74 protein-coding genes, 1 tRNA gene and 1 pseudogene (1 of these 76 running past the window's edge) are annotated in these 51,662 nt (G+C 66.4%); 14 read left to right on the forward strand and 62 right to left on the reverse strand.

Going from position 1 to position 51,662, the window contains the following annotated elements:
• From AD72_RS14710 to ssb, 3 genes and pseudogenes are all read right to left on the reverse strand, one after another.
• Positions 1-880, reverse strand: a pseudogene (locus AD72_RS14710) (hypothetical protein); the annotation flags it as partial.
• A 13-nt stretch (positions 881-893) separates the two neighbouring features.
• Entirely contained in the window at positions 894-2,570 is a 1,677-nt protein-coding gene (ettA, locus tag AD72_RS14715; RefSeq protein WP_031467071.1) for an energy-dependent translational throttle protein EttA, read from the reverse strand.
• A gap of 189 nt (positions 2,571-2,759) precedes the next feature.
• Entirely contained in the window at positions 2,760-3,161 is a 402-nt protein-coding gene (gene ssb, locus AD72_RS14720; RefSeq protein ID WP_051898616.1) for a single-stranded DNA-binding protein, read from the reverse strand.
• Between the two features lie 170 nt (positions 3,162-3,331).
• Between ssb and AD72_RS14725 the strand changes: the two genes are divergently transcribed.
• Together AD72_RS14725 and AD72_RS14730 are read left to right on the forward strand one after the other, a co-directional pair.
• Positions 3,332-4,009: a response regulator transcription factor gene (locus tag AD72_RS14725; RefSeq protein WP_031467073.1), complete on the forward strand. Its 678-nt coding sequence runs from the start codon at positions 3,332-3,334 to the stop codon at positions 4,007-4,009.
• The gene (locus AD72_RS14730; protein WP_037345898.1) at positions 4,006-5,373 is read left to right on the forward strand and encodes a sensor histidine kinase; all 1,368 of its coding nucleotides are present in this window, start codon (positions 4,006-4,008) and stop codon (positions 5,371-5,373) included. Before AD72_RS14725 ends, AD72_RS14730 begins: the two co-directional genes overlap by 4 nt.
• Here AD72_RS14730 and AD72_RS14735 read toward each other — a convergent pair.
• Positions 5,359-6,519, reverse strand: coding sequence for an MFS transporter (locus AD72_RS14735; protein WP_031467075.1), 1,161 nt, complete (start codon positions 6,517-6,519; stop codon positions 5,359-5,361). The genes AD72_RS14730 and AD72_RS14735 overlap by 15 nt on opposite strands.
• Before the next feature lie 172 nt (positions 6,520-6,691).
• On the opposite strand from AD72_RS14735, the gene AD72_RS14740 reads away from it, so the two are divergent.
• Positions 6,692-6,765: transfer RNA gene (locus tag AD72_RS14740), tRNA-Arg, on the forward strand.
• Positions 6,766-6,855: 90 nt separating this feature from the next.
• Here AD72_RS14740 and AD72_RS14745 read toward each other — a convergent pair.
• From AD72_RS14745 to AD72_RS37175, 5 genes are all read right to left on the reverse strand, one after another.
• Positions 6,856-7,989, reverse strand: coding sequence for a tyrosine-type recombinase/integrase (locus AD72_RS14745; protein WP_031467076.1), 1,134 nt, complete (start codon positions 7,987-7,989; stop codon positions 6,856-6,858).
• An 87-nt stretch (positions 7,990-8,076) separates the two neighbouring features.
• Positions 8,077-8,271 (reverse strand): helix-turn-helix transcriptional regulator, encoded by a 195-nt coding sequence (locus tag AD72_RS35610; RefSeq protein WP_082468952.1) that lies wholly within the window; start codon positions 8,269-8,271, stop codon positions 8,077-8,079.
• A gap of 364 nt (positions 8,272-8,635) precedes the next feature.
• Positions 8,636-9,445 (reverse strand): helix-turn-helix domain-containing protein, encoded by an 810-nt coding sequence (locus tag AD72_RS14750; RefSeq protein ID WP_063890751.1) that lies wholly within the window; start codon positions 9,443-9,445, stop codon positions 8,636-8,638.
• Positions 9,442-9,960, reverse strand: coding sequence for a DUF6879 family protein (locus tag AD72_RS14755; RefSeq protein ID WP_031467078.1), 519 nt, complete (start codon positions 9,958-9,960; stop codon positions 9,442-9,444). Before AD72_RS14755 ends, AD72_RS14750 begins: the two co-directional genes overlap by 4 nt.
• On the reverse strand, positions 9,957-10,253 hold the full coding sequence (locus AD72_RS37175) for a hypothetical protein (protein WP_051898617.1): 297 nt from the start codon (positions 10,251-10,253) through the stop codon (positions 9,957-9,959). The genes AD72_RS14755 and AD72_RS37175 overlap by 4 nt, the downstream gene beginning before the upstream one ends.
• A 170-nt stretch (positions 10,254-10,423) precedes the next feature.
• On the opposite strand from AD72_RS37175, the gene AD72_RS14765 reads away from it, so the two are divergent.
• The 5 genes from AD72_RS14765 to AD72_RS36555 all read left to right on the forward strand — a co-directional run bounded on the left by AD72_RS14765 (position 10,424) and on the right by AD72_RS36555 (position 13,422).
• Positions 10,424-10,687: a hypothetical protein gene (locus tag AD72_RS14765; protein WP_156365193.1), complete on the forward strand. Its 264-nt coding sequence runs from the start codon at positions 10,424-10,426 to the stop codon at positions 10,685-10,687.
• A gap of 305 nt (positions 10,688-10,992) precedes the next feature.
• A complete protein-coding gene (locus tag AD72_RS38195; RefSeq protein ID WP_425480770.1) occupies positions 10,993-11,316 on the forward strand; it encodes an SAV_915 family protein in 324 nt (107 codons plus the stop codon).
• The gene (locus AD72_RS36550; protein ID WP_156365194.1) at positions 11,309-11,593 is read left to right on the forward strand and encodes a hypothetical protein; all 285 of its coding nucleotides are present in this window, start codon (positions 11,309-11,311) and stop codon (positions 11,591-11,593) included. Before AD72_RS38195 ends, AD72_RS36550 begins: the two co-directional genes overlap by 8 nt.
• A 12-nt stretch (positions 11,594-11,605) precedes the next feature.
• Complete coding sequence (locus tag AD72_RS14775) at positions 11,606-12,790, forward strand: hypothetical protein (RefSeq protein ID WP_031467082.1); 1,185 nt, start codon at positions 11,606-11,608, stop codon at positions 12,788-12,790.
• Positions 12,791-12,858: 68 nt separating this feature from the next.
• On the forward strand, positions 12,859-13,422 hold the full coding sequence (locus AD72_RS36555) for a hypothetical protein (RefSeq protein WP_156365195.1): 564 nt from the start codon (positions 12,859-12,861) through the stop codon (positions 13,420-13,422).
• Between the two features lie 109 nt (positions 13,423-13,531).
• Here the strand turns inward: AD72_RS36555 and AD72_RS14780 are convergent, their stop codons facing one another.
• Positions 13,532-13,720, reverse strand: a complete 189-nt coding sequence (locus AD72_RS14780) for a hypothetical protein (protein WP_156365196.1) — start codon at positions 13,718-13,720, stop codon at positions 13,532-13,534.
• 382 nt (positions 13,721-14,102) lie between these two features.
• On the opposite strand from AD72_RS14780, the gene AD72_RS14785 reads away from it, so the two are divergent.
• Positions 14,103-14,360: a hypothetical protein gene (locus AD72_RS14785; RefSeq protein WP_156365197.1), complete on the forward strand. Its 258-nt coding sequence runs from the start codon at positions 14,103-14,105 to the stop codon at positions 14,358-14,360.
• On the opposite strand, the gene AD72_RS14790 is transcribed toward AD72_RS14785, so the two are convergent.
• From AD72_RS14790 to AD72_RS14900, 24 genes are all read right to left on the reverse strand, one after another.
• Positions 14,348-14,698, reverse strand: coding sequence for a hypothetical protein (locus AD72_RS14790; RefSeq protein ID WP_031467085.1), 351 nt, complete (start codon positions 14,696-14,698; stop codon positions 14,348-14,350). The two genes, AD72_RS14785 and AD72_RS14790, sit on opposite strands and share 13 nt — an antisense overlap.
• A complete protein-coding gene (locus AD72_RS14795) occupies positions 14,698-15,540 on the reverse strand; it encodes a glycoside hydrolase domain-containing protein (protein WP_031467086.1) in 843 nt (280 codons plus the stop codon). Before AD72_RS14795 ends, AD72_RS14790 begins: the two co-directional genes overlap by 1 nt.
• Positions 15,541-15,555: 15 nt before the next feature.
• Positions 15,556-15,789, reverse strand: a complete 234-nt coding sequence (locus AD72_RS14800) for a hypothetical protein (protein ID WP_031467087.1) — start codon at positions 15,787-15,789, stop codon at positions 15,556-15,558.
• Positions 15,790-15,798: 9 nt separating this feature from the next.
• Entirely contained in the window at positions 15,799-16,461 is a 663-nt protein-coding gene (locus AD72_RS14805) for a hypothetical protein (RefSeq protein WP_031467088.1), read from the reverse strand.
• Positions 16,462-16,469: 8 nt separating this feature from the next.
• The gene (locus AD72_RS14810; protein WP_031467089.1) at positions 16,470-19,241 is read right to left on the reverse strand and encodes a hypothetical protein; all 2,772 of its coding nucleotides are present in this window, start codon (positions 19,239-19,241) and stop codon (positions 16,470-16,472) included.
• A gap of 17 nt (positions 19,242-19,258) precedes the next feature.
• Positions 19,259-20,065: a hypothetical protein gene (locus AD72_RS14815; RefSeq protein ID WP_031467090.1), complete on the reverse strand. Its 807-nt coding sequence runs from the start codon at positions 20,063-20,065 to the stop codon at positions 19,259-19,261.
• A complete protein-coding gene (locus tag AD72_RS14820) occupies positions 20,062-22,974 on the reverse strand; it encodes a phage tail protein (protein ID WP_031467091.1) in 2,913 nt (970 codons plus the stop codon). Before AD72_RS14820 ends, AD72_RS14815 begins: the two co-directional genes overlap by 4 nt.
• Before the next feature lie 36 nt (positions 22,975-23,010).
• On the reverse strand, positions 23,011-23,313 hold the full coding sequence (locus tag AD72_RS14825) for a hypothetical protein (RefSeq protein ID WP_156365198.1): 303 nt from the start codon (positions 23,311-23,313) through the stop codon (positions 23,011-23,013).
• Positions 23,314-23,387: 74 nt separating this feature from the next.
• Positions 23,388-23,912 (reverse strand): hypothetical protein, encoded by a 525-nt coding sequence (locus AD72_RS14830; protein WP_031467093.1) that lies wholly within the window; start codon positions 23,910-23,912, stop codon positions 23,388-23,390.
• A gap of 83 nt (positions 23,913-23,995) precedes the next feature.
• Entirely contained in the window at positions 23,996-24,586 is a 591-nt protein-coding gene (locus AD72_RS14835) for a phage tail tube protein (RefSeq protein ID WP_051898619.1), read from the reverse strand.
• Between the two features lie 53 nt (positions 24,587-24,639).
• Positions 24,640-25,053, reverse strand: a complete 414-nt coding sequence (locus AD72_RS14840) for a hypothetical protein (RefSeq protein ID WP_031467095.1) — start codon at positions 25,051-25,053, stop codon at positions 24,640-24,642.
• On the reverse strand, positions 25,050-25,337 hold the full coding sequence (locus tag AD72_RS14845) for a DUF5403 family protein (protein WP_051898620.1): 288 nt from the start codon (positions 25,335-25,337) through the stop codon (positions 25,050-25,052). The genes AD72_RS14840 and AD72_RS14845 overlap by 4 nt, the downstream gene beginning before the upstream one ends.
• Entirely contained in the window at positions 25,327-25,692 is a 366-nt protein-coding gene (locus AD72_RS14850) for a hypothetical protein (RefSeq protein ID WP_156365199.1), read from the reverse strand. Before AD72_RS14850 ends, AD72_RS14845 begins: the two co-directional genes overlap by 11 nt.
• Complete coding sequence (locus tag AD72_RS14855) at positions 25,689-26,648, reverse strand: glycosyltransferase family 4 protein (RefSeq protein WP_051898621.1); 960 nt, start codon at positions 26,646-26,648, stop codon at positions 25,689-25,691. Before AD72_RS14855 ends, AD72_RS14850 begins: the two co-directional genes overlap by 4 nt.
• A gap of 9 nt (positions 26,649-26,657) precedes the next feature.
• Positions 26,658-27,074 carry a hypothetical protein gene (locus AD72_RS14860; RefSeq protein WP_031467099.1) on the reverse strand — a complete coding sequence of 139 codons (417 nt, stop codon included), beginning with the start codon at positions 27,072-27,074 and terminating at the stop codon, positions 26,658-26,660.
• A gap of 14 nt (positions 27,075-27,088) precedes the next feature.
• Positions 27,089-27,409 carry a hypothetical protein gene (locus AD72_RS14865; protein WP_031467100.1) on the reverse strand — a complete coding sequence of 107 codons (321 nt, stop codon included), beginning with the start codon at positions 27,407-27,409 and terminating at the stop codon, positions 27,089-27,091.
• 19 nt (positions 27,410-27,428) lie between these two features.
• Positions 27,429-28,346 carry a major capsid protein gene (locus AD72_RS14870; RefSeq protein WP_031467101.1) on the reverse strand — a complete coding sequence of 306 codons (918 nt, stop codon included), beginning with the start codon at positions 28,344-28,346 and terminating at the stop codon, positions 27,429-27,431.
• A 39-nt stretch (positions 28,347-28,385) separates the two neighbouring features.
• Positions 28,386-29,027, reverse strand: coding sequence for a hypothetical protein (locus AD72_RS14875; protein WP_031467102.1), 642 nt, complete (start codon positions 29,025-29,027; stop codon positions 28,386-28,388).
• 68 nt (positions 29,028-29,095) lie between these two features.
• Positions 29,096-29,860, reverse strand: a complete 765-nt coding sequence (locus tag AD72_RS14880; RefSeq protein ID WP_197284975.1) for a hypothetical protein — start codon at positions 29,858-29,860, stop codon at positions 29,096-29,098.
• Complete coding sequence (locus AD72_RS14885) at positions 29,781-31,052, reverse strand: phage portal protein (RefSeq protein ID WP_197284976.1); 1,272 nt, start codon at positions 31,050-31,052, stop codon at positions 29,781-29,783. Before AD72_RS14885 ends, AD72_RS14880 begins: the two co-directional genes overlap by 80 nt.
• 228 nt (positions 31,053-31,280) lie before the next feature.
• Positions 31,281-32,927, reverse strand: coding sequence for a hypothetical protein (locus tag AD72_RS14890; RefSeq protein ID WP_051898622.1), 1,647 nt, complete (start codon positions 32,925-32,927; stop codon positions 31,281-31,283).
• Positions 32,924-33,391 carry a phage terminase small subunit gene (locus AD72_RS14895; protein ID WP_031467106.1) on the reverse strand — a complete coding sequence of 156 codons (468 nt, stop codon included), beginning with the start codon at positions 33,389-33,391 and terminating at the stop codon, positions 32,924-32,926. Before AD72_RS14895 ends, AD72_RS14890 begins: the two co-directional genes overlap by 4 nt.
• A gap of 225 nt (positions 33,392-33,616) precedes the next feature.
• Positions 33,617-33,883, reverse strand: a complete 267-nt coding sequence (locus AD72_RS35615; protein WP_197284977.1) for an HNH endonuclease — start codon at positions 33,881-33,883, stop codon at positions 33,617-33,619.
• Positions 33,884-33,999: 116 nt separating this feature from the next.
• Positions 34,000-34,227, reverse strand: coding sequence for a hypothetical protein (locus AD72_RS14900; RefSeq protein ID WP_031467107.1), 228 nt, complete (start codon positions 34,225-34,227; stop codon positions 34,000-34,002).
• A gap of 268 nt (positions 34,228-34,495) precedes the next feature.
• On the opposite strand from AD72_RS14900, the gene AD72_RS14905 reads away from it, so the two are divergent.
• Entirely contained in the window at positions 34,496-34,726 is a 231-nt protein-coding gene (locus AD72_RS14905) for a hypothetical protein (RefSeq protein ID WP_031467108.1), read from the forward strand.
• A gap of 57 nt (positions 34,727-34,783) precedes the next feature.
• Here AD72_RS14905 and AD72_RS14910 read toward each other — a convergent pair whose 3' ends face one another.
• Complete coding sequence (locus AD72_RS14910; protein ID WP_031467109.1) at positions 34,784-34,966, reverse strand: hypothetical protein; 183 nt, start codon at positions 34,964-34,966, stop codon at positions 34,784-34,786.
• Between the two features lie 65 nt (positions 34,967-35,031).
• Positions 35,032-35,637 carry a hypothetical protein gene (locus AD72_RS14915; RefSeq protein WP_051898623.1) on the reverse strand — a complete coding sequence of 202 codons (606 nt, stop codon included), beginning with the start codon at positions 35,635-35,637 and terminating at the stop codon, positions 35,032-35,034.
• A 172-nt stretch (positions 35,638-35,809) separates the two neighbouring features.
• On the opposite strand from AD72_RS14915, the gene AD72_RS14920 reads away from it, so the two are divergent.
• Together AD72_RS14920 and AD72_RS14925 are read left to right on the forward strand one after the other, a co-directional pair.
• Positions 35,810-36,001 (forward strand): hypothetical protein, encoded by a 192-nt coding sequence (locus tag AD72_RS14920; RefSeq protein WP_051898632.1) that lies wholly within the window; start codon positions 35,810-35,812, stop codon positions 35,999-36,001.
• An 85-nt stretch (positions 36,002-36,086) separates the two neighbouring features.
• On the forward strand, positions 36,087-36,536 hold the full coding sequence (locus tag AD72_RS14925; protein ID WP_031467112.1) for a hypothetical protein: 450 nt from the start codon (positions 36,087-36,089) through the stop codon (positions 36,534-36,536).
• 90 nt (positions 36,537-36,626) lie between these two features.
• Here the strand turns inward: AD72_RS14925 and AD72_RS14930 are convergent, their stop codons facing one another.
• The 24 genes from AD72_RS14930 to AD72_RS15040 form a co-directional block, all read right to left on the reverse strand.
• Positions 36,627-37,070, reverse strand: coding sequence for a DUF4145 domain-containing protein (locus AD72_RS14930; protein ID WP_051898624.1), 444 nt, complete (start codon positions 37,068-37,070; stop codon positions 36,627-36,629).
• Positions 37,071-37,353: 283 nt separating this feature from the next.
• Complete coding sequence (locus AD72_RS14935) at positions 37,354-37,983, reverse strand: hypothetical protein (RefSeq protein ID WP_031467114.1); 630 nt, start codon at positions 37,981-37,983, stop codon at positions 37,354-37,356.
• Positions 37,983-38,588, reverse strand: coding sequence for a hypothetical protein (locus tag AD72_RS14940; protein ID WP_031467115.1), 606 nt, complete (start codon positions 38,586-38,588; stop codon positions 37,983-37,985). Before AD72_RS14940 ends, AD72_RS14935 begins: the two co-directional genes overlap by 1 nt.
• The gene (locus AD72_RS14945) at positions 38,585-38,992 is read right to left on the reverse strand and encodes a hypothetical protein (RefSeq protein WP_037345914.1); all 408 of its coding nucleotides are present in this window, start codon (positions 38,990-38,992) and stop codon (positions 38,585-38,587) included. The genes AD72_RS14940 and AD72_RS14945 overlap by 4 nt, the downstream gene beginning before the upstream one ends.
• A 206-nt stretch (positions 38,993-39,198) precedes the next feature.
• Positions 39,199-39,381: a hypothetical protein gene (locus tag AD72_RS14950; protein ID WP_031467116.1), complete on the reverse strand. Its 183-nt coding sequence runs from the start codon at positions 39,379-39,381 to the stop codon at positions 39,199-39,201.
• Between the two features lie 4 nt (positions 39,382-39,385).
• Positions 39,386-39,634 carry a hypothetical protein gene (locus tag AD72_RS36560; protein ID WP_031467117.1) on the reverse strand — a complete coding sequence of 83 codons (249 nt, stop codon included), beginning with the start codon at positions 39,632-39,634 and terminating at the stop codon, positions 39,386-39,388.
• Positions 39,631-40,044 carry a RusA family crossover junction endodeoxyribonuclease gene (locus AD72_RS36565; RefSeq protein ID WP_197284978.1) on the reverse strand — a complete coding sequence of 138 codons (414 nt, stop codon included), beginning with the start codon at positions 40,042-40,044 and terminating at the stop codon, positions 39,631-39,633. The genes AD72_RS36560 and AD72_RS36565 overlap by 4 nt, the downstream gene beginning before the upstream one ends.
• Positions 40,041-40,529, reverse strand: coding sequence for a zinc finger domain-containing protein (locus tag AD72_RS14965; RefSeq protein ID WP_031467119.1), 489 nt, complete (start codon positions 40,527-40,529; stop codon positions 40,041-40,043). The genes AD72_RS36565 and AD72_RS14965 overlap by 4 nt, the downstream gene beginning before the upstream one ends.
• Entirely contained in the window at positions 40,526-41,284 is a 759-nt protein-coding gene (locus tag AD72_RS14970; protein WP_031467120.1) for a hypothetical protein, read from the reverse strand. Before AD72_RS14970 ends, AD72_RS14965 begins: the two co-directional genes overlap by 4 nt.
• 5 nt (positions 41,285-41,289) lie before the next feature.
• A complete protein-coding gene (locus AD72_RS36570; protein WP_156365201.1) occupies positions 41,290-41,559 on the reverse strand; it encodes a hypothetical protein in 270 nt (89 codons plus the stop codon).
• Entirely contained in the window at positions 41,556-41,726 is a 171-nt protein-coding gene (locus tag AD72_RS36575; RefSeq protein WP_156365202.1) for a hypothetical protein, read from the reverse strand. Before AD72_RS36575 ends, AD72_RS36570 begins: the two co-directional genes overlap by 4 nt.
• A complete protein-coding gene (locus AD72_RS14980) occupies positions 41,723-42,586 on the reverse strand; it encodes a DUF2303 family protein (protein ID WP_031467122.1) in 864 nt (287 codons plus the stop codon). Before AD72_RS14980 ends, AD72_RS36575 begins: the two co-directional genes overlap by 4 nt.
• Positions 42,579-42,914 (reverse strand): hypothetical protein, encoded by a 336-nt coding sequence (locus tag AD72_RS14985; RefSeq protein WP_051898625.1) that lies wholly within the window; start codon positions 42,912-42,914, stop codon positions 42,579-42,581. Before AD72_RS14985 ends, AD72_RS14980 begins: the two co-directional genes overlap by 8 nt.
• Before the next feature lie 34 nt (positions 42,915-42,948).
• On the reverse strand, positions 42,949-43,275 hold the full coding sequence (locus tag AD72_RS14990; protein ID WP_051898626.1) for an HNH endonuclease: 327 nt from the start codon (positions 43,273-43,275) through the stop codon (positions 42,949-42,951).
• Positions 43,272-43,826, reverse strand: coding sequence for a DNA N-6-adenine-methyltransferase (locus tag AD72_RS14995; protein WP_051898627.1), 555 nt, complete (start codon positions 43,824-43,826; stop codon positions 43,272-43,274). The genes AD72_RS14990 and AD72_RS14995 overlap by 4 nt, the downstream gene beginning before the upstream one ends.
• Entirely contained in the window at positions 43,823-44,209 is a 387-nt protein-coding gene (locus AD72_RS15000) for a hypothetical protein (RefSeq protein ID WP_031467125.1), read from the reverse strand. Before AD72_RS15000 ends, AD72_RS14995 begins: the two co-directional genes overlap by 4 nt.
• Positions 44,206-44,775 carry a hypothetical protein gene (locus tag AD72_RS15005; protein ID WP_031467126.1) on the reverse strand — a complete coding sequence of 190 codons (570 nt, stop codon included), beginning with the start codon at positions 44,773-44,775 and terminating at the stop codon, positions 44,206-44,208. The genes AD72_RS15000 and AD72_RS15005 overlap by 4 nt, the downstream gene beginning before the upstream one ends.
• A 142-nt stretch (positions 44,776-44,917) precedes the next feature.
• Positions 44,918-45,397, reverse strand: a complete 480-nt coding sequence (locus tag AD72_RS15010) for a hypothetical protein (RefSeq protein ID WP_156365203.1) — start codon at positions 45,395-45,397, stop codon at positions 44,918-44,920.
• Positions 45,398-45,596: 199 nt separating this feature from the next.
• Positions 45,597-46,037: a hypothetical protein gene (locus tag AD72_RS15015; RefSeq protein WP_031467128.1), complete on the reverse strand. Its 441-nt coding sequence runs from the start codon at positions 46,035-46,037 to the stop codon at positions 45,597-45,599.
• Positions 46,038-46,039: 2 nt separating this feature from the next.
• Positions 46,040-46,270 (reverse strand): hypothetical protein, encoded by a 231-nt coding sequence (locus AD72_RS15020; RefSeq protein WP_156365204.1) that lies wholly within the window; start codon positions 46,268-46,270, stop codon positions 46,040-46,042.
• Entirely contained in the window at positions 46,263-46,652 is a 390-nt protein-coding gene (locus AD72_RS15025) for a hypothetical protein (RefSeq protein ID WP_031467130.1), read from the reverse strand. Before AD72_RS15025 ends, AD72_RS15020 begins: the two co-directional genes overlap by 8 nt.
• Complete coding sequence (locus AD72_RS15030) at positions 46,649-46,933, reverse strand: hypothetical protein (protein ID WP_031467131.1); 285 nt, start codon at positions 46,931-46,933, stop codon at positions 46,649-46,651. Before AD72_RS15030 ends, AD72_RS15025 begins: the two co-directional genes overlap by 4 nt.
• Positions 46,933-47,346 carry a hypothetical protein gene (locus AD72_RS15035; RefSeq protein ID WP_156365205.1) on the reverse strand — a complete coding sequence of 138 codons (414 nt, stop codon included), beginning with the start codon at positions 47,344-47,346 and terminating at the stop codon, positions 46,933-46,935. The genes AD72_RS15030 and AD72_RS15035 overlap by 1 nt, the downstream gene beginning before the upstream one ends.
• 179 nt (positions 47,347-47,525) lie before the next feature.
• Positions 47,526-47,711: a helix-turn-helix domain-containing protein gene (locus AD72_RS15040; protein WP_231644840.1), complete on the reverse strand. Its 186-nt coding sequence runs from the start codon at positions 47,709-47,711 to the stop codon at positions 47,526-47,528.
• A gap of 57 nt (positions 47,712-47,768) precedes the next feature.
• On the opposite strand from AD72_RS15040, the gene AD72_RS36580 reads away from it, so the two are divergent.
• Entirely contained in the window at positions 47,769-48,281 is a 513-nt protein-coding gene (locus tag AD72_RS36580; RefSeq protein WP_156365206.1) for a hypothetical protein, read from the forward strand.
• Positions 48,282-48,597: 316 nt separating this feature from the next.
• The gene (locus AD72_RS15050; protein WP_197284979.1) at positions 48,598-49,746 is read left to right on the forward strand and encodes a helix-turn-helix transcriptional regulator; all 1,149 of its coding nucleotides are present in this window, start codon (positions 48,598-48,600) and stop codon (positions 49,744-49,746) included.
• A 334-nt stretch (positions 49,747-50,080) separates the two neighbouring features.
• Here the strand turns inward: AD72_RS15050 and AD72_RS35630 are convergent, their stop codons facing one another.
• Together AD72_RS35630 and AD72_RS15060 are read right to left on the reverse strand one after the other, a co-directional pair.
• Complete coding sequence (locus tag AD72_RS35630; protein WP_082468958.1) at positions 50,081-51,223, reverse strand: site-specific integrase; 1,143 nt, start codon at positions 51,221-51,223, stop codon at positions 50,081-50,083.
• Positions 51,224-51,419: 196 nt separating this feature from the next.
• Positions 51,420-51,662: the 3' end of a hypothetical protein gene (locus AD72_RS15060; RefSeq protein ID WP_156365207.1), read on the reverse strand. The gene runs 375 nt beyond the window's last position; the window shows 243 of its 618 coding nt (coding positions 376-618); the start codon falls outside the window, past its right edge — the gene reads right to left on this strand; it ends in the stop codon at positions 51,420-51,422.

A 51,662-nucleotide genomic window follows, 5' to 3' on the forward strand; every position in this document is an offset into this window, starting at 1 on the left:
GCCGCTGCGCGATGTGCACCGCCTCGGCGAGCAGGGCAGCCGGTTCACGTGCCGGTTCCTCGGGCACCACACCGGTGGCCAGGGCATGCGCGAGCCACGCGAGCGGGGCGGCCGCCCTGGCCCGGACCGGTTCGAAGACACTCGCGGTGCCGATCCGTACCAGCTCGGCGCGTTCGGCAGCGGCCGCCGGTTCGGCGGCGAGGGCGAGCAACAGCTCCAGGCGCAGCAGCGCAGGAAGCCCACTGCCCGCGGCAACCGCGGCCGCGATCCCGTCGAGCAACCGCAACCCGTCCCGCGCGAAACCGGCCGCGGCGACCGGATCCCCACCGACCCGCAGCGAACGTGCCGCCGCCGCGAGCACCTCGGCGCGGACGAGCACCGCGCTGTCGGTGTCCAGCCGATCGTCGAGCACGCACAGCCGTTCGGCGTTCACCAGCACCGTGTACAGCTCATCGCGCCAGCGATACGGGGCGAGGGCGGCGGAGGCGACACCGAGCGCCAGGCCGAGCGTGCCCGGGGACCGTCCCGCAAGCAGCATCGGGCGCAGCACCGCGAGCACGGCCTTCGGGGCGCCGACCGTACGAGCGGCCGCGGCGAGCCGGACCCGCAACAGGGCGCCGAGCTCCGGATCGTCCTCGGCCTCGGCGAGCTCGATCGCGTCGAGCACCGCACGGACCCCGCCGTGATGCGGGCCGTGCGCAGCGGCGCCCATCCCCTCGGCGAGCACGGCGAGCCGCCGGTCATCGGCGTTCGCCGCCGCTCCGCCGGCCAGGGCTCCGGCCAGTTCGGGAGCCCGCCAGAACTGACCGCGCGCGGCGGCGAGCAGCTCGGCGGCAGGCCCGGATGCGAGCCCACCCTGTCCTCTGCGCTGCCCGACCACGACGGCGCTCCGATCAGTTCCTGGTCAGTTTCCGGTGCGTGACCCGATGCGGCCGCGCTGCCTCCGGGCCGAGCCGCTCGATCTTGTTCTCCTCGTAGCCCTCGAAGTTGCCTTCGAACCAGAACCACCGTGCCGGATCCTCATCCGTGCCCTCCCAGGCGAGGATGTGGGTCGCCACCCGGTCGAGGAACCACCGGTCGTGCGAGATGACCACCGCGCAGCCGGGGAACTGTTCGAGCGCGTTCTCCAGCGAACCGAGCGTTTCCACATCCAGGTCGTTGGTCGGCTCGTCCAGCAGGACCAGGTTGCCGCCCTGCTTGAGGGTCATCGCGAGGTTGAGCCGGTTGCGCTCCCCGCCGGAGAGCACGCCTGCCGGCTTCTGCTGGTCGGGGCCCTTGAATCCGAAGGCGGAAACGTAGGCCCTGGACGGCATCTCCACGGCACCGACGTGGATGAAGTCGAGCCCGTCGGAAACGACCTCCCACACGTTCTTGTCCGGGTCGATCCCGGCACGGTTCTGGTCGACGTAGGAGAGCTTGACGGTCTCCCCGATCTTCACCGTGCCCTCGTCCGGGGACTCCAGCCCGACGATCGTCTTGAACAGGGTGGTCTTGCCGACCCCGTTCGGCCCGATCACCCCGACGATGCCGTTGCGCGGCAGGGTGAACGAAAGACCGTCGATCAGCTGGCGGTCGCCGAAGCCCTTGCGCAGCCCGTCGACCTCGACGACCACGTCACCGAGACGGGGACCGGGCGGGATCTGGATCTCCTCGAAGTCGAGCTTGCGGTTGCGCTCGGCCTCGGCGGCCATCTCCTCGTAACGCTGCAACCTGGACCGCGACTTGGTCTGACGCGCCTTGGCGTTGGACCGTACCCACTCGAGCTCGGTCTTGAGCCGCTTGGCCAGCTTGGCGTCCTTCTTGCCCTGCACTTCGAGGCGTTCGCGCTTCTTCTCCAGGTAGGTGGAGTAGTTGCCCTCGTAGCCGTGCAGGTGCCCCCGGTCGATCTCGGCGATCCACTCGGCGACGTGGTCGAGGAAATACCGGTCGTGGGTGACGGCGAGGACGGCGCCCGGGTAGTTCGAGAGGTACTGCTCGAGCCAGAGCACGCTCTCCGCGTCGAGGTGGTTGGTCGGTTCGTCGAGCAGCAGCAGGTCCGGCTTGGACAACAGCAGCTTGCACAGCGCGACACGGCGGCGCTCACCCCCGGAGAGGTTCGCCACCTCGGCGTCCGGCGGCGGGCAGCGCAACGCGTCCATGGCCTGTTCGAGCTGCGCGTCCAGATCCCAGGCGTCGGCGTGGTCGAGCTCCTCCTGGAGCCTGCCCATCTCCTCCATCAGCTCGTCGGTGTAGTCGGTGGCGAGCTGCTCGGCGATCGCGTTGAACCGCTTGAGCTTCACCATGATCTCGCCGACGCCTTCCTCGACGTTGCCGAGAACCGTGGTCTCCTCGTTCAGCGGCGGCTCCTGCTGGAGGATGCCGACGGAGTAGCCGGGGCTGAGGAACGCTTCACCGTTGTTCGGCTGGTCCAGCCCCGCCATGATGCGCAGCACGCTCGACTTCCCCGCGCCGTTCGGCCCCACGACGCCGATCTTCGCGCCGGGGTAGAACGACATGGACACGTCGTCGAGGATCACTTTGTCGCCGTGCGCCTTGCGCACCTTCTTCATCGTGTAGATGAACTCCGCCATGGGCAGATCGTAACCCCTGCCCCATGAGCCGGGACCGATGCGCTCGCCGGTGCGGCCACGACCGGCCACGAACGAAACCGCCCGGCCGAACACGGTTTGTGTCAGCGATCTCGCCCAGTGTTACCCCGCGTGTCGTGCCCTCGGTCGCGGGCAGCACGGAAATCCCCCGACCGTGTCGGATTCAGTTCCTCATGCGGCCACCTCCGGTACCCATTCGACGGGTTCGAGCTCGTGGTTCGCTCGCCGGACCGTGACCGAACACCGCGCGATATTCGGGCCGATCGCATAACCGGTCATCTCCGTGACCGTGCGCATGTTTCCCTCGTGCTCGAAGCTCTTGGTCACGATCTTCCCGGTGACCACGACGGGATCTCCGGTGCGCAAGGTCTCGCCGACCCGTTCGGCGAGTTTTCGCCAGCTGGTCACCGCGATGAACAACGTGTCCCCGTCCACCCATTGCCCGAGTTCCTTGTCGAACCGGCGCTCGGTGGAGGCCAGCCGGAAATTGGCCACCGGGATCTGCTCGGCGGTTTTCCGCAATACCGGATCGGTCGCCACATTGCCGACAACGGTCAGAACGGTCTGATTCATGATTTCCCCTCGGCTCACGCACGAAAAGCGGACAACCCGACGATGCCGCATTTCCCGCGCTGGACAACCGGGCGACCGGAATCTGTGGACAACCGCGAAGCCTGTGTACAACTCCGCAGACGCACAAGGGGCGACGCCCCGGGCACCGGCCGCTGGGAGAGGATGGGCACATGCGCGTGCTTGTGGTTGACGACGAAGCCGCGGTCCGGGAATCGATCGCGCGCGGTCTCCGCTTCGACGGTTACGAGGTCGCCGTGGCGGCCAACGGGCTCGCCGCCCTCGACTCGATGCACGCGAACCGCCCGGACGTCGTCGTGCTCGATGTGATGATGCCGGTGCTCGACGGGCTCGAGACGTGCCGACGGCTGCGCGCGAACGGCAGCAGAACCCCGGTGCTGATGCTCACCGCGAAGCGCGCGGTCAACGACCGGGTCTCCGGACTGGACGCGGGCGCGGACGACTACCTGGTGAAACCGTTCGACTGGGACGAGCTGCTCGCCCGCCTGCGCGCGTTGCTGCGCAGGCGGGACGCGGCGAACCAGCACACGCTGCGCTACGGCGAGCTGGTCATGGATCTGTCCACCGGGATCGTCACGCGGGGACAGCGCACGATCGAGCTGACCAAGACCGAGGCCGGGCTGCTCGCCGCACTGCTTCGCGCGGGCGGCAAGGTGGTCACCCGCTCCGCCCTCTACATCGAGGTGTGGGGCTACGACTTCGGCAACCGCTCGAACAGCCTCGACGTGTACATCGGCTATCTGCGCCGCAAACTCGAAGCCGGCGGTGAGCAGCGGATCGTGGAGACCATCCGAGGGGTCGGATACCTGCTCAAGGGCACGGCGCCATGAGCAGGCCGACGTTACGGCGACGGCTGACCATGCTCACCGCGGGCATGGTGGCCATCGCCGTTGTCGGCCTCTCCCTCGGTGTCTGGCTCCTGCTGCGCATCCAGCTCTACGACGAGGTGGAATCCTCGGTCCGGGAGAAGGTGGCGCGGATGACCCACCGCATGGACCCGATGAAGCTGGCCACCATCCCGGTGTGGATCCGCCCCGATATCGACACTCTCTTCGGCGTGGTCTCCCGGCAGGGGGTCACCCAGCGGCCGGGGTTCCAGCGAGAGCGGCTGCCTGTCGGGCCGGTCGACATCGCGATCGCCAAACGCCAGCAGCGGGATTCGGTCCGCAAGGTCACCGTCGGCGACACGGACTACCTGATGCTCACCGTGCGCGGGGAAACCGGGCAGGCGATCCAGATCGCCCGCGATCTGACCGAGACCGACCAGACGCTGCAGCGGTTCGCCGTCGTGCTCGTCGCCGCCGACGCCGTCGTCGTGGTGCTCACCGTCAGCCTCGGCTACGCGCTCACCCGCCGCGGACTGCGTTCCGTGGAAAGCGTGCGCAGGGCGGCCGAGCACGTCGCGCAGACTCAGGACCTGACCGCCGCGGTACCGGTCGCCCGCCGCGATCCCGCCGAGATGGCCAGTGTGGCCCGCAGCGTCAACGCCATGCTCACCGCGCTCGCCACCTCCCAGGACGCGCAGCGCCAGCTCGTCGACGACGCCGGTCACGAGCTCGCCACCCCGCTGACCAGTCTGCGCACCAATATCGAGCTGTTGCTGCGCGCCGAGAAACACCCCGAACGAGTGCTCGCCGCCGAGGACCGCCGCAAGCTGCTCGAGGACCTGCGCGCCCAGATCGGGGAACTCACCACCCTCACCGAAGAGGTCGTCGAGCTCGCCAGGGACCAGGGCGCCCACGAGGAACACACCGAGCTGGACCTCGCCTCGGTGCTGGACGCGGCCGTCTCCAGGGCCCGCGCCCGCACCCCCGACGTGCCCTTCGAGGTCAGCAGCGAACCGGTGACCGTGCACGGCAAACGCGCGGCACTCGAACGGGCCCTGCTCAACCTGCTGGACAACGCCGCGAAATTCAGCCCGGACGGGGAACGGGTCGAGGTGTGGCTGCGCCCCGGGGAGAACACCGCGGCGATCGGGGTCGCCGACCGTGGCCCCGGAGTCTCCGAAGAAGAGCTGGACCGGGTGTTCGAACGTTTCCACCGCAGCGCCGATGCCAGGGCCCTGCCGGGATCCGGGCTCGGCCTGTCCATCGTCGCCCAGATCGTCGCCGCACACGACGGTTCGACCTGGCTCACCCACCGCGAAGGCGGCGGCACCGTCGCGCACATCGAACTGCCACTAGCCGACCGGTGAGGCCACCTTCGCCCGCGCCCGCAACACCGCAGCCCCCTTCGCGGCCGCCGGGATCACCGCGACGATCAGCGCGACCACCCCGAAACTCACCGAATAGTCGCTCGCACTCGCGATCCCGCCCATCGCCGGAGGACCGGCCATATAGCCGGTGTACGCGATCCCGGAGACGAACCCGATCTCCCGTTCCCCCGAACCACTACCCGAGCTCCCCGCCAGCGACAGCGCGACCGGGAAACAGAACGCCAGCCCGGCACCCGCGAGGCCGAACCCCAGGTAACCGACCCAGGCGAGCGGGACGAGCACCATGACCACCAGTCCGAGCGCCGCGACCGAGGAAGCACCGATGAGCAGCCGGTACGGCCCGAACCGGCGCTCCAGCCGTTCACCGGTCAGCCTGCTCACCGCCATGGCGACCGAGAACACCGCGAAAGCCACCGCGGCCGATGCCGTGCTCACCCCGCGCTCGTGCACCAGGAACATCGCCGACCAGTCGGTGCTCGCCCCCTCCGCGAGACCGGAGCACACCACGACCAGGCCGAGCACCCACAGCACCGGCCGCCGCATCGGGGCGACACCGCCCGCCGCGTGCGCATGCCCGGCAGGACGGTCATCCGGGACCTCCCTGCCGAGCACCCCGAGCAACACCGCACCGATGACCGAGACCAGCAGCAGATGCCAGACCACGGGAAGACCTGCTCCCGAGGCCGCGCCGGCGCCGAGCGAACCCGCGAGCCCGCCGAACGAGAACCACGCGTGGAACACCGGCATCAGCGGCCGGTCCAGCCTGCGCACCACGTGCATCGCCCCGATGTTCATGCCCACATCCAGCGTCGCGATCAGGAAGCCGAACAGCAGCAGGAGCACCGCGAGCACCGCGACCGAAGGGGCCAGGCCCACCATCGGGACCAGCACGAACAACAACACCGCCGAGACAAGTACCGCCGACCGCGCCCCGAAGCGCGCGCACAGCCGCCCCGCCGGGTTCGCCCCGAGCGCCATCCCGGCCGCCGTGCCGAGCAGTGCGAGACCGAGCACTCCCGGACCCGCGCCGACCTGCTCGGAAAGCTCCGGGATACGGGTCGCCCACGAGGCGTAGAACCCTCCATTCAGTGCAAAGGCCACGGTCACGCTCGTTCGTGCCGACACCGAACCTCCTGATTGGTTGAGTAGGCTCACCATCATCATGAACGCACAGAACTGGGCTCCGGCCGCCCCCGCCTCCAGGTTGAGATTCCCCCGTTCGCGGTAGTCGTGAAACGAACGACGGGGCGCGAACGATCAACCCCATGAGACGCGCAGCAAGCCTGAACGTCTCCCGGCCTCCGTAGCTCAGTTGGATAGAGCAAGAGCCTTCTAATCTCTAGGTCGCAGGTTCGATTCCTGCCGGGGGCGCCCACGGGCAGGTCAGAGCCGGTTTTCCGGTGCTCCACTCGGACCGCTTCTGGCCAAGGGGACTTTTTGAGGACTCTTTGGCTCGGGCTGTCATCCGGCTGCGCGGAACATGCCGTCGAGCGCCTTGCTCGTCTTCTCGTTGGCCACTCGCTTCGCTCTGTAGTGACGTTCGACCACCTCGGGGGTGTTGCCGAGCTGATCGGCGATCTCGTTGTTCGAGAAGTCGGCTTCATCCAGAACCGACGCCACCGTCTTGCGGAAGACTTTCGAGGTGACCCATCCGTACCCGGCGGCGGTGAAGGCTTCCTTCATCCTGCGCCGCACGTTGTTGGGGTCGACCCAGCCTCCGTTCCACGCCGGGAACAGGGGGCCGTCCACCGCTGCGGCGGCGAGTCGCTCGAACATCGGCACGGACCACTCCGGGACGCGCAGCACCAGAGCCGGTTCCCCGGCCTTCCTGCCATCGACGCGGACCATGCCACGCCCCTTCACGCGAATGAGGTGGTGATCGATCGTGAGGAGCTTCTTTGCCGAGTTGTAGTCGGTTCCTGCCAGGGCCAGTACCTCGCCGATCCGAGTCGCGGTGGCGAGTAAGGCACGGACCTGCCCCGGTAACAGCATCCAGGCGTATCCGCGGGCGCCTAGTGACCGCCCTCGGCGGTCGGTTTGCTGATCCTCGACGTACCGTTCGACCTTGGTGAGCAGGTCGACCCATTCGCTGGGCTTCAGGCCCCTGATCGCGGCCTTGCGCTGTTTCGTCTCCTTCGAACCCGCCATCCGCGCAATGGACTTGACCGGGTTGGTCTTCATCGCACCGTGGCGCACCGCATATCCGCAGATGCCGCTCATCGCTGTCCGAACGACCTTGGCGTTCGCGAGACTGGTCTTCTCCCGCGCCGCGGAGATCGGCCGCTCCGCGGCCTTCACCGTGAACTCGTGAGCGCGGAGTGCACCGACTCGGGGTTTGATCCAGTTCTCGACCCGGCTGGTGTAGTCCCGCAGCGTATTGTGCGAGATCACCCCGTCCTCTGCGGCGACCTTCTGTTCCTCGAGCCAGAGGTCCGCGAGCTTCCCCATCAGGGTGTTGCCGGACACGATGCCCCCGAGCACCTGTTCAGCCAGTTCGTTGAGCGCTTCCTTCAGCTTGTTCTCCGCTGCCCCCTTACTCGCCCCTCTCCTGCGCACACGCGGGAGGGTGCCATCCTCCCGGCGAAACCGGGCCATGGCGACAAAACCCCGTCTTCGGTCACCGGTAATCGTGATCTTCCCGTACGCACCCACGGGAATCGGGAGCCTTGGCATGGCGGCCTTTCAGGGAAGCTGATCGTCGACCCAGCGCCTGACATCTGCTGGTCGATACCGAAGATAGCGACCAACCTTCAGCGCCGCAGGCCCATAACCAGTGCCCCGCCAGTCGTACAACGTCTTGACTGGTACAGACAGTAACCGAGCGACGTCCTCAACGGTCAGCAGCTTTTCCAGCACAACTTCCCCATCGTGATTCATTTCTTAGCCTTTGCAGCTGTTCTCCCGGCGTGCAATTACGCACGAAAGAAAACAAATGAACTTCTCGTTCAAATGACACACGAGCGCATTAACGGATCCTCTTTATAGGGCATTGAATGTATGCGTTCCCCCGGCCGCGGGGACGTGATGAGATCGGGTTCCCCTGGAATCCCGCTCGTCATGCACGCAGACTATCGCACATGTTCGCGCATATGCAATCATTATCGCCATTTTTCGCACATATTGGCGCGTTTGGCCACGTCGATGCGATCCACGGGCGATATGTTGCGAAGTCCCGAAACTGGCCGCCATCTTGCCATCGCCGCCATACGAAGCGTCCTCGGTGGATGATGACTTGAGCGAGTCAGATGAGGGTGTCGAGAAGCTGGCGTAGTTCGGCGCCGGTGACCGCGGCTGTCCAGAGTTGGTCGAGTGCGTGGTTGTAGAGCTCGAGGTCTTCGGGGTCGTTGCTGGTGATGGTGGTGTGCATGACTTCGAATTCGACGAGGTTGTCGTAGATCCACCAGCCGTGCATGGGCACGATGCCGGGGTCGGTGTCTTGGGGGATGACGCCGATCTTGACCGACCCGGCGACGGCGCGGATGCGGTCGAGTTGGGCGGCGCGGATTTCGGGGGTGCCGATGGGCGCGCGCAGGGCGGCCTCGGTCATGAGGAGGTCGATCTGTTTGGTGGAGTCGTAGAGCACGTGTTGGCGTTGCATGCGGGCGGCGACCGCGGCGTCGGTGTCCGGTGTGGTTCCGTGCAGTTTGGCGTGTTGCTGGAACACCACGCGTGCGTAGTCCGCGGTTTGGAGCAGCCCGGTCACGAGTGTGAGGTCCAGGGCGCGGATCCGGGTGGCTCCGGTTTCGTCGGCTGCGCGGGCTTCTTGGATGGCGCGGTGTCCGGTGCGCAGTTCGTGGGTCCAGCGGGCGGCCTCGGCGCGGATCGCGGTCAGCTCGGCGATGATCTCCTCGGCCGCGTTGGGCAGGGTGGCTGCGCACCAGGCGCGGGCCTCGGCCGTGGTGGGCAGTTGGTGGCCGCGTTGGATCCGGGAGACCTTGGCGGGGTCCCAGTCGAGGCGGGCGGCGAGCTCGTTCGCGCGCAGACCGACCGCCTCCCGCAGATCGCGGAGGCGGTCGGCCATATGCAAGCGGCGTTCGTAGGAAACGGTCACGGACTCCTCTGCACCACGTCGGCATGTGGCAGCGATACTGCGGTCAAGCGGTCACGCCAGAGGATATGACGCGCGAGCTCGGCGGGCTCGTCGGTCACCTCGGCGCCCCGCAGGCGACCGGCTTCGAATTTCATCGTGGCGACCAGGCGCTCGTCGAAGAGGTAGAAGTCCTCGATGGGCGGTTCGAGGCGGCGCACCTGGTCCTGGGTGATCCAGCGAATGTCCTCGCCCGCGGCGATGTTGAGCTCGGTGACGGTGATCATCCACTGCAGGTACTCGGTCAGCGGGTCGGTGAGCATCCGCACTCGCGCGAAGGTCTTCCCCTCGGCGACCCAGGCCCGTACCTGCGCGAGCCAGGGGTCGAGGAACGAGTTGTCCGGGTGCCCGGCCTTCCAGTCATCGAACGGTCCGGACTCGTCGGGTTCGCTGTAGTCACCCTGGCATTCCCAGCGCCAGCACGAGTGTTCCCACCGCTCGAACAGGGCGTCGAACTGCTCGACGGTCAGCCAGCTCAACGCCAGCGCTCCGCGAGCTCGGCACACGCTTGCTCGCCGAGGACGAACTCGGCGCGGCCGGGATCCAGCGGTACTTCCTCGAGCTCGCTCACGTCCACGAACGGGAACAGCTCGGCGGGCACCTCGACGACCGTCTCGTCGGCGTCCAGCCCCTGCCGATGGTTGCGAATCTTGGCCAGGGCGTCCGGATCCGTGACCACGCGGCCCTGCACGATGATCGTCGACCGGTCGGTCTTGAACAGCTTCGGACAGTGGTTGCCGTTGGTCGTGGTCCCACCAAAGTAGAGTTTCATAGATTGCTCCAATTTCAGTATCGGATGCCCTGAGTGTGGCCCGCCCGTGCACTCGGTCAACACCGGCCGATCGGGTGATCTCACTTCTCACTACTCCATACGGCGTGAAATATTGCCGCAATTTCACGAATTGCTTGCACGGTGCGGCGGAGCGGCACGAGCATGCGTTCATGCAGCGCTCCCCGCTTCCGTCCGGCGCCGACGTGACCCCCGAACCGTCGGTGCCGGACGGTGCCATCGTGTGGATCGTCGGCCAGACAAGCACCCTCGAGGCACACCGCGCACGCCGCATCGACGGGTCACGCCGAGTCGAGACCGACTGCGGCCACGCCCTGCACGCCGTCTGCATGTTCACCCGCGAACCCCGCGCCATCCGGCTGTGCTGGTACTGCCGCCACGGCAAGGTGCGCCCCACGAGCGAATGCATCCGTTGACCACGACATCGAACCGCCCCGCACCGATTCACCACTGCCTCACGCAACAGCGGAGCGCCGCGGTGGCGCCAACCGTGTTGTAGGCCGCTTTTCACAACCCGAACGTAGGAGGAAGCCCCCAGGTTCTCGGGCCGTCCGCCCCTCACTAGCGAGCCCGCAACTGAAGATCGAGCAGGCCGATCCGACGACGATCGGCCATTCCTGCTGCGCGCCTTGACGCAATTTGCACGCCCGTTTACCTTTGGTACTCGTGTGCAGATATGTACCGAGAGCACACATAGGGGTGCAGAGGGGGTGCGCGTGCGATGGCGCATGCTGACAGGGGATCGGCTGAGGTGGTGTATGTGGCGTCTCGCCGTCCAACCTCACCCGATGACGAGGTTGTCTTGGAGCTTCGCCGTACTAATCAGGATCAAGTGGCCGTAATGGCCTACTCGTCGCTTGACACGCTTGTGGAATGTTGTGGGGGCCAACAACCGTGGGTTGCGGTCAGACCGGATGAGCTGGCCGACTTCGTTCGCCGCTCCGAGGCAGACGGCTACCTCTGGGACTCCGCGATCCCGGAGGAATACCAACACGGCCCGTTCGGGGATGGTGTGATTAGCAGCAAGGAGGATCCGGATGCCTGACACAGACGCCTCGGCGTCAGCGCTGCAGGGTGTCGCAGGTCGTCTCAGCGGCGCATGCTCGGCGGCGCAAGGACTCTCGACACCACCTCCTGCGCCGAACCTCGGCCCTGTCACCGGTTCGGTCGCCGCGGTGTTGAGTGCATATACCAGCGCGTATGCGGCGGTCGTCGATGGGCTGGAGAACGCGGCGCACAAGGTCCGTACCAGCCACGAGTCCTATATCGTCGTTGAACAGGTGAACTATCACAATCTGGCGAGTCAGGACGGGGACAAGTGATGGGGGTTCGTTGTGCCGCTTGACATTCGCTTCGAGGAAGATATCCAGGGCTTGCGCGACGCTGCCGACTATATTCGGCAGATGTCCAAGTTCACTCACGAAGCCGGAACCGCTGCGATTGCCGCCAACGTGGAGTCCGAAGATGGTTGGGGCGGACAATCGGGGACGGCGTTTCGGGAGTACATGAGCGCCTTCGGCGGCGACACCGACAAAGTCGGTGAAGGGGCTGGCAAACTCGCCCAAGGGTTCGACCAAGCAGCAGACGGCTACAACCACGTCAAGATGCGGTTCGCGCAGGCCCGAGAAGTCGCAGCAGCAGCGGGGTTGCGGACAACGGATACCCAGATCTTCGAACCTGGTCCCGCACCCGCTGCGCCGGGACCACTGCCACAAAACCCAACCCCCGAACAGACGCAGGCCAATCAGCAGGCCACCGAGGCTCAGTCGGCGCACCAAGCTCAGCTAAAAGCGTTCAAGGAAGCGCAACAGACCGTTACCGAGGCAACCAAATCCAAGCAGGAGACGCAGAGCTTTTTACTCGATCTGATCGGCGGCAATCCGATCGATTCGGGGCTCAAGATCATTGGAACATCGGCAAGCTTGGGCGGTTTACCTCTCGCGGCCTCTCAGAAGTATCGGGATGCTGCACTCAAGTTGTGGAAGAATGTCGAAGACTGGAGAGAAATTCTCTCTAACCCACGGGCAACGCCGGAGATGCGTCTCAAGGCAGCTCTGTCCAAGGACAAAGCTTTGACCGAAGCCATGTCTAGCGATGCTAAGGCGGGTGCTACCGCTGCACAGCGCTTCATGAACAGAATGCCTAAATCGGTAAGGGTGGCCCTCAACGGAATTGAAGAACTTGGCGCCGATGTCGGCAAGAACGCGGGCCCGATTCTCAAAGGCGCGATGCCAGTTTTGAAACGTGTCCCGATCGCGGGCACTGCGATTACGGCATTCGGGATCGGAATGGACATCGGTGTCAATGGTGCCGACCCGGCAAAGTCGGTCATCTCCGGCACTGGCGGCCTGATCGCTGGAACTGCTACAGGAGCCGCGATCGGAGGGCCGGTCGGGCTCGTCGTTGGGGCCGTAGCTGGAGCCGGAGTCAGTTACGCCGTCGACCATTATGACGACATCAAGCAGCCGATAACAGACGGATTTTATGATGTCACCCGGGGAATCAACAAAGTCTTCTAACGATGCAACCGACGCTGCCACCGAGACCAGATCCGCGAACCGGACTGCCCCGCCCCCCAGATGCTCCCGTGGAAGGACAGAGCAACAAGGGGGCCGCTCCGGAACGAGGAAAACATAAGGCCAACCATCTGCCCCCACCACCCGGCATGGGGCCAACCCTTGAAGGGTACCGAGTTCCGAAGGGAGAAGCTTTCGGAGCGGCCGGAGTACTCGCAGGCCTCTGTGTGGTGTACGGGTGCGTGCGCGGTTGGATCGAAGACGGCAACCCATTTGTATGGGTGAGCGTCTGGTATTTGTGGCTGATTATCGCGATAGCGTTCGCTTATCCACTGTTGTTCATTCGCGGAAAGACAACGACCTGCGGCTCAGACTGGCTGATGTACAACGGCAAAGTCTGGGTCAACACGTACGAGTTGAACGAGATTAAGGTAACGAAGTACGCGGGCGGTTACCACATAACCTTGAAAGATACGAGCGGGCGCGGAATGATGCTCAATTTGCGCACACTTCAAGAACTGCCATATTTGTGGAATTATGTTTATCTCGGGATAATGCATTCCGTTGTTTATGGCGGAGCAACCGCCAATAACGAGGCAATCAAACGATTACAGCTCCCCGCCCGCATAAGCTAGAGGCGCACTCATCCGCAATCGGCAAGGCGTCGGCACCCGCGCGAACACGTGCATGCCTAAACACGGGCACCAGCCCTGCCGATCGACGGACTCGTCCTTATCGAATTCCCTACCAGCCAGCTCGACCGCTGGCCTCGACCCTCGCGTTGACCTTCTCGACGCACTCGGGGCTGCAGCGCCCGTAGTACTGCGCCAGCTGCTCGATCGGGCGCCAGTCCAGGCAGCCCAGGCACACGCCCTCGGTGATCTGTCCAGGTGAGGTGTAGTTACGCCGCTCCCACGGGACCTCGCTCGCCACCATCGACTCCCTTCGTCCCGCACAGCCTAGGTATGCGCGCTCGGTATTCGCGCAGCACAACCCCACGATGGTGACCGCGCACACCAGTCTTGACAGTCCCGAGCGTCCGGTGTTCTCCTGAAGAGCATTCGAACACCAGTTCGAACAACTCGGGAGGTTGTGGGAGTGGCGGTCAAGCTCGTGCGGGCGGGTTTGCAGGTGAGGTTTCCGACGCGGGAGGCCGCGCGGGCGTACGTGGCGCGGTACGGCGGGCACGGGTGGGAGGTTGTGCCCGCACGTGATGGTCGGCCTCGGATCGTCGGCGTGAAGGGCGGCGGGCATGGATGACGGCGCGATGCGGCCTCCGCGGTATCAGGTGTTGGATGAGCCGCAGAAGGTGTGGGTGACGACGAGGCTTCTGCTTCCCGAGGACAGGTACTGGCGCCGTCCGTATGCCAAGGAATGCCTGCAGGTGGGCAAGCCGATGCCGGGGTTCCTCTACGGGTGGATGCCCACGTCTACGGGCGGCATGGTCGGCCTGGTCAAATACCAGCTCGGTACGGAGGACAAGCAGTGGTGGATCGAGTTCACGCACTTCGTGTCCTCGAAGCATCTCCGGAAGCGCAGCACGAAGCGCGGCGAACGCCGCTACGACGGCTGATCGGGCGCCCTGGTTGATGCGGCGACGGCCTTCGGGACCAGGTTGTTGTACTGGTTGGTCCGGGGGCGGGCTGTGGGTTCGGGTGGTTCGGTTTCGGCGGTGAAGTCGCGGAACTGGTCGTCGGTGATGATGTGTTCGCGTTTGGCCCATCCGGCGAGGAATGCGAGTGCGCCGGTGATGGCGAGCGTGACGACGGCGCGGACGGCGGTTTGCGCGGTGGGGTCGGCGAGGTGGATGGTGTTCGCGATCCACATGGCGGCGGGTCCGGCGAGAGCGGCGGCGATTCCGGCCGCGGTGACTTTGCTGGCGGGTCGTTTCGGGGTGTTCTGGACGGGCATCAGGCACCTGCTTTCTGTGCGGCGAGGGTGACGAGGGCTTGGTCGGCCTGGCGGCGCAGTTGCGAGATGCGGTCGAACTCGCGCCAGTCGACCGGGATGACCCAGTCCAGGTGCACCTTTCCGGCCTGGGCGTCTTCGAGGGCGGCGTCCCTGGCTTGTGGGGTGAGGCCGATGAAGTCGCCGGATTCGAGGCGGTGGGCGATGGAGATGGCGTCGGGGTGTTGTGCGTCGAGTCCCTGGCAGGCGATGTACTGCATGCTGGGTTCCTCCTGTTCGGGTTGGGGTGGGCTTGCGGTGTGGAGTGGTTGGCGTAGTTCGTTGATGTCGCAGACGATTCCGCCGACTCGGCGGGTGGCGTCGTTGCGTTGGTAGAGGTGGGTTCCGGGGCGGATGGCGCGGCGGCTGCCGCATTGCCACAGCCACACGCCGAGGTCGGCGACGGCGTCGATCGCTTCGCCGAATCCGTAGGCGCCGCACCGGCTGCCGAGGATGGAGCGTGCGCCGAGGACGTAGGTGCGGAACTGCTGGCCTTGGCGTGTGGTCAGGTGCCGGTCGGCGCACACGAACAGCGCGGACGATGCCGGGAGTCCGCATCGGTTGGCGTCGGCGAGCAGGGCCTCGCCTGCCGCCACTCCCCCGGCGTAGCCGGTGGCCCAGTCCATCGTGTTGTGCTCGTAGACGCCGTGCACCTCGAGCCCGGCCGCGAGGTGCGAGGCGACCTCGAGGGGTGTGGTGTTCTTGGCGCGCCCTGGCGTGCCGAGATAGCGCACGCTGCCGGTGAATCCGGCGGCCTTGAGCTGTTCCCCGGTGAGGCGTCCGGCCGAGTAGTCGGCGAAGGTCACGGTCAGCCTCCCCGCTCAGGTGAATAGCGGGATCAGCGCGGCCAGGAGTGCACCGATGACACCGATCAGGGCGAGATAGATCTGCCAGCGGCGCCCGGCCGCAGCGGCGATGTCCTTCTCGAGCTCGGCGGTGCGCTGCTCGAGAAGGGCGAGCCGGGTGCTTTGGTCGAGGATGAACGCGGAGAGTTTTTCCCTGATATCACGGACTTCGGCATAGACATCGTTGGTGGTGAACTCGACGTTGGCCATCGGTTCTCCTTAGGAGGCTTGGTTGTTGTCGAAGATTTCGAGGGTGTAGCCGCTGTGGGTCGGGTTGATCGTGTAGCTCGGTGCGGGGTTCTGGGCGAGCGCGCGGGCGGTGAGCTTGACCGTGTGGTTGCCGGTGGCGAGGTTGGACACCACCCAGGTCTGGCCGCTGGTGCCGCGGAAGGGCGCGCCGGGGATGAACAGGATCTGGTCGGGTTGCGCCGCGCCGTCGAGGACGCATTCGACGACAAGCGCTCCGGCCCCGTTCGGGCTGGGAAACGGGGATGCGGTGATCTGGCAGTCGACGTTACCGATGATCACCACCCGGCTTGCTGCCTGGCTGATCGTGAAGTTGCTCGCGGTGCCGGGGATGTCGGCCGCGGCTTGGTTCCCACTCGTGGGTGCGGTGATGTTGAGCGGCGAGGACGCGCGCACCTTCCCCGCCCTGGGGCGAGCGTTCTCCAGCACTGTGGTTCGGTTGGACAGCGCGGTGTCGGCGTTCTGCCGGTTGGTTGTTTCGGTGCTCAGCGCGGTGGTGTTCGCGGCGATCTTGCTGCCGTTGCTGTCGATATCGGCGTCGTGGGTGTTGACGCGGTTGACGATCGGGTTCCAGTCGTCGACGGCGCGGACGAAGTATCCAGGTGAGCGGGTGGGAAGGTCGGGGTGTCGGGTCACGGTTCCTCCTATCCGAGGATCGTGGATTCGTCGAGCCGAGAGTGGTCGGGATCGTCGAGGATCCAGGAACCGCCGCGCGGGCCGAAGGTGCGCATCGTGGCCGTTTCGGTGATGCCGTGCTCGGTGTATTTGCGGTTGATGCCGACGACGGTGGCGTAAATGGGGCCGCCGATTCCGGCGGGGTCGTCGAGGCGGATCACGTCTTGCAGTTGGCGGCGGGGATCGCCGCGGATTTCGGTGGTCTCGAACGCGGGCCGCGGCTGGGCAAGGTCGGTGGCGAGTTTGACCGAAAGGTCGTGCTGGGTGTTGTAGTCCGATGCCCAGTCGGATTGTGGCCGGTGCAGACTCCTGACGCCGAACTTGGCGATCGAGCTGCCGCCGTCGTCGGCGGTGACGGTCTCGGTGCCGCTGTCGAGGTCTTCGAGGGCGTAGCCGCGCACATGTAGAAACGGGGTGTTGTCGTCGACGGCCACGCGCGTGGTGCGGCCGCCCGCGGCGTTGCCGTTCTGCACCTGGATGGTCAACCGCGTGGGGTCGGTGTCCCCGGCTCCCCAGCCGGTGCCGACGACGATGTTGACGCCGACGCCCATTAGTGGAACGGCGAGCCCGCCGCTGCTGCCGGTGGATACGTCGCCGAGGTTGTGCACACAGAACCCGTTGCGCCATGTGTTCGGCGGATAGGCTTTCATCCAGTCCGAGCGCAGATAGCCGCCGGGGTTGTCGGCGCCGCCGCCGACCTCGTTCTGGGGGTAGCCCTGGGCGACGCCGCGCCAGGTGAGCGGGCCGGGCATCACCGAGATGACCTCACCGCTGATCGTGGTCTTGTAGGTGGCAATCGTGTTCGAGGCGGTGGCAAAGTCGTCCACGTTCTCGCTGGCGAACACAGCCTTGTCGGTGAATGCACGGTCTGCGTACGAGTAGCTGACGGTGTTGATCACCGACTCGTACAAGGTGGTCGGATCAAGCTCCTGAACGTCGGCGAGCGACAGCACCGCGGTGGTGCGGCCGGTGTCGCGCGCCCGCACGATCTCTTCCCAGTTCGTGTAGTGCAGGATCCCGTGCTCGTCGGTGTAGATCACGCCGAGGTCCGCCGAGCCGATTTCCTTGAGCAGGTCCCACGCCTGGCGGCCCCGCACGGCCGGTGTCCACATCACGCGGGCCATCGACGGGCCGATATCGGTGGCCGTGGTGAACGGCTGCGAGGCGGCATCGGACCACACGAGGGGTCGACTGGCCGGGCCGGGCGGCTGGTACCAGAGCCCCCAGTGCTGTGCGCCTCCGGTTTGGCGGAACGTGAAGTTGTTCGTCTCGATGTCGACGAAGTTGAGTTGCAGGTATTCCGAGATGTTCCACGAGCTCGGCGCGTCCGTGCTGCTGACCGCAACGTCTTTGTACTCGGGGGGAACGTCTTGATCAGGCAGGCGTGGGAACACGCGATCGTCGACCTTGGCGGTGACGATCGGCTTGGATCCGTTCTTGAATTCGAAGTTGAACGCCAGGTAGTGATTCCCTGCGGGAAGATTTGTCAGCCAGTAGTAATACCGATACCCATTGCCGGTGGGCGGGTAATAGGTGAAGCTGATGTACCCGGTTCCCCGGGCCATCATGTGCATATCCATGCCGCCATAAATTGCTGACGTTGCCCAATTCGCGTTCGATCCGGGTAGCTCGAGGCGGGCATAGATTTCTTCTCGGTCGGGCATGCTGGGGTCGATGAGGTAGTAGCCGCCAAACCCGAGCCGCGCCACTTGGGAGCTGGTGGGGTTGATGCGTATCGCGGTGGACGTGCAATACACGCCGGTCATGCTGTCGGTGATGGTGCCACCGTCATTGGATCCCCAAGGGCCAAGCGGTGTCTTGGCGGGATCGTAAACCGCGCGTTTCATGATCGGGCCGAACGGGCCGCGTTCCCAGGCATAGCGCGGGTATTCGTAGGTGGTGTCGACCTCGGTGCTCGCTGGGGACGAGGTGGATTTCACCGGGTCGGTGTTGTCCGCGTAGCTGGGCTGGTCGTGGATCAGCTGGGTAATTGTCTGGTCGGCCGCGTTGCCCTGGCGACCGTCCCGTGCCATCTGCCAGAACCCGCCGACTTCGGGCAGATTCCCGCCGCACAGCGTCGAGTACCAGATCGCTTCGGCCGGGGCCGGTGGGCCTTGGTAGAGCCCGGCCGCGCGGCAGATGTGGAGCATGTACCAGGACAGCAGCTGTCCGCCGCGGATGCGCATCGCCTCGTTGCGAGTGGCAGTGGGGTTGAGGTTCCAGCGGGCCTTGGCCATGGATCGCCCGGACGGGATGAGGGTGATCGGGTTGGTCAGCTGGCTGGTGATGTCGGCGAGCTCAAGCACGACGGTGCCCTTCGCGCGCGAAGGGGTGGCCTGCAGTAGGTAGCCGGTGAACTGGCGCAGCTCGACCGGGCCTGCGCTGGTCATGATGGTCGCCGAGAACCGGGCGGGTGTGTTGATCGCGCCCACGTCTCCGCCGGGCTGACCGGAGTACGGGGAGAAGAACCGCACCACATGCACAGCCTCGGGCCCGATGTGGCCGTGCACGGTCACCGACAGGCGGTTCTGCGCGTAGCCGTCGTTGACCTCGAGCGCGGCCGGGTACTGGCCGGTAAACTGCTCATCCAGACTCGCCTCGACGAGATTCGCCGAGAAGTCCGCGTGCGGACCGGTGAACGTGCCGTCCCGGTTCCAGTCGAAGACCAGGGTGTAGGCGAGCCGGATCGTCTGCCCGGAGCTCAGCGCCTCGGCGAGCGCGGCGTTATCAGGTTCGAGCATGTCAGCGTTCTTCCATGTCACAGTTCCTCGAGCTCGATCGTGGTGGAGACGCGCGGATAGATCGGGGTGGTGGCGCTGCGCTCGGCGAACCCGACCCGCATCGCCCCGCCACCGGTGGCCCAGTTGCTCGACCCGTCGGGGCGCACCGACCAGGCGGTGGTCGTGATCGTCGCCGCGCTGGCCGTGCCGAGCTGGTAGGTCATGGTCGCCGCGGTCTCGGGCACCAGCCCAGCGCAGGTGATCCGCTGGTATGCGTCGCCCGAGGGAGCCGGGGCGCTGGTGTGCTCGGCGAGCATCGCGCCGGTGGTGTCGAGGATCCGCAGGCGCGCGGTTACCGCCGCGGTGGCGTGCACCCACGCGGCGGCGGTGAGGGTTTCGCCGGGCATCACCGGCAGACCGGCGTGCTCGACGAGGGTGGCGCCGGTGACCTGGACGGCCATCGGTGGCGCCTCGGCGAACCCTGCCGGGTCGGGGATGACGTTCAGCGCGCCGTCGGTGCGCAGCGCCCGCTCGCCGCGCAGCGTCGATCCGGTGTCGGCCACCCCGACCGGGAACCGGTTCGGGATGACCGAGCACAGCAGCCACAACGGGCTGACCGCGCCGGTCCAGCACAACCCGATCCAGCGCAGTTCTTCGGGGTCGCAGTGCGCGACGGTGATCGAGGTGCCGTGTTTCGTGCCGAGCAGCCACTCGGTGCCGGTCCCGTCGAGGCCGCGGGTGATCGTGCCGAATCGCAGGTATTTCGGCGACCAGCCCGGCTCGGGTGGCGGGATCTCCCGCATCCGCCCCGGCGCACCGAGATACAGGGTTGAGGCGGCGATCATCGGGTCGCCATTCGCCGGTTCGTGCGGTTGACCTCGCTGGTGACCCGTCGGCCGTCCATGTACACCTCCGGGCGTGCCATGCTCGTTCCCCGTTCCGCGCCCGCGGCGACCGCCTCGGCGAGCCCTGCGAAGAACCCGTCCGATCCGGTGGTGCGGGCGGTGAGGGTCGCGGTCGCGGACATGTTGGTGTTGCCCACGATCTGGCTCACCCGGTTCATGGCGTCGGAGACTTTCGGCGCGGCCTGGTCGATGCCGTCGGCGATGCCCGCGGGGATCCAGCGCCCGACGTTGTCGCGCATGTACTTCGAGGGCGAGGAGATCCCGAGGAATCGCAGGATCGGGCCGGGCACGAAGGACTTGATGAAGTTCAGAATCTGGTTCCACAGCCAGTTGCCCATGGCCTTGATGCCTTCCCAGAGACCGTTGACGATGTCGCGACCGACGTTGACCAGCCACCGCCCGGCATCCCCGATGGCGCCGAGGATCATGCCGGGCAGGCGCCCGAACCAGCCGACCACCGAGCCGATCGCGTCACCGACCAGGCGGACGATGCCGCCGAAGATCCCCGCGAAGAAGTTCCCGACCGCCTTGAGTCCGCTCCAGACGGTTTGCCCGATGACCGAGAGGGCACCGGTGATGATCGAAGCGATGGTCTTGAGGACGCCGCCGACGATGTTCTTGATCCCGTTCCAGACCTGCGACCAGTTCCCGGACAGCAGCCCGGTGAACACCTGAACCACGCCGGTGATGACCTGCAGCACTGAGCGGATGACCGGAACGATCGCTTGAAACACCGTGGTCACGATCGGCAGTAGTGATTGGATGATCGGGATCAGGATCTGGGCCAGGGTGGCGATCAGCGGTGCGAATGCCGCGGCGAGCTGGCCGATCGCGGGCAGCACGGGCAGCACGGCTTGCAGGATCGATGCGACCGCGGACGCCAGGATCGGAAACAGCGGTGCGAGAGCTTGGATCACCGGAACCAGCGCGGTCGCCAGGGTTGCGGCGAACTGCGCGAACGCGGCGGCGATTTGGGGCATGATCGGGGTGATCGCCTGCAGCACGGCGAGGATCGCCTGGCCGAGGACGCCCGCGATCTGCGCGAGGGCCTGCCCGATGACCGGCAGCACCGGCAGCAGGGCCTGCATGGCGGTGGTGAACACGTTCGCGAAGATCGTGGCCACCAGCTGCAGCACGGGCATGATGGCTTGCAGGACGGGCAGGATGACGCCTTGCCAGTAGGTCGCGAACAGCTGCCCGAACTGCGTGATCAGCGGCACCAGGGCGTTGATGATCGGCGCGAGCCCGGTGGCGAGGGTGGCCACGATCTGCACCAAGGGCGGCCCCATCGTCCCGATGGCCTGACTCAGCACGGGGCCGAGGGTGTCGGCTAGCTGCGCGAGAACCGGGGCGAGCGCCTGCACGATGGGCAGCAGCGCCTGAATCGCGGCGGTGAGGGTGGTCGCGAACAGCACGGCGATATTGCCGATGACCGGCGCGAGCGCGCCGAGCGCCTGCCCGAGCGGGGCGATCGCGGGAACCAGGGCCCGGAACGCGGATCCGATCATCGGGCCCAGCTGCGCGATCGCCGGGGCGATGTTGGTCGCGATCGCCTGGCCCACCGCGGCGAGCACCGGCATGACACCGTCCAGGGCCGCGCGCAGCCCGCCGAAGATCTGGCCGAGCATCCGCGTTCCCTGCGCGGATTTCAGGAACGCGGCGATCTGACCGGTGATGTTCGCGAGCGTGGCGAACAGGCTCGTTCCGGACGCGTTCGCCGCCGAGAACACACTGGCGAGAATCGAGCCGAGGTTGCGCACGATCGCGAACAGCTGCCCGAGCGCGGTGAGCGCACCCTGAATCCACTGCTGCAGCTGCCCGGTCTGGCGGGCGTTGTCGATGAATTCCCGGAACCGTGCCGCGGCGGCCCCGGCCGAGTTGGCGATCTGTGGCAGGAAACCGGACCCCACGGCGGCGATCGAGCGGAACGCGTCACCGAGGTTGATCACCACCGCCGAGAGTCCACCAACCGAGTCGCGGGTGTTGGCGAAGATCGTGGCGGTGTCGCGCAGGGACTGGCTCGAGGTCGCCATCGCGACGAAGTTGCGTGCCAGCCCGTTGAGTTCCCCGGCGACGCCGGTCATCCCGGCACGCAGCACGGGTAGGTACGCGGTCGCGAGCGTGTTGATCTGCGCGCCGAGCCCGGCGAACAGGCGCTGTTGCACGTCGAGCTTGAGACCCCGGAAGGCCGCGGCCTGGCCTTGGATGGCGCGAACGAACGCCTGCGCATTCGGCGCGAGCTTGGCCATCGCTTCGTTGAACTGCTTGACCTTCTTCGGGTCGAACGCGTTCTTGAGCGCGTCCCCGACCCCGGAGACACCGACCTTCAGCGTGGCTGCCGCGGCCCCGGCCGCCGCGATCCCCGCGGGCAGCAGCGCGGCGGCCGGGGCGATTTGCTGCAGCGTCACGAGCAGCTGGCCGGCCGCCGAGACCGCGGCCCCGACACCGGCGGCGAGCCCGCCGAACACCAGCGCTTTCCCGCCGATACCGGCGATCGCGCCACTGATCGTGGTCAAGGAACGGGACAGGGCTTGCAGGTTCTGCCGGTCGACACCGAGCCGGACCGTCACGGCACCGATCGCGGCCATCCGCGCCCGCCACGCGGCGATTTCGCGGGTCGCGGGCTCGGTGTCCGCGGTGACCCGCTTGTTGATCGCCTCGGCCGAAAGCCGGATCGCCGCGGCCTTGACCTCTTCGGACAACCGGGTGGTGTCGGCCGTAACGGGAAGTTCGACCCGGACCCGGTTCTCGATGCGCTTGAGGTACTTCTCCAGGGACGGCAGGAAGTTCTTGGTGTCCGGGAAGACTCGTATCGACACGTTGCCGAGCACGCCACCGCTCGCGGGCATGGCACCCCCTCACGGTGTATGCAGTTGTGCGGGCCGTCAGTCCCCGGCCTGGTGTGCCGCGCGTTTGCTGGCGAGCAGATCCCGCAACAGGTTCGGCTTCTGGCCGGGCTCGGTGTCCTCGCCCGTCGAGGGCATGGGCAGCAGCTCGGGTTGCGGGTCCGGTTTGCTGTTGCCGAGGTTGGCCACATGCCAGAGCTCGAGCCGGGCGAGGTTGGCGTGATAGGTGGCCACGATCCGCTCGTACGTCCAGAAACCCTCGATACGGTGGATCCGTGCGGTGTCGGGCAGATGTTCGATGAGCGCGAGCACGTGCTCGAGGTCGACTCGGCCGCGCCACACGTCGGCCAGGTCGAGGTGGTAGTACTCGGCCAGGTCCGCGCGCAGCTTCGCGCCGTGCGTGTCGACCAGATGTGCTAGCGCAAGCCTTTTCCCGCGGCCATCGCCTGCATCACGTAGCGGAACAGCTCGAGCATGGCGGGAATGTCGTGGTCGAGCACCCACTCATGCAGGGCGTCGCGATCGGCGGCGATGATCGACAGCCCCTGTTCGATATCCGCGGCGAGCCGGAACGCGGACCCGGCCTGCTCGATGGGCACTGTCCCATCGGCCGCGGCCGGTAGGGACTCGGCGCGCTGCCGGATCGGCCCCAGCAGATCGAGCAGATCCGCCCGCTCGGCGTAGGACAGGCGCAGCACATCCCGAAGCAGTTCCGCCCCGGGCGGGGCCTGCACCGGCTCGGGGCTGGTTTCCGCGGTGAGCGCATCGGCATACGACACCTGCGGTTCGGGGGCCGGGCGGGCCTGCATCGCCTCGGGCACCGTGGCGAGCGGGTTCGGCTGCGGCGGGGCGGGTGCGTATGGCGCGACCGGTTCGGGTGCACCGTAGGCGTACTGCGGCTGACCGGTCAGCGGGTTTGCGGTGGCGGGCGTTTCGGACATGATTCCTCACAACACGGGCGGGCGGGAAAGGGCCGGTCGGTCGCGCGCCCGCCGCGAATGCGCGACCGACCGACGAACAGGGGCTACGAGATGACCGCGGACGGGGCCACGCCGAGCAGCTGGAACAGTCCCGGCGCGCCGGGCTGGCTGATCCAGGTAGCCCGAGTGGGCCACTGGGTGTAGTCCTCGGTGGAGAGCTTGAATTCCTTGTCCCGGGTGAACGAGGCTTTCCAGGCGTGCAGGCCGATGCGCACCGGGCCGTCGGCGATCAGCAGCATGAACGCGCGTTCCAGCGGGGTACCGCCGACGGTCTTGACGATGAACCGGCGCTTGTCCGGGTCGTAGTCGCCCATGCCCCAGTACATCGACATGATCGTCTCGTCGAACTGGTAGGGCTGAATGGTCAGCCAGTCGATCGAAACCTCGGTCTGGACCTGGCGGTTGAGCAGGCCATCCCACGAGCCCTTGACCTTGGTGTCGCCACCGTCGTTGCCCGGCTCGGGCAGATCATCGAGGCTCGAGGCACCGATGAACTGCCAGCCGGGGAAGGCTTTGGTGCCCAGGGCGGCGGCCACGAGGTCATGGGTTTCCCAGTCCTCGGGTGCCTCGGTGCCGGGTGCAGCGGTGAACATGAAGCCGTTCTTGGCGATCAGGGACGCCTTTTCCACGAACATGCGCAGATTTCCTTTCCGCGGGGTGTTGGTCTGGCTCGCGGCGGGCGAGAGGACTACCGGTTGGGGCGCAGCACGAATCGGTAGGTGGCGGTGTGGCGGTGAACATCGGGCGGTTGCCCGGCCAGCCGCTGCGCAACCGGATCGGTCACCGGGGTGAAGCTGGAGATCCAGCCCTCGGGGTAGGTCTTGCCCGCCCGCCACGCGGTGAACAGGGCCTCCTGCACCGACCACGCGAGCCGGTCCCCGTCGCGCTGGTCGCCACCGGTGTAGGTCTCGATCTCCGCGGTCGGGCGGGTGTCCATCCCGGACTCCCCCGCCCCGCCCGTGACGGTGATCAGGACGTAGGGGCGTCCGGAGAACGCGGCGCCGGTCCACTGCGTCGCGATCGTGGCATCCGGCAGGGCATCCCGTAGATATTGCTGCAGTAGCCCGGCCGCGTACGGCGGCGGGCCGAGCGGGAGCGTCATTCGCGCAGCCCCGCCGCGCGGGTCAACACGTGCAAGCCCTCGACCTTCGAGCGTTCGCCCTTGTACCCGGCGAAGTGCCCCAGTTCGATCGCCGCGGCGGCCGGGCCGACCAGGGACACGTACGCGTCGACACGGTTCTGGTCGACCTCGATGCGATGCTCACCGGAGCGGTGATGCTCGGCGAGTAGGCGCTCGGCTTTCACGCCGATCTCCAGGGCGACCTCGGCCACCGCGGGGCGCGCGATCTGCGCGACGATCTTGTTCGCGCGTTTGCTACTGATCATCTTCGGCACGGCATACCTCCCGGCACAGAACGGAGACGTGCCGCACCGCGGGGGTGCGGCCGTAGTGAAGGGGCCCGTCGGTGGGCTCCCAGGCGAACCCGCCCCAGTGGATCCGCCCGTACCGCACCGCCTCGGGTTCGACACCGTCGGGCAGGGTTCGGGCGATGATCCGGATCAGCCCGGAACCGCGCTGCGCTTCGGTGGCATCCTCGGTGCGGGCGCGCCACTGCACCGTGACCCCCGACCACACGAGCGGGGTCCGGGTGCGTGTCCACAGTGGATTGCCGTCTGAGTCCGGCCGGTAGACCGCCGGGTAGAGCGTCACCGTGTCGAACCCGGTGTCGAGCAGGCTCACGGCATCCACCGGAGAGCGAGTTTTTCCAGCCAGGCCACGAAATCCGCGCGGGCGTCCAGCGCGGCGAGCTCGGCAGACCGAGCGCGGGCGCGCGCCGATGCCGCCTCCCACACCGCGGCATCGGCGCACAGCCTGCTCACCGCGGCGATCCATCCGTCGATGTCGTCGTGGTTGACGAAGATTCCAGCATCACCGAGGGATTCCCGCAAACCGGGAGTCGGGGTCGCCACCGTCGGGATCCCGGAGGCGGCGGCCTCGACGCCGACCATGCCATAGGACTCGTAGATACTCGGCATCACCAGCACGCGGGTGCGCGTCCACACGGTGCGCATGTCGGTGGTGTTGTCGACGATGCGCAGGTTCGGATACCGGCACATCACCTGCGCCCCGTGCCCGCCGATGACCCCGAGGAACGCGATATCCGGAAGTCGTTCGGCGAGCTGGTAGAAGATCCCGGCGCCCTTGTCGGCGTTGAGGTTCACCAACGTCACGCATTCCCCCGGCGTGCTCCGATGCGCGCCGGGGTCGACCGGCGGGGCGACCACGATCGACGGGATCCCCGGTTCGGCGAGCCTGGCTGCGATCCACTGGGTGTTGAACACCAGACCGGCGTGCGGTTCGGACAGTTGCGCGCGGGTGTGGGGCATGTCGTTGTGGATCAGGAACACCACCGGGACACCGAGCGCCACACCGATACGGGCCGCGGTCGCGGTCTCCTGGTGGTGGGTCAGGATCACGTCAGGATCCAGCTGCGGTATCAGGGTTTCCGGGGTGTGGCTGCGGATCACGCGGAACCCGCGGTGGGTGTACTCGTCGGGGCCGTCCCGGTGCGCGGTGACCACCGCGGTCACGGTGTGCCCGGCCTCGGCGAGCGCGGCCAGCAGGTGCTCGGCCATCTTCTCCGATCCAGCGTTGTGGATCGGGGTCATGAAATGCACCAGCGCCACCACGCGCACGATGTCCTCCTACGGCCAAGTCCGAATCGGCGGGGTGCGGATAGTGAAGATATCCGCGGCCATGCCCGGACATCCGCCCCAGATCCGGCCCATGTCGTCATCACCGAGGGCACCCACCACCGCGGCGACCTTCCCCCGCGCGTAGGAGTAGTCGCCCTCGGTTTCGGAGGTGTAGCGGCCCGGATTGCGCAGCATGTCCGCCACCAGTTCGCCGAGCACGGTGACCCACGTCGGTTTCACCACCGCTTGCTCACACGGTTTGCGCCCCAGCACTTCGAGCCAGAGCAGATCGAGCAGGATCTGCGCCCGCGCCCACTCCTCGTCGGTGAGGGCGCGGCCGAGCAGGGCCGCGATGACCGCCCGATCCACCACCGGGCGCGGGGTCGAGCCCGGCGGGAACACCACCGGAGAATCCGCAGCGGTCATCGCAGCCCCCTCGTTCAGCTGGTCGGCGCGCCGACCGTGGTCTTACCGGTGTCCAGGTCATGGGTGACGGTCACCGGCTTGTTGCGCCCGTCGTAGGCCACATACGTCTCCGTGCGACCCTGGCTCGGCGGGGACGAGGTGTCCGGCACCGGGTCGGTGGGCACCACGGCGTTGACCGTCTGATACCCGGCACTGGCCGCGGCCTTCTTGTCCGCGGTGACCGAGGATGCCCGCTCGTGCCAGTCCTTGGTGTCCGCCGGGGCGTCACCGGGCTTGGTGGGCTGCGGCTTGGTCACATCAGACGACAGGCGGGTGCCGTTGTCCTTACTCACCATCGCTTGTTCTCCGTTTCGCTTAGCTGGTCGGGGTGTTCACCGGGAACCCGGTCAACCGGGCCGCGGCCTGGCCGCCCTGCACCGCGACCCCGCAATAGAACTCGATGCGGGTCCGGTAGGCGGGCTTTTCCTGCAGCTCGCCGAGGTCGTATGCCTGCACCCCGCCATTGGAGATGCCCATGACCCCGACATCGCCGAACCCGGACGCCCACTTCACCGCGTACACCTCGGCGGCGTTGTCGGTGATCGGCAGGATTTCGCGGTTCGACCAGTGCTTGCCGGGGTCCACAAAGGACACCCCGTTCCACTGGACAGTGGTGCGGCCGGTGATCTCCGAGCGAATGTATTCGGCCCCGCCGACCGCGCGGAACGCGGACTTGAGCCGCCCGAGGATCCGCTTGTTCGCGAACACCACATCGGGGCCGCCATCGACCAGGCTGAACAGGGCGTCCAGCTGCTCGATCACGTTCGCGTTCGTGTTCGTCCCGGCGAACTGCGCAACCTGCTTGCCGCGCAGCCGCTTACGCAAGCCGTCGAAGGACTTGGCGTTGACCTCCTCGTCGCCGTTGAACAGCGCGTCGGTGTAGGTCGACTGAGCGGACTTCACCTTCATACGGGTCTGCTGCGTGCGCAGGTCCGCGACCGATCCACTCGACGTGGTTTCCAGGAACCGGTCGACATCGGCGTCGCCACCGAGGATGGTCAACCGCTCGGTGCGCGGGTTGACCACACCCGTGGACTCGATGTACGCCTCGTTCACGGTGCGGAACGCCGTTCCCGGCAGCACCGTCTCTTCCTCATAGGAGTAGGCGTTACCCGCGATCGGTTCGATCGGGATCGACTCGAACACCGCGGATTCCTGCACGAACATCTCGGTCACGCCACGAGACAGCGGATTCGTCTCGGTCAAGGCGACCTGAGCCAGGGTCACAGCCATGGTGACTCCTTCCCAGCCCGGCCACCGCCGGGCCTCTCGTTATCGGTTGGGTTGCGCGTACGCCGCACGCACGCGGTCGGTCCCGAAACCGGGATCCGGTGACACCGGGGGCCTTCCCCCTTGGGCCATGTCCGGCCATCCACCCGAATCGCCGGAACCGTCCTGCTTGCTAGGGGCGAGCTTGTCGATCCACGCCACGATCGCGGCACGGTCGATGTCCTCCCCCTTGGCGAACCGGGACAGGTCCGCCCCCTCGAGCAGCGCATCCACATCGAGCCGGTCAGCGGCCACCGCGCGGACCTCGGCCGCCGCGATCCGAGCCAGCGCCTTGGACATCGCCTCGGCGTAGCCCTCCTTGCGGGCGGCCTTCACCGCCTTTTCCTGGTCGCTGGCGGACGCCTCGAGATGCGCCTCGTACTCCGCGGCCTTCTGCTTCAGCGCCTCGTAGTCGGCGAACTTCCCGCGCTCGCGGGAGATCCGGTCGGCCACGATCCGATCCACATCGGCCTGAGAGAAGGTCTTGCCCGCATCCGAGTCCTTCCCGGACGCGTCCTTGCCCTGCTCGCCATCCGGCGTGGTGTCTTCGGAGCCGCCGAGCACGGGCCAGATCGGGCCGCGCTTGGTGTAGCCGAGGGCACGCAGCCCGGTTCGGGCGTGTGTGGGCAAAGTGTTGTGTCGCATGGTTTCCACCTTCTGGTGTGGTCCGCACTTGGTGCGCGTGCGTGGCGCTCCCCGCATTCGGGGGTGGTCTATTCGCCGCGGTCCTCGGCCGCGGTCTGCCCGGTGAAGTGCTCGCCCTCGGCGCGCAGCACCGGGCCGAGCTCGCCGTGGTGGTGGATCGTGTAGCGCACCCTGGTCAGGTTCTGCCGATCCGTTCCCCCGGCGCGCCGGTACAGATCGCCGATCTCGTCCGCGTTGAGGTTCCGGCCGGGATCGAGGCGCCCGAGGATCGGCAAGGTGCTGCATTCGCACCGGGTGTGCAGCGGCAGCAGCTCGGCGCGCCCGTACACCCGATCGGAGGCAGCGATGCACAGCCCGCACGTCCCGCCCTTCGAGAGCTCGGGGTGCACGATCCGCCGGTAGCCGGACACCTTCGCGGCCACGTAGATCTGCTTGGTGGTCTCGCGTTCGGCCAGGCGCAGATCGTCGGAGATGAGCAGTTTCAACCGCGTCTCGGCCGCGGCGAACGCCTGCTCCTGCCCCTGCCCCACCGAGCGGGCGTACCGGTATTGCTCGGGCACCCGCCGGTACACCTGCTCGGGAGCCACGCCGCGCAGCCGCGCGGGGAGTTTCGTGCCGATCGGCCCGACATCGCGCCCGGTGAGCTCGGAGAGGACGCGGGCCAGCCCGGCATCGGTCAGCGCCGCCGCCTTGGACTGCGCCGCACCGGCCAACCGCGCCCAGCCCTGCACCGCGGCGTCGGGCCGATAGAACTCATCCTCGTCGAGGTTCGCCAGTATCCGCAGCAATGCCGCGGTCGTCGTTTTCAGCAGGTTCCGCCGAGCCGCGGTCATCTGGTCCACCAACCGCACCAGAGCTGGTCGCGCCATTCCCATCTCCGTTCAGTGCAGCGTCGAGCAAATCGGCGGCGGCGTCGGCCTCGTCGCGGGCGATGGCTTGCGGGGACATCTGCAGGATGTCGCGCTTGATGGTGCGCTTCGCGAGGATGCCGACCATCTTCACCGCGGCATCAGAGCGCTCCGAGAGCGTGAACCGCTGCGCCGAGGCGAACATGGCTTCCATGTCGTGCAGATCCGCGCGCCGGTCGTCGCCGATGACGCGGAACGCCAACGCCATCGTGCGCTCGAGCGGGTCCTGGAATGCCCGGATCCGCTGCTCGCATTTCGCCAAGAACGTATCGAGGCTGGCGGTGTAGGCGTCCGCGCCGATGTTCACCAGGTCGCCGCCGAGCATGTGCTGTGCCGGGGTGCGTGAGGTCTTGGCCATCGCCATCACATCGGACTCGTTCGCTTTCAGGATCGGCGTCAGGTCCACCGAGTCGAACTCGCCGAACTCCACCGCCCCGCGCAGCGCCCAGAGCGCATCCGGGCCCGAGCGCAGTACCGCGTTCAGGTCGATCGGCTTGCCGTCGGCGTCGACCTTCGGGATATCGCCTTTCACCCACCGCTGTTTGAACGCCTGCACCGCGGCGATCACCATGCGGTCGAACGTCTCGCGGTCGAGGCGGTCCTGAATGTCGATGGCGTTGCCCTCGAATTCGGCCATCGAGGCACCGAGCAGGTCACGCCGGTTCGCGAACCGGGTAATCAGGACCTCGTCGATCGGGACCCGACCCGAGGGGGATTCGTCGATCTCCCACCCGTTCGGGCTCACCACCCCGAGACCGCGCCAGCGGGTCTTGTTCGTGGCCCGGTAATGCACCACCAGACCGGGAAGCTGCACCACGGCGCGGTCGAGCTCGTCGAGGTCGTCGTGCCAGAGCTTCACACCGGCGATCGGCTTACCCGTGGTGGGGTCTTCCTCGGTGATCACCTGCCGGGGATCCTCCACGGTGATCCGCGGAATCCCGTCCACCGGCGGGCCGACCATCGTGTACCCGTCCCGCATCGTCAGCGCGGCGTCGAACAGCAGCGTCGACCAGTAGTCGAGACTGTTCGCCTGCCAGATACGCCACGCCGCCTCGTCCCCAGTTTCGTCGGAGACCGCGCCGGTGCGGAACCCCAACGGGTGCAGCCGGTCGAGCACGGCCTCGGCGATCAGCGCGAGATAGTTCGTGCGCGCGCGGCGCAGAAACACCTTGTACGCATCCTCGAGCGCGGCCTGGTCGTACTCCGCAGGCAACGGCGGATCCCCGGCCGCCCGGTCCCGCAGTTCCTGAATGACCGGTTGACGCTCGTGCAGCTTGCGCACCAGGCGGGCGAACCACCAGTCCGGGGAACACGGGACGTCCAGCTGTGTCAGCAACGCGGCCCCCTACCTGACTCGGATGATTTCGCCGACCGCGTTGTGTGCCTCGAGCGCGCCCGAGGCGAGCGCGTCACCGCGGGCTTCCCACGCCAGCATCGCCGCGTACGCGAGGTCGATGTGTTCGGGTGAGTCGTCGCGGGTCTTGCGCACGTACCAGAGCGGGTTGCCCTCGTCGTCGCGTAGTTCCATCGGCACCCGGCGGGCGTTCGCCACGTGCGCGGCGAGATCCGGATCCCCGTTGTGCGTGACCGCGCGCAGCTCGATCGCCTGCGCGAAGTTGCGGCACATGTTCCCGACCGCGCGCTTGCGGTTCATCGCCCACGAGACCACCCGGTCCTCCCCGTGTCGTTCGGCCCAGCGGCGTAGGTCGTCCCACCAGTAGGCCGGATCCGCGTACAGCCGCCACACCGTGAACCGGCCGTACGCGTCGTCGAGAACGGCGTCGACCTCATCGGCGGGCACGTACCATTCGTCGTCGCGGTCCAGGTGCGTCGGCCGCGGCCAGTGCCCCAGCTTCACCAGCAGTCCGGAGGCCACGTCGCACGCCATGAGGCCGGTCGAGTCCCGGCTGCGCGCGCCGTCGAACCCGAGCGTGATCAACGCGCCCGGCTCGAGCACCCCGCCCGCGTCACAGCCGCCCTCGGCGACCGGAGCCTTCCACCGTGCGGCGTTGAACGCCTGGCGCGCCGATTGGGTGGTGCGGTTGAGCCACACCCGCTCGAGATAGCCCCGGTCGACACCGGGCTGCTCCCACTGCCGGGCGATCGCCTCGAACTGGCCGGGACCGTATTCGCCTTCCGGGCCGCGTGCCTCGGCGACTGCGGCGATCCGCCCCTCGAGCGTGGACAGGTCGTGCTCGGGTCCGGCCTCGCGGTGGAAAAAGAACAGCTGCGTGTCGCGGGTGCCCTCGCGGGCGATCTTCTTGGCCTCGTCGTGCACGGTCTCGGCGACCGAGCGCATCCCCGGCTCGTAGGCGGTCGTGGTGTACAGCGACCACGGCTGTGCCATCGGCCGCTTCGGGAGGTTGGCTTGCATCGTCGTGTGTGCCGCGCGGTGCCGGTCGGTGTCCATCCGGTGCGGCTCGTCGAACCCCTGAAACGTCGTGCGCGCACCGTCGCGTGCGCTCGGCGCCGCGGCCAGCGACACAGCTCGCCCGTCCCCGCTGGCGCGCATGATCCGGTCGAGCCCGATATCGAACAAGTCCGCGTCCGGGCCCTCGGCGCACATCGTGTACAGCACCGTGTACGCCAGCTCGTCGGACTGCTCCTCGGTGTAGGCCAACAGCGGAATGTACGGATCATTCACCGCCACCCCGACCGGTTGCCCGTTCGCGTCGAACCCGTCGCAGCGCACCGGCGCCTCCGGGTGCAGCTCGGCGTAGCCCACCGCGCCCAGCAGCTCCGTTTTCGCCAGCCCCTTGCACACCGACACGAACACCCGCGAGAACCGCCGGTGCCCCGCCAGTCGGTGCCCCGGCGGGAACACCTCGTACGCCCGGTACAGGATCGCCGCCTTCTCCGGACTCACCCTGTACGGTTCGCCCTTCAAATCGCCGGGCCCGAACACGGCGCGCTCCTCGAGGAACGCCACCAGCTGCGGCCCGAGCGTGGGCCACGGCGTCTCGTCGAGCTCGGGAACGATCAGGCTGCTCACTGCACCGCACGCAGCACATTCCGCGGATCGTTCGCCGGATCCGGTGGCGTCGGCTTCGCCGTCTCGGCCTTGCGCTTGCGGGTCCGCGCCGCGGCGTCCTCGCCCTTCTCGATCTCCCACTGCAACCGGCGCCGGTCGATCGGCGAGAGCCCGAACCGCTGTTCCTGCAGCCGGATCTCGGCGGCGATGAACGCCCGATCCCGCGGCTTACTCGCCGGTGCGGTCCAGTAGTCATCGTGCAGCGCGGCCAGCATCAGCAGCCCGTGCACGTCCGACTCGGTGAACTCCGGCGCCATCGGCGAGGCCCACACATCCACCCACCACGTCAGCGTCAACGCGTGCCACCCCTGCTCGCGCGGCGGCAGCTCCGGGGCGGTCAGGCCGTGATCGGCCGAGAGCTTCGCCGCCGTCGAGGTCTTGTTCCGTCGCTGGCGGGTCGCTGTCGGTTTCGGTGACTGCGGCATCCCGGCCCCCTCGCTACGTTCCGAAATCCGTCGGCCGCCGGTACCGTCCCTGGCAGGGCCGGGCTCAATTCCCCCTCCGAGCTCGGCCACGGGCCGCGTCGCACTCCCCCCGGCGGCGCGGCCCACCCCTATCGTCACGCTCTGAAACCCTGGGATCCGTACGGATCAAATCCTGCAGTACACGGCGGTAACCGGCACCCCCTGAGGGGAGTCACCCCCTGGGGTTCAGTCACGCAACGTGATCCGCAACGGTTTGCCAGCCGCGCGAGCTCGCCGCGCCGCGCTGGTCTTCTCGCGGTGACAATCCTTGTGGATCGGCCTCATGTTGTCCTCGGCGTAGGTGCCACCGTCGGCCACCTCGTGCACGTGATCCACATGAGAGGCACCACCACTACCGCACCAGTAGCACACGCCATGGTAGCGACGCAGCACCCGAGCACGCCGTGCGTTGTGGTCCTTGGGCCGCACCTGGTTGCGCGCGCTGGTGTGCACCCACGGCACCACCGGATGCGCCGGGCAGGGCTGCAGGTTGGGACACCTCACGTTCCGGCACGGCTTCCCTGGGCGTACCACCGTTCAGCACCCACCCGGAATTACATGGAAATGCATCACAGCGGGCGGCCTCCGTTCGGGCGCTGGCTCGGGTAGATCCCGAACACCGCCTTGAAGATGTTGGCCGCCAGCCCGTGCACCATGTGCTCGGGCACCTTCTCCGCACGCAGGGCCCGCACCAACGCCGTGTAGGGATGCGGCGACTTCGCCCACCGCGCCAGCCCCTCACCCTTGGTCCAGTAATGCCACAACTGCGGGCCGAGGATCTGCAATGCGGAGGCCACACGCTCACCTCCCGTGGTGGCGTGATGCTGTTTGCGTGTTAGCAGAACTGTTTACGTGTTAACAGAACCGGTAGCTACTTGCCACGCTTCGTGTTGTGGCTGCCTTTCTTCGGGCCGGGCTTGTTCCCGCGCCCGGACAGGCGCTTGTCCTTCGGGGTGCCGGGGTTCGGTTTGGTGCCAGGCATGGCGACTGCTCCATTCCGGTGATGCGGGTAACGGGTGAGGGCGAGCGGTCGATGTCCAGCACACAGCCACTGGAGGGCCAGCTATGGGCATGATCCGCAAGACGACCTCGATGATCACGTTCGGTGCGGTCGATTTCCGTTCCGACAAGGAGCGCATCGCCCGCAACACCAAGAAGGGCGCGAAGGAACTGCGCAAGCAGAACGACCTCATGATTCAGCAGCAGAAGCTGGCCGCCAAGAACGCGAGACTTGAGCGGAAACTCGAAAACGAAAGCCTCGCCGAGCAGAATCGCCTGCTTGCCGAGGAGGAGTGATCTGGGCATAGCGCCGCCCCTACAAAGCGTGATCTTACCCGTGACCTGCGCGGACGATCAAGCCGCCTCGCGCGCGACACGCCGCCGGTACACCGCAGCGACCTCGGCGGGTTCGTAGCCGCGGCCGGGGCTCAGCAAGCCGAGGTGGCGCCACCGCCGCAGTGTGGCCGCCTGGATCGCCGGGAACCCCAGGTGCTCGAGCGCGGCGATCGTCTCGCTCGCCGACAGGCGCCTACCCATGCCGTCCACGGTAGACGAACCCCGCGAGCTCCCTCGGGCTCGCGGGGTTCGCTGCATCGCCGCGGTCAGTGCCAATGCACGTTGCGCCGGGTGTCGATCCGGGGATCAGTCTCAACGTGGCCGTAGTAGTTGGTGTTGAAGTGGTCCAGCTGCGAATCGGAATCGTCGTAGTTGTAGGCGCGGTGGATGTCCCTGATCGCCTCGAAGAGTGCGCGCATTGCGGGCGTGGCCACCTTGTGCTCCTGGCCGAAGTCGTCCGACTTGATCGTCCATCCCCATTCGGCAGGAATGTTGCGGATGACAATGTCGATCGACCCGCCGCCCGAGAAATGCTCGGTGCGCACGCTGTACTTGATCTCGGTGGGCGCCCCGGCGATCGGCGCGAACAACGCGGGCGTCTTGTCGCTGTCTCCGGTGGCGGCGTTGCCGACCTTGCGCGCGAGCTTGATGTCCTGACGCATGAGCTTCGCGATCTCGGCCAGCGGCAGAGAACGCACCTCCCGATACCGGGCGCCCTCCCAGCGGGGATAGCGCACCCGCCGGGCATCGGCCGGTGCGGCGACGCGCTGCAGGCGCACCAGGGCGCGGCGCGCGGCATCGCGCTCGGCCTCGGAGGTCTTCGGGTGCTCGATCAGCGCGGTCAAGCGGTCGATGGTGCTGGCAGTGGACATGTTCGGCCCCTTCGTTGAAGTGACTGGGTTTCCTTGCTGACACCACAAACTATACACTCAAACTAGCAGTTCTGCTAGTGTCATTGATTCGAAAACTCACCCTCATATCTATTTCTTTCCGCTAGCAGATCTGCTAGTATTTCGTTGTCAGCAAGGAAGGGAGGGGGTGATCATGGACAAGGACGTACGCAAGCTGATTCGTCGGCTTGAAGCGCAGGGGTTCGAGGTGCGGTACTCAGCGAAGGGCTACCCGCTCGTCTACCGAGATGGAGAGTTCGTCACGAAGCTGCCGCAGACCCCGAGCGACTGGCGAGGGTTGAAAAACTCCGTCGCCCACCTCAAGCGTCACGGGTACCGCCCGTGATGGTTGAGTGAAGGGGACCGGCTAGTAATCGGCTAGCCGGTCCCCGCCCACAACCAGGTGTCAGCAAGGAAGGGGCGAACCCAGAATGCCATGGTTCGCGGCGCACATCGAACTCGACGTGCGCCCTACACACGAGACCAACACGGACACGTTCTTCGAACGCCTGCAGCCACACCACGCCTCCACCGGGTTGAGCCCGTATGGCTACCTCGACGCGCAGCTGTCCATCGAGGCGCGCACCCTGCCCGAGGCAAGCACCGCGGCAACCCGCGCGGTCACCGAGGCCGCCCGCGCCGCCGGATACGGCACCCCGCAGATCGTGGCACTCGAGGTGCTGACCGAGGCCGAGCACACCGCCCGGCAGGACAACCCCGTGGTGCCGCCGCTGCTGTCCAAGGCCGAGGCCGCCGCCGAGCTCGGCGTCGTGCACCAGCGGGTACAGCAGCGCGCCGACGAGCTCGGCGGAATCAAGGTCGGCAACGCCTGGGTGTTCCCCGCCGCGCGGATCGCCGCCGACCGCGACCATCACGGATAGTCGCCGACCAAGAACAAAAAGAGTTCGACCCCGAATCCGGGGTCGAACTCAACATGCGGAAGTTATCTCTAAGATTTCAGCCTGCCAATTTCACTTCCCAACCTTCTCCTCCCGCTTCTCTTTCATCTGCTTCAGCGTCTCCCCCGTTATGAAGATATCATCAAGAACACTAGCCATCAGTGTAAGCACCTCCGATGAATCCTCCTTTTCTGGTACGATCTTTAAGTCATGGACCGCATCGTTTCCTGAGTCACGAATCCCGTGTGCAGCATCCTTGACAAATAGTCGAATATGCCCTTGCTCGTGAAGGTTGTCTATCTTCTGCTGCAAGTTCCCCTTGACAGCCCCCTTGGTCTTAGCCGCCGCTTCGATTACTGCTCGAGCCAGGATCACAGAGGATCGGTAGCAACCAACGCTGTGCGCCCTATGGGCCTCATCCGCCATGCTCGCGATATCGGCCGGAACGTGATCATAAGTTTTCCCAATCGGACCCATGGGATGCCAGACTATTTCCAACTCTCCGGTGTCGATCATTTCGGTAACAATATCCGGGTGATCATTAGTGTCATCACAAGAAGTCAACCCCACGCTGTGTGCATTACATTCACCACACACGAACGCCAGGGACCATCCTTTATGTGTACTCGACAAATGTTGAAGGTGAGGGATTAGGTTGAGCTTCAGTCGGGAAGGACTGCCAACAGGTTTCTGCTGCGCTTTCACGTTGCAGCACCAACATTCGCGAGCGACCACGGCGATACACCTCTCGGCATCAAACGGGCAGTATAGCTATTGATCGGGCATTGGTCGTGGTGCGTTACTGGCGCACCTGCACCCCCTGTGACACATGCAAACGGGCCAGGTCCAACCCGGTGTAGACGGTTCGGCACGATCGGCACCGCACCCCGGATGCGTCCGGGAGCGGGTACACGTGTCCGCTGCAGTTGATGCGCATGCAGTCGCCCGCAGGCGGGTCCGGGGCGAGTCCGACGAGCTGCACCAGGCGTCGGCGGATCTCGTCGAGCTCGAGCGCGTACTCGTCGACCCACGGTTGCGCGAGGATCCATCCGTGGTGGCTGCGCAGGAACGCGCATTCGTCGGGCATGTTGACGTGCTCGGACTGCTCGATCTCACGTTCGCGGGCGATGATGCGGGTCCACAAGGTGATCGCGGCCAGCGCGCCGACGTTCTCATACTCGTCAACCTTGCTGCGCGGGTCCATTTCCACGATCACGTCGTCGCGGGCCGGGGAACGGGAACCGTATCCGGGCGCGTGCCGCGCTTCCCCGCCGTGCACCGGCAGCGCGGAGAGCGCCGCGAAGCAGGCTTCGATCTCACGCAGCCACCGCAGGATCCGGTTCCCGCAGTCGGCACACAGGTTGCTGCTCGGTTCGGCCTCGACGGGGCGGGTTTCGCTCGAGCAGCGCACGCACACCAGACTGGTCATCACTGCGCCTGTCCGGAGATGTAGGGCGCGACAACCTGGTCGAACCAGCGCATCGCCTGATCACCGCCGCCGACGAAGGCCACCATCCCGTCGTAGCGGTCATGCCACTCGTCGGTGTACTCGTTGCACCACTTCCACTCCAGGCCCTGATCGTCGAGCCACTTGCCCAGCTTGGACATCAGGCGAACGTGAAGTTCGGAGCACCGCTCACCATTGTCGCCGCGGTAGCCGTAGGCGGTATCGAAGCTGAGCACCACCTGCGCCCAACCGTTCTCGCTCGGATCGCTGTCGATGCAACGTCGATGCTTCTCCACCTCCTCCTGGGTGACGACGTGCTCCGGGTTCCACAAGCTCGGTCCCACTTCGGCATCGCAGAACTTGTCGCAGACGTGCCGGATCCCATCATCGTTGCTGTACTTGACCGTGAGGATGGCGGACAGTCCGATCCCGATGGGGTTCGCGATCCACTTCACCGAGGCAGATAAGTAGCTCTCGCCCCGCTCGGGCTCGATATCGTCGGGAGTGTCCAGCAGGTCTCGGCCGAAGCGGTAGACCTTCATCGCGTCGACAGGGCCAGCGATGGCCACCTTGGTGTTCAGGGTCATGGCCGCACCTGGCCTCTGCCGAGCCGGGCGTGCCGGTCGAATCGCGGGCCGGTGTTGCGCTGCTGCTGGAACTGCAGAGCGCGGCGCATAGGGGCGTCCGGCCGTGGCTGGGTGAGCTTCGGGAGATTGGCGCTCGCAGCCTGGAATGCTCGCGCGAGCCTGGCCGCCGTGGCCTCGGCGAACGCTCGAACCACCGCGGCGAGCGCGTTGTGCGCCTCGAGCATGCGCGCCACGGCATCCGGGTCGACCTCGTCGAACCATGGTCGTGTGGCACCCGCGCGCCCGGCGTGCCACCGTTGTTGGCAGGACTCCGAGCAGAAGTCGTCCGAGGGGGAATCGCCGAGCTCACGGCCGCATTGCTGGCAGCCGATCGCGGCGTCGATCTGGTCGAGTATGTCGTTCACAGCGCGCCCCGATCTGACCATTGCACGCCGTCGCCGCCGTAGTGCGGGCCGTCGTGCTGGGCGCCGAACACGCATCGGCGGCGCAGGCCGTCGAGGGCGCGTGACGGACTTGCACTGCTCGTCCTCGGGCTCGGGAGGGGCGAGGCGTTCGAGTGCGTCGGCGATTCGCTTCAGCGCCAAGGTGATCGCGCCGGGTTCTTGGGTGCTCACTGCTGTACCTCCACGGTGATTTGCTTGATCCCGCCGCGCATGCCGGCCACGACCGTCACGGGCTCGGCCCCGTCCGCGCCCGCGTGCAGGGCGCGCGTGACGAAGGTGGCGAGCTCGTCGAGGGTCATGCCGGTACGCCGGTCGGTGGCTTCGTTGGTGAGTTTCTGGTGCAGTGGCATCGGTTCATTCCTCCTCGGCGGGCTCGGAGTTCGCGCCGAGCGCGACGTGGTGTTCGGGGACGACGATCTCGGGTGCTTCGAGCGGTTGGAATGCGCTACGCGGGATCTGCAGGCTGACCTTGACCACCACGCAGCCGGGTTCGGTCTGCGCGGGGTGTTTCTGGGTGCACTTGATGACCCGCAGTTCGTGGCCGTAGCTCGGGTGTTGCCGTACCTGCAGGTAGGTGGTGCCGGTGGCGTCGGTGGGTTTCATGGCGTGTGCTCCTGGGTGGTGACGGTGAGCCAGAGCCGCCGGGGCCCGGGTTCGGTGTGGATGATGGGCATTTCCTCGGTGACGTAGTCCGGGGTGTCGTCGGGGACGATCCCCGCGTCCACCAGTCCGTCGACCGCGGCTTTCTGGGTGGGCATGAGGTTCGACGGGTCGCGGCGAGTGGCGTCGCTGACGCGGTAGTGCAGCCGCACGGTGATGTGCTTCTGGCGGCCGATGCGGGCGGCTTTCGCGGCCCACCCGACGCCTTCGCGGATCCGGGATGTGCGCGCGGCGCGGCGGCCCCAGTCCAGGCGCATGTTCGCGGTGAGCGGCGGGCCCACCTGTAGCGAGGTCTGCTCGCCGCGGCGGTGCGGTGGGCGCAGCATCGGCACCTCGAGCTCGTAGTCGGTCATCTCTGGCTCTCCTGGTCGGCCTTGTCTCGCCGGGACGGGTGCGCGGCCACGGCGATATCGGGTTTCCCGGTGCGTCCTGATCGGGTGCAGGGGTAGCCGGGTGCGGCGTGGCAGTGCGGGCAGGGCACGGACAGGACGGGTCCGTGTTTGGGGACCCAGCCCAGCGAGGCGGATACCTGGTCGACGATTTCGCGGACACGCGTGTCGCTGGCTGGTTGGTTCAGCATGGTCCGGTGTTCGGCCATGCGCCGGGATGCCTTGTCTTGGCGGCGGCCCCGGATGATGACGGCGACGTGGCTGGGCATGATCCACTCGCTGGTGTGGTGAAAGTGCGTGATCACCGCGTCTCGGGCCTCGGGCCAAGTCCAGCGTCCGAGGGCGGCTTGCTCGCTCCACGCCTCGAGGTCGGATTCGCTGGGGTTGCGCCCGTCGTGGGCGACGATCAGCGAGAGCAGATCGACCACCTGGTCGCGGGTCAGGGTCATGATGCACCGCCTTCGAGGGCTGGCAGGGGTGTGGATTTCAGGGCTTGCAGGGCGCGGATCTTGTCGTCCTTGGTCGGCTTGCGGCCGCGGTTCGGTGCGCGTTCGGCGGCGTTGCGCATCCAGTTGCGCCAGGTGGCGACCCAGTCGAGCTTGGTCGCGTCCTTCCCGGTTTTGGCTTGCCAGTAGTCGATGAATTTCGCGGTCTCGGTGCGCCCGTCGACGTGCGGGGTGTGTTCCCGGGCCCAGGTCACCATCTCGGGTGTGGCGGCGAAGTCGTCGGGGATTCTCGTCCCGCGCGTGGCTTTCTTGGAAGACGAACGTAGTGAGTCTTCTTCTTTCTCTGGTACGGGACGGGTCGGGGTAGCGTTTTGCTTGGCATCACCGCTGGCACTTGCTTGGCCGTTGTCAGCGGTTTGCTTGGTGTTGTGGGCCTTGGCCCGCCCACCCCGGCGTCCGGCCTCGGCGCGTTTGGCCCGCAGGTCTTTCACCTGGGCCGCGGTGGGCTGGTAGCTGTCCCATTCGTGGAACCGGTAGCCGCCTTTCGTTCGCCGCCACAACCCGCGGTCGAGCAACGCTTGCACAGCGGTCTCGGGGGTATCGCAGAGCCGCGCGGGCAGGTTGGCGGGCACGAAACCGTCGGTGAGGTTCCGGGCTGACCAGCTACCGGCACGGGTCCACAACGCCACCGCACTGTCCGGCGCGTCGAACACCTTGGGATGGTCGTAGAACGAGTCGTCGACCTTGAACCACGGCATGCGGGTTACGACACCTTCCTCGTGTGATTCGTCGAATGCGTTGCCAGCCCGAGACGGTCGCGGATCCGGCCGACGGTGTAGGTGGACCATTTGGTGTGCACCGCGATCTCGGTGTCGGTCCATCCGGCGTGCCAGAGCTCGGCGAGTAGGCGCTCACCGTCCTTACGGTCCAACGCCTCGGCGGGCAGGGCGCCGCGCATCGCTTCGGCGTAGGCCCAGCGGCGGCGCTCGGCGTGCACGTCGGGCGGCTCGGGTATCCGTACCAGGCGGATCACGACGGGCCCCGGTTCAGCGCGGCCACCGCCACCCGCAGCGTGGACCACCCGGGGCCTTGGTCGGCGAGCAGCGCCGAGACCGCCGCGTCCACCGCGGCCGGGTCGGGGCCGGGGACCACCCGCGCCAGCTCGAGAGCCGACGCGGGCAGGTCCGCGGGTCTGGTCATCGTTGCGGGGTAACGCTGTCGGGGCGCACGCCGTAGTGCATCGGCACCCCCGAGAGGGTGCCCTCGTCGATCTGTTCGACGAGCTCGTCGAACGCCTCACGGCGGGCCACGTCCGGACGCAGCAGCTTGTACCCGATCTTGAGTTCCCCGTCCTTGATCCGATACCGCAGCCGCGCGGTGACGTTGACCGGATCGGCACCGATGAACGGGGCCAGCCGCAACTCGAACCGTTCCGGGACCTCGATCTCGCCGCGGCTTCCCGCTTTCGCGGTGGTTTCCTCGGTGAACGACAAGGCGATGTCGCCCGAGTCCAGGTGTGTCGACCGGTTGAAGTCCGCGCGGGTGTGGGCGCGGAAGGTGCGGGCGATCGTGTACATCGCCGCCGAGTCCGGCGAGACGATGGTGTGCGACAGATCCTCGATCAGCTCGGCGAACCACTCCTGAGCCCCCAGGTGCCCGTCGGCTTCGAGCCAGCGCCGCCAGTCGGGATCCTCCAGCAACCGCAACTCGACCCCGTGATCCCGCCAGCCCGCCAGCTCGGAATTCGCGTGATCGTTGAACACCGCCGCCACACAAGCGGTCGCCTCGTGGGCCCACAACGTCGTGTTCGCGTTGGCGAGCCGGTTCACGTAGGCGATCAGGCTGCCCGGATCATCCACCCGCGCCAGCCCGCGCAGACGCAGCGGCACCTCGAGGTACTGCTCAAGATGCACCACTTCGAGGTGGCGGCGATCATCGAGTACCCGCACGATCGTCGGCGCATCCAGACTCGGCCGGAACGGCAGCGGGTGTTCGGCATCATCGGCGGCCACCGCGTAATCGGCGATCCGCTCGATCGCTTCGGCAGTCAGGTCAGTCACGGTCTACCTGCTCTCTCGGCCACAGGCCGGATTGATGGGGGTGTTCACGCGAGAGCTCGCCGCTATTGCTGGCGAACCAAATATCGGTTTTCCGGTCGAACCGCGGCAAGGCGGGTTTGATGTCGTCGGTGACCTCGACCATCGCCTCGCCCGCTTTCGAGGGCTTCACGCTCACCGTGTACGTGAGCTTCCCCGCGCGGCCGGTCTCGCACACCGCCGCGACCAGGGCCATCACCTGCGCGTCGAGCTCGCGGGCCGTGCGGCCCTTGTTGTGTTCAGCGAGGAACGCCAGGAATTGGCCTCCCGCGTCATGTTCGTTGTCTGGCAACGAATTTCACTTCCTTCCCATTTCTCGCGCGGCCTTATGCCGCGTCGCTTGGTTCCAGAACCGGCACGTAGTGGCCGAGATCGTCGAGGAGCACCCACCCGTGCCACGCGGTCAGCACCGGCACCGCGGCCGGGTTCATCCACGACCGGCACGCCCACCCGAACCGCACCGCCTCGTCCGGATGCTCGGTGACATACCGGTGGCACGGCGAGCACAACCACATCCCGTTGGCAGGCGCCCAATGCCCGCCCTGGGAGCGGTTCTTGCGGTGATGCCACTCGGCGGCCTGCACATAGCCGCACCGCTCACACCACAGCCCGGCACGGTCCTTGACGATCTGGCGTGCCCTGGTCTCGTTCATGCCGCGGCACCTCCTCGAGCAGCGAAGGGCAGGGGGTCTTGTGCCGCGCTGTCCTGTGCCCGAGCCGTCGTACTCCAGCCCGTGACGTACGCGCCGGGGAGCCCGGAACGCCCGAGGATCCGTGCGTCCTCGTGGCCGTAGGCAATCAGGACTGAGGGGGCGCCCGAATTCTTGGCGGCTATGCCGTCCTGGCGGCAAAAGTGCACCCGGCCGTCGAGGAACAACAGCGCAGTTGCCCGCTGCCACACGGTGGAGACGAACCACGCCGTCTCGGTCCGGGCGAATACGAGCGCTGTTCCTTGGCCGTGCTCGGCGAGCCGCGCGAGCCAGCCGCGCGCGTCCCGGTTGTAGGGCGGGTTCAGCCATACCCGCCCCGACCATGCTGCGGCGAGCCCGTCACCGTCCTCGGCGGCGATGTGGTATCTCGCGGTGGGCCAAGGCCGCGGTGCCGGGGCGGCGCACGGATCGAGGTCGAAGTCCCCGAGCTCGCGCAGCAGCCACCAGGGCGTCAACCAGTTGATCGAGCGCGGTCGCTGCGATTCATGGCTCATGAAACCACTCCCGCCATCTGGTAGGCCTGCCGCACGAGTGCGCCGATGGATTGCACAGTGACGGCGATATCGCGCACCGCGCGCACGTGATCGGCAGCGGCCTGGGCTTTCGTTGCCGCAATCCGGTACGCCTGGTACTGCTCGGCGCAGCGCTCGCCGACCCACGCGTCCCGCTCGGCCGCGGTCGCGCCATCGCGGCGGACTTTCGGGCAGTCCTCGGAGAGGATCGCCCGCCGCTGCACCGACTGATAGGCCAGCTCTGCGTCGGTCTCGGCGTCGCGCGCGTCCCGCAAGGCAGCCTCGGCGCGCGCGACTTCGGTGATCGACTGGCGCAGCTTGCGCTCGACATCGACCGGTGACCACGGCCGGTAGGGCTCGGTCACGGCTGCGTCTCCTGTCGTTCCTGAAGTCCTTGCGTGCGCAGAATGTCCAGGAACTCGCCGAGCTGCTGCTCGGTGGCATCACGCGAGCCGTGCCCGTACAAGCTGTTGAAATACTCCTGAACCGAGGCCATGTGCACGCCGTTCTCCTTGACCCATACCGCGATCTCGTTGCGTAGCAGGAGTTTCGGATCCGGTGGCGCTTCCCGTTCGGCCGCGCGGTTGCGGGCCTCGTCGGCCGAAGCGATTCCCTTCTTCGTGTCCGCTGCGAGGGCCGCGACGATCGCCCGACCCCACGCCGAGGTTTCCGCGTTCTGCAGCTCGCTGCCCTTGGTGTAAGGCGTGCGTCCGGGAAACTGCTCGTAGGCCATGCCGATCCCCGGACGCTGATCCTCCGGGGACCGATACGCCGCCGCCACAGCGACGATGAACACCTGGTCGCCGATGGTCTCCACCCGGTACGGGGCGGCCAGATCGGCGGGCTGCAACGAACCGTCGGGATACTTCTCGCGGAACTCGACGATCCGTGCAGCCACGTCGATGTAGTCGTTCATCTGGAAGTTGCTCACGACCGATCACCGCCCGAACCGCCGAGCTCGGCAGCGCGCTCGTGTTCCAGTGCAGGTTCGTCCCCGTACCCGCGAGCGCGACACCGTGAGTCCCCACAGACACGCGCCATCTCCGGTGTGCACAACTCACACTCGAGCGCGCTCATGACCCACCACCCGGAAGCGCCTTGAGCGCGTCTCCGAGAAGTTCCTGCCACCGCTGCGCGATGACCTCACCCGCACCAGGCTGAGCGCGGAACGACACGTACGGGCTGCCCTCGCGGACCTCGATACCCGGCACAACCTCGCCGGTGGATTCGATCACCGCGGCACCGTGCTTCTTCGCCGAATCCTTGAGCGCAGCCAGAAACGAGTCCCGCACGGTCGGCACGATCTCGTCGGGCCGATGTTGCCGTACCCACTCCAGCAGGGCCCGCCCGTCGGTGACCACCGGACGCACCTGCCCAGAAACCAACGACACCTTGCCCAACTTGGTGTCATCATCCAGAGCCGCGGCCTTCGAATCACCGGGCTCCAGCTCCTCGAGGAACCGCAGCTTCAACTCGGCTTGCGCGTCCTTCACCCGCGCCTCCAGCTCCCGCAGCATGGCCAACCGAACAGCCAGAACGCGCCCGTCCTTCACGCCACACCACCATTCGCAACATCCCGGTACCAGCACAGCGCGTCGGCCATCGCCTCCGCGTGCGCAGCCGGATCACGTCGATACGTCGCGGCGATCGGTTCCCGCAGATCCCGCGGCAACCGCGACCAGCACCCCCGGCACGCGAACAACCGCAACGGCACCATCCGCCCGCACCCGCCCGGACAATCGTGAAGGCGTGTCATGAATCGGCCCCAGCTACCGCCAGCAGCGGCGCACACCGCCACTCGTACCGATCGACGGTCCGGGTCTGCTCGACCATCGGAACCTGCACACTCGGATCCGGCACCATCTCGGTGACGGTCTCCTCGCCGACCTTGACCCGCTCGCACACGTCGGAGCGGTCGCCCAGAGCCTTGAACCTCATGTCGTGCCACGACACCGCCAAGTTGAACCGTTCCCCGTGGATGTCTTTCTCCACCTTCGCGCCGTGTTCCAGTGCCGCACGCGCGATCGCCGCAAGTTCCTTCGCCGAACGCGGACACCAGATATCAAGCCCATACGTCCGATCCAGGTACGCCACCCGAATCTCCGGGTGCGCCTCGACCATGTCCGCCAACGCGCGCAGAGCGTCCGCCTTACGTCTCGCAATGTCCACAGCGGACTCGTCAACAACGGCCATCGTCACCGCTCCTTGTTCATTCGTTCAGTAATCGCCAGAAGGGCATTGAGATCGCGGCTCCGAACCGCGGACAGGTACATCGGGCTGCGCAGCCGCATCGCGGCATGCCGCGGACAGAACTCGGCATTCCCGATCCGCCACGCCGCCATCTCCCGGCAGCGCTTGTGATCGCAGCGCTCGCCCAGCGCCATGGACGCAGCCGAATGGACCTCACAGATCGAGTAGTCAGGCATCCGCGGTCACCGCCTCACGCGGTGGCACCAGCGTCCGGCGCCCCCGTCCGGGGCGTTCGAACAAGCCGTCCATCCCGCGCGGCTCCGGCCTCGGCCGGGGCTCGGTTCCGCCGCCGGGTGGCCGGAACTCGGTGCAGATGTACAGCTGCGCCAGCGGCACCCGCCCGAGCTCGTCGCGTGGACCGTCCAGCCACTCAGCCGGGGTCTTTCCCGCCAGCGCGGTCAACAGCAGCGGGCAGCCGGACCCCTTGTTCATGTTGCGAAACGGCGCATCCACCAGACACCGCTCGCACCACATCGCCGTCCACGCGTGCCCCTCGGTGCCGTTCGCGAACGGCGCCCCGTCCCGCGCATCCGCCTGGATCTCCGCATAGGTCCTCATCGCGTCGCCCCCAACAGCAACCACGCGATCCCGACACCGACCAACACCAGCGCCGAACACACGGTGAGCGCGACACGAACCGCATGCCGACTCGCCGGAACTCGTTGCGGCGCAACATAAGGGACGGATGCCATCAGCTGTCGCTGCAGACGAAGCTCGGCGGCAGTCACCATCACCGGCGTGGGTTGCTCCTCCAGCCAGCGAAGCACTTCAATCAAAGCGTCGCGCTCGACGCTCACCTGATCGTCAAGCGGCGCAAGAACTTCTCCCCAGTCGCTCATCAACCGTCCCGCCCATCGGCCCACGTGCACGAAGTGCAGCCCCGATCGCCTGAAATCTGATCGCGCCACAACTCGCCCGAACCGCACTCCGGACACGTCCCGGCGATCGCCTCGACCGGCGCCGTGTCCGGTCCGGTTTCCTCGATCGGCGAACGCATCGAGATCCGCCAGAACCCCTGGTTCCAGCGGGCCCGCAACCGCTCGTCGTCATACGGGTTGATCGGCTCGTCGTGCTCGGCGGCCCACTCGTCCCCCTCATTCCATGCGCGGACCTCATCGGTGGGGATGTGCAGCTCCGAGATATCGGCCATCGCAGCCGAACCGTTGCGGGACAAGATGTCCTGCGCAGTATGCTTCGCGACTCGGCGAATGAACGTCGACCGATGTCTACCCTTATACTTCTTGGTGTTCACGGGAAAACTCCTTTGTTCCGTTTCCTGTGGGCAGCGGTCCCGGTGTTTGCGGCACCGGGGCCGCCTTTTGTTTTCGAACCTGAAGCGGGGAGGCCCGGTCCGAGCGTGGGGCGCTCGGGGTCCGCTCGGACCGGGCGTTGCCTCAACCGGTGCCTGAGGTGCCGGGAGGCAAGCGCGAGTCATGCTGCGTGGTCGCCAATGCGCTTCTCGAGCATCGACACGGGCACGTTCATCGCGTGCGCTAGGCGCGCGATTACTTGCGGAGTTGGCTTCTTGCGGCCGGTGCGCAACTCGGAGAGATAGCTCTGAGAGATGCCCGCCTGCTTAGCGAGTTCCCGAAACCGGATCCCGTCTTTCGCGGCCATCACCTCGAGCTCTCTCCATGGCGATCTACCTGTTTTCATGCACGCACACTATCGCGCATGTTCGCATATACACAAGCAGTATCGCGAATCTTCGCGATCATTAGCGCATTCAGCCACGTCAATGACGTCACATGGGCGATGCGTTGCGAACTTTTGCGAAGTACACTGCTCGCCATGGAAAAGCCAGAACCACCCCCGGAAGCCGTACTGCTCGGGACAGCACTCAAGCGATCCCGCATGTCGGCGCGGAAGGCGGCCGAAAAGGTCGGCATGAGTGACGGCCGATTCCGACAGATCATCAACGGATACCAGTCACTCGGCGCCGGTCAGTACGCCCCAGTCGAAGGCCCTGCCGAAACGATTGCCCGAATGGCTCAAGTACTCGAAGTGTCCGTGGGAGAGCTAGAGCAGGCCGGACGCAAGGACGCCGCCGAGGAGTTGCGGATTCTCAGCGGCGGCAGTGGAGACACCGGCGAGCCCGAGGGGCAGGAGTGGATCATTCGGGAGCTCAAGGAGGTGCGGGAGCGAATGGAGCGAATCGAGGAGTTTCTGGCGCAACAACGTCGCTAAACCACCGTCAGTAGAGCGATCTAGTCGAACAGTCGTCCAATCAGGTGCAAATTGCGAGGGGCACTCTGTGTACCCCTCGAGGGAGTCGCAGGAGCATAGGCTGCTTACTTCTTGATAGTGCAAAGGTTGGAAGGACGAATGATCGTGGAGAGATCCGACGAAGCTGACAGAGTCACGGTCGCAGACGGGCGCATCGTTTGCCGAGCGCCAGACCCGTTGAGTCTGGCCGGGGCGATTCGACTGGCACTCCAGCTGGTCACCGCCGTTGAGCAAACCGTCTGCGACGACTGGGGGCACGATGCAGCTCGGTGAACACGTGGGCACCCGAATCCGACAGGCCCGCGGAAAGCTGTGGACAAGGCAGCAGTTGGCCGACGCGGTGGAGTGCTCACCATCGACGATCAAGAAGCTCGAGCACGGCGATCGCCAGCCGAGTTTGAGCCTGCTACATCGCATCGCAGAAGTGCTCAACGTCCGGGTCGCATGGCTGGCCGGCGGCCCGCTCGTCGCAGAGGCCGCACCCGACATGGCCGCGGTCCGAGCGGTTCTCACCCCGATCGCGGCGGCGAACGCCGAACCTATCGCACCGGAACGCGCACAGGGCGCGGTCGACTACCTGTTCGCCCTCTACTGGGGTGCACGATTTCACGAGTTCATCGCGCTGGCACCCGAGATCATCGAAGGTCTGCGGGCGGCACTGCGCGATCGTCCTTCGCCGCGACTCCATGAATTCGTGGCGCGCGTACTCTGGCCGCTGGGGATCGTCGCGACGCGCGTCGGGTTCCCCGCGGAAGGACTGCTAGCCGGTAGCGGAGCGCGCGAGCACGCGTCGCTCTCCGAGGATCCGCTACTGGTCGCCGCCGTCGAAGTGGGGTTCGCGCACTCCCTGCAGATCGACGGTCGCGACGATGACAGCGCCGCCACCGTCTTGCGAGCCACCCGCGGCATCGAGCCGCAAGGCACGGTGACGACCGAACAGCTCGGAATGTACTCGGGCATGCTGACCATCAGCGCCACCGTCACCGCGGCAGCCGGACGACTCAGCGAAGCCGAGGACCTGCTCGACGAGGGGCGCCTCGCCGCCGAGCGAATCGGACACGACCGCATCGACTACCAGATCCCATCCGGACCATCGATGCACCTGATGATGGCGACAACCTCCTACGTCAACGCAGGCGACTACGACCGCGCCCTCAAGGAAGCCACACGGATCCGGGACCGTTCCCTCTGGGGCGCTACCGGACGATCCGTGCTCCTCTCCGAACGGGCCCTCGCCGAGGCTCGGACCGGCAAATACACGGCCGCGCTCGAGACCTTGAAAGAATTGGAGATCATCGCCCCGGAATGCCTCGACGAACCGCTCCCCCGACTGGTTCTCACCGAACTCATCGACCGGACATGGACAAACTTTCGGCGATCAGACCTCATACGGCTCTCTCAACGGGTCGGCCACCTCGACATTTAATGACTACGGGCTGTATCAAGTTTGCGGTACAGGCCACTTTCTCGAATTCACCCGGTCGCGGTAGGGCGAAGCTCCTGCCTCGCCCCGGGGCGAGGACTTTTTGAGGACTGTTTCAACCGGACACGCCCGGAAGCGTCCGGGAGTCGCCAGTTCGACATTCCAACGGCCTCGCAGATTAACCAGTAACGCCCGGAGTCTTCCAGACAACTTCGGACGTACGTCCTTCTAATCTCTAGGTCGCAGGTTCGATTCCTGCCGGGGGCGCCCACGGGCAGGTCAGAGGGGTGATCTACGAGCGAGAGCTGGGATCACCCACGTCTTACCCACGTCTTTCCTAGGCCGCCATTGGACTGAACCCAGCTAGAGCGCTCGCCGCTCTCGTACTCGCAACCTTTCGAGCCATGTAGATATCTTGGGTCATTGATGGTCGCTCATGCCCGAGGTAGTCGGCGATTTCACGCGCAGAGAGGCCAGCTGCGTCAAGGCGCACGGCGACGAGATGTCGGAAGGCGTGCGGGTGCAACCCTTCCCACCTGGTGCCCTTGATCACACTACGGAGCTGCTTGCGCGTGTTGTCTGGCTCGCGCAGTTTGTCGAGGGTGTTCGGGAAGACCCATGGGCTTGCGGCCGTGTGGCTGCGACGTTCGAGGATCGTCATAACCCAATCTGGCGGAGCGATCGTGCGCATCCCGGCTTCGCTCTTCGTGTACTCCTGGACGTAGAGTCCTACCCCCGTCTCGCGGATGACAGTCCCTTCGATCGCCAGAGTCCCCTTTTTGAAGTCACATTTCGGCCAATCGAAGGCCAGCATTTCGCCGATCCTACAGCCGACGCCAGAGAAGACATCTAGCATATCGATGAGATCATACTTCTGCGCGGCCTCTATTAGCGCGATCCATTCACGGAGTTCGCTCCACTCCTCTTCTGCAAGGTCGTATTTGTCCTTCTGCCGTTTGCCGCTTATTTCACTGGTTTCCCGGATCGGATTCTTTTTGATTAGATCTAATCGGACAGCTAGACCGCAAATTCCACTAAGAATGACCTTGGCCCGGCGAGCGGATGCGGCACCGGAATTTTTTCGGATGGTCTGGATAATTTTTTCCGACCGGGAAACCCGCTCAATCTCGAACACTTTAAGCCCTATGATCGCCGTCCTGATATTCCGTTCCCAGTCACGGCGATAGGTTTCCTTCGTCCGCGTGGACTTGTCAGACTCTGCAACGCTGTTGATCCAGTAGTCTCCAAGATCAATCAACAGCGACTCAGGGGTGAATTCCCCATCACCGTCGATCTTGGCGCGGTCGCGTAGCGCCTCGCGGAGGCGGTTCTCCGCTTGCCCGGCGGAAGCCCCGTAGCGCTCAACTGGTCGCGTTTGGCCGTCGTAGTCGCGGTAATGAGCACGGGCGACATGCTGATCGCCCCGCTGAAAGGTCCAGATCCTCCCCCAGGTTCCTAGGGGTAATGATGGTCGTGGCATACCTCTCCCTTGACGACACCAGCGCCCGCCGAGCACTGAATCTCTTCGACAGTCTAGCGTCGACAGTCCCAGTTCACGATGGACCGTGAACTGTATGTACTGCCTGGAAAGTACTGGTTCACGCTGGTTTCGTCGGCATCGTGATTGGCATCGCCCCGCGAAGCGCTTCGCGATTCGTCATACCCATCCGGTCTGCTCACCGGGTGAAGATGTCGCCATGCCTGCCGATGTTCACGGCGATGGCGAATTCGGCGAGTTCGTACATCATCTCACCGTCGTCGCGGGCGATCACCGGCCGCACTCGGTCGCCGAGTCGGAATGCCCATCCGTTCTCGTCGATGGTAACCACGAGCGGCTCCTTGACCCGTATGCGCCATGGCGTGTACAGGCCCGGAAACAGCAGTACCCCGCGCTCGTCGAGAACCGATGCTTCCTTCTC

It is taken from the genome of Sciscionella sediminilitoris (assembly GCF_000737195.2).
Classification (GTDB): Bacteria; Actinomycetota; Actinomycetes; order Mycobacteriales; family Pseudonocardiaceae; genus Sciscionella; species Sciscionella sediminilitoris.

What these genes read in the sequence shown, in the direction of transcription:
- AD72_RS14915 (WP_051898623.1), bottom strand. Translation starts at nt 35,637, where the DNA reads ATGTCCACTGCCAGCACCATCGACCGCTTGACCGCGCTGATCGAGCAC.
- AD72_RS14895 (WP_031467106.1), bottom strand. Translation starts at nt 33,391, where the DNA reads ATGCCGCAGTCACCGAAACCGACAGCGACCCGCCAGCGACGGAACAAG.
- AD72_RS14910 (WP_031467109.1), bottom strand. Translation starts at nt 34,966, where the DNA reads ATGGGTAGGCGCCTGTCGGCGAGCGAGACGATCGCCGCGCTCGAGCAC.
- AD72_RS14935 (WP_031467114.1), bottom strand. Translation starts at nt 37,983, where the DNA reads ATGACCAGTCTGGTGTGCGTGCGCTGCTCGAGCGAAACCCGCCCCGTC.
- AD72_RS38195 (WP_425480770.1), top strand. Translation starts at nt 10,993, where the DNA reads ATGGCGCATGCTGACAGGGGATCGGCTGAGGTGGTGTATGTGGCGTCT.
- AD72_RS14790 (WP_031467085.1), bottom strand. Translation starts at nt 14,698, where the DNA reads ATGCCCGTCCAGAACACCCCGAAACGACCCGCCAGCAAAGTCACCGCG.
- AD72_RS37175 (WP_051898617.1), bottom strand. Translation starts at nt 10,253, where the DNA reads ATGAAACTCTACTTTGGTGGGACCACGACCAACGGCAACCACTGTCCG.
- AD72_RS14725 (WP_031467073.1), top strand. Translation starts at nt 3,332, where the DNA reads ATGCGCGTGCTTGTGGTTGACGACGAAGCCGCGGTCCGGGAATCGATC.
- AD72_RS14925 (WP_031467112.1), top strand. Translation starts at nt 36,087, where the DNA reads ATGCCATGGTTCGCGGCGCACATCGAACTCGACGTGCGCCCTACACAC.
- AD72_RS14765 (WP_156365193.1), top strand. Translation starts at nt 10,424, where the DNA reads ATGCAGCGCTCCCCGCTTCCGTCCGGCGCCGACGTGACCCCCGAACCG.
- AD72_RS14995 (WP_051898627.1), bottom strand. Translation starts at nt 43,826, where the DNA reads ATGAGCCATGAATCGCAGCGACCGCGCTCGATCAACTGGTTGACGCCC.
- AD72_RS14875 (WP_031467102.1), bottom strand. Translation starts at nt 29,027, where the DNA reads ATGCGACACAACACTTTGCCCACACACGCCCGAACCGGGCTGCGTGCC.
- AD72_RS15015 (WP_031467128.1), bottom strand. Translation starts at nt 46,037, where the DNA reads ATGGCCGTTGTTGACGAGTCCGCTGTGGACATTGCGAGACGTAAGGCG.
- AD72_RS14845 (WP_051898620.1), bottom strand. Translation starts at nt 25,337, where the DNA reads ATGATCAGTAGCAAACGCGCGAACAAGATCGTCGCGCAGATCGCGCGC.
- AD72_RS35630 (WP_082468958.1), bottom strand. Translation starts at nt 51,223, where the DNA reads ATGCCACGACCATCATTACCCCTAGGAACCTGGGGGAGGATCTGGACC.
- AD72_RS36575 (WP_156365202.1), bottom strand. Translation starts at nt 41,726, where the DNA reads ATGACCAGACCCGCGGACCTGCCCGCGTCGGCTCTCGAGCTGGCGCGG.
- AD72_RS14905 (WP_031467108.1), top strand. Translation starts at nt 34,496, where the DNA reads ATGGGCATGATCCGCAAGACGACCTCGATGATCACGTTCGGTGCGGTC.
- AD72_RS14830 (WP_031467093.1), bottom strand. Translation starts at nt 23,912, where the DNA reads ATGTCCGAAACGCCCGCCACCGCAAACCCGCTGACCGGTCAGCCGCAG.
- AD72_RS15025 (WP_031467130.1), bottom strand. Translation starts at nt 46,652, where the DNA reads ATGAGGACCTATGCGGAGATCCAGGCGGATGCGCGGGACGGGGCGCCG.
- AD72_RS14950 (WP_031467116.1), bottom strand. Translation starts at nt 39,381, where the DNA reads ATGCCACTGCACCAGAAACTCACCAACGAAGCCACCGACCGGCGTACC.
- AD72_RS14820 (WP_031467091.1), bottom strand. Translation starts at nt 22,974, where the DNA reads ATGCCCGCGAGCGGTGGCGTGCTCGGCAACGTGTCGATACGAGTCTTC.
- AD72_RS14920 (WP_051898632.1), top strand. Translation starts at nt 35,810, where the DNA reads ATGGACAAGGACGTACGCAAGCTGATTCGTCGGCTTGAAGCGCAGGGG.
- AD72_RS14940 (WP_031467115.1), bottom strand. Translation starts at nt 38,588, where the DNA reads ATGACCCTGAACACCAAGGTGGCCATCGCTGGCCCTGTCGACGCGATG.
- AD72_RS36560 (WP_031467117.1), bottom strand. Translation starts at nt 39,634, where the DNA reads ATGAAACCCACCGACGCCACCGGCACCACCTACCTGCAGGTACGGCAA.
- AD72_RS14990 (WP_051898626.1), bottom strand. Translation starts at nt 43,275, where the DNA reads ATGAACGAGACCAGGGCACGCCAGATCGTCAAGGACCGTGCCGGGCTG.
- AD72_RS14730 (WP_037345898.1), top strand. Translation starts at nt 4,006, where the DNA reads ATGAGCAGGCCGACGTTACGGCGACGGCTGACCATGCTCACCGCGGGC.
- AD72_RS36580 (WP_156365206.1), top strand. Translation starts at nt 47,769, where the DNA reads ATGTTCGCATATACACAAGCAGTATCGCGAATCTTCGCGATCATTAGC.
- AD72_RS14815 (WP_031467090.1), bottom strand. Translation starts at nt 20,065, where the DNA reads ATGATCGCCGCCTCAACCCTGTATCTCGGTGCGCCGGGGCGGATGCGG.
- AD72_RS14835 (WP_051898619.1), bottom strand. Translation starts at nt 24,586, where the DNA reads ATGTTCGTGGAAAAGGCGTCCCTGATCGCCAAGAACGGCTTCATGTTC.
- AD72_RS15020 (WP_156365204.1), bottom strand. Translation starts at nt 46,270, where the DNA reads ATGCCTGACTACTCGATCTGTGAGGTCCATTCGGCTGCGTCCATGGCG.
- AD72_RS36550 (WP_156365194.1), top strand. Translation starts at nt 11,309, where the DNA reads ATGCCTGACACAGACGCCTCGGCGTCAGCGCTGCAGGGTGTCGCAGGT.
- AD72_RS14930 (WP_051898624.1), bottom strand. Translation starts at nt 37,070, where the DNA reads ATGATCGACACCGGAGAGTTGGAAATAGTCTGGCATCCCATGGGTCCG.
- AD72_RS14865 (WP_031467100.1), bottom strand. Translation starts at nt 27,409, where the DNA reads ATGGTGAGTAAGGACAACGGCACCCGCCTGTCGTCTGATGTGACCAAG.
- AD72_RS15040 (WP_231644840.1), bottom strand. Translation starts at nt 47,711, where the DNA reads ATGGCCGCGAAAGACGGGATCCGGTTTCGGGAACTCGCTAAGCAGGCG.
- AD72_RS14810 (WP_031467089.1), bottom strand. Translation starts at nt 19,241, where the DNA reads ATGCTCGAACCTGATAACGCCGCGCTCGCCGAGGCGCTGAGCTCCGGG.
- ettA (WP_031467071.1), bottom strand. Translation starts at nt 2,570, where the DNA reads ATGGCGGAGTTCATCTACACGATGAAGAAGGTGCGCAAGGCGCACGGC.
- ssb (WP_051898616.1), bottom strand. Translation starts at nt 3,161, where the DNA reads ATGAATCAGACCGTTCTGACCGTTGTCGGCAATGTGGCGACCGATCCG.
- AD72_RS14880 (WP_197284975.1), bottom strand. Translation starts at nt 29,860, where the DNA reads ATGACCGCGGCTCGGCGGAACCTGCTGAAAACGACGACCGCGGCATTG.
- AD72_RS36565 (WP_197284978.1), bottom strand. Translation starts at nt 40,044, where the DNA reads ATGACCGACTACGAGCTCGAGGTGCCGATGCTGCGCCCACCGCACCGC.
- AD72_RS14840 (WP_031467095.1), bottom strand. Translation starts at nt 25,053, where the DNA reads ATGACGCTCCCGCTCGGCCCGCCGCCGTACGCGGCCGGGCTACTGCAG.
- AD72_RS14970 (WP_031467120.1), bottom strand. Translation starts at nt 41,284, where the DNA reads ATGCCGTGGTTCAAGGTCGACGACTCGTTCTACGACCATCCCAAGGTG.
- AD72_RS14965 (WP_031467119.1), bottom strand. Translation starts at nt 40,529, where the DNA reads ATGACCCTGACCCGCGACCAGGTGGTCGATCTGCTCTCGCTGATCGTC.
- AD72_RS14800 (WP_031467087.1), bottom strand. Translation starts at nt 15,789, where the DNA reads ATGGCCAACGTCGAGTTCACCACCAACGATGTCTATGCCGAAGTCCGT.
- AD72_RS14860 (WP_031467099.1), bottom strand. Translation starts at nt 27,074, where the DNA reads ATGACCGCTGCGGATTCTCCGGTGGTGTTCCCGCCGGGCTCGACCCCG.
- AD72_RS15030 (WP_031467131.1), bottom strand. Translation starts at nt 46,933, where the DNA reads ATGAGCGACTGGGGAGAAGTTCTTGCGCCGCTTGACGATCAGGTGAGC.
- AD72_RS14870 (WP_031467101.1), bottom strand. Translation starts at nt 28,346, where the DNA reads ATGGCTGTGACCCTGGCTCAGGTCGCCTTGACCGAGACGAATCCGCTG.
- AD72_RS14745 (WP_031467076.1), bottom strand. Translation starts at nt 7,989, where the DNA reads ATGGCCCGGTTTCGCCGGGAGGATGGCACCCTCCCGCGTGTGCGCAGG.
- AD72_RS35610 (WP_082468952.1), bottom strand. Translation starts at nt 8,271, where the DNA reads ATGAATCACGATGGGGAAGTTGTGCTGGAAAAGCTGCTGACCGTTGAG.